Source organism: Pseudomonas sp. NFPP25 (assembly GCF_900116505.1).
GTDB lineage: Bacteria > Pseudomonadota > Gammaproteobacteria > Pseudomonadales > Pseudomonadaceae > Aquipseudomonas > Aquipseudomonas protegens.
In genome coordinates this window covers 1-55,985 of the sequence record NZ_FPBG01000004.1, presented here as the reverse complement: position 1 = coordinate 55,985, position 55,985 = coordinate 1, and the positions used below count along the sequence as shown (strand labels likewise).

53 protein-coding genes (1 of these 53 running past the window's edge) are annotated in these 55,985 nt (G+C 62.7%); 21 read left to right on the top strand and 32 right to left on the bottom strand.

Annotated features, from left to right (window positions below; all coding sequences use genetic code 11):
* The 3 genes in view from BM382_RS16470 to BM382_RS16460 are tightly spaced (each overlapping or abutting the next) and all read left to right on the top strand, a layout consistent with a single transcriptional unit that may run on beyond the window.
* Positions 1–216: the 3' end of a COX15/CtaA family protein gene (locus BM382_RS16470; RefSeq protein ID WP_011058456.1), read on the top strand. The gene continues 864 nt to the left of window position 1, outside the view; 216 of the gene's 1,080 nt are visible here — the last part of the coding sequence; its start codon lies beyond the left edge, outside the window; it ends in the stop codon at positions 214–216.
* Positions 204–1,106, top strand: a complete 903-nt coding sequence (gene cyoE / locus BM382_RS16465; RefSeq protein WP_019095616.1) for a heme o synthase — start codon at positions 204–206, stop codon at positions 1,104–1,106. The genes BM382_RS16470 and cyoE overlap by 13 nt, the downstream gene beginning before the upstream one ends.
* Entirely contained in the window at positions 1,103–1,738 is a 636-nt protein-coding gene (locus tag BM382_RS16460) for an SCO family protein (protein WP_015633647.1), read from the top strand. Before cyoE ends, BM382_RS16460 begins: the two co-directional genes overlap by 4 nt.
* A 199-nt stretch (positions 1,739–1,937) precedes the next feature.
* On the opposite strand, the gene BM382_RS16455 is transcribed toward BM382_RS16460, so the two are convergent.
* From BM382_RS16455 to BM382_RS16445, 3 genes are read right to left on the bottom strand one after another with little or no spacing between them, the layout of a single operon-like run.
* Positions 1,938–2,711: a MetQ/NlpA family ABC transporter substrate-binding protein gene (locus tag BM382_RS16455; RefSeq protein ID WP_015633648.1), complete on the bottom strand. Its 774-nt coding sequence runs from the start codon at positions 2,709–2,711 to the stop codon at positions 1,938–1,940.
* Between the two features lie 59 nt (positions 2,712–2,770).
* On the bottom strand, positions 2,771–3,436 hold the full coding sequence (locus tag BM382_RS16450) for a methionine ABC transporter permease (RefSeq protein WP_011058460.1): 666 nt from the start codon (positions 3,434–3,436) through the stop codon (positions 2,771–2,773).
* Complete coding sequence (locus tag BM382_RS16445) at positions 3,436–4,443, bottom strand: methionine ABC transporter ATP-binding protein (RefSeq protein ID WP_011058461.1); 1,008 nt, start codon at positions 4,441–4,443, stop codon at positions 3,436–3,438. Before BM382_RS16445 ends, BM382_RS16450 begins: the two co-directional genes overlap by 1 nt.
* 215 nt (positions 4,444–4,658) lie before the next feature.
* Between BM382_RS16445 and katE the strand changes: the two genes are divergently transcribed.
* Positions 4,659–6,851: a catalase HPII gene (gene katE / locus BM382_RS16440; RefSeq protein WP_225368716.1), complete on the top strand. Its 2,193-nt coding sequence runs from the start codon at positions 4,659–4,661 to the stop codon at positions 6,849–6,851.
* 56 nt (positions 6,852–6,907) lie between these two features.
* On the opposite strand, the gene BM382_RS16435 is transcribed toward katE, so the two are convergent.
* From BM382_RS16435 to zur, 4 genes are read right to left on the bottom strand one after another with little or no spacing between them, the layout of a single operon-like run.
* A complete protein-coding gene (locus BM382_RS16435; RefSeq protein WP_019095618.1) occupies positions 6,908–7,627 on the bottom strand; it encodes a PA5502 family lipoprotein in 720 nt (239 codons plus the stop codon).
* 37 nt (positions 7,628–7,664) lie between these two features.
* Positions 7,665–8,453, bottom strand: a complete 789-nt coding sequence (gene znuB, locus BM382_RS16430; protein WP_011058464.1) for a zinc ABC transporter permease subunit ZnuB — start codon at positions 8,451–8,453, stop codon at positions 7,665–7,667.
* On the bottom strand, positions 8,446–9,231 hold the full coding sequence (gene znuC, locus BM382_RS16425) for a zinc ABC transporter ATP-binding protein ZnuC (protein WP_011058465.1): 786 nt from the start codon (positions 9,229–9,231) through the stop codon (positions 8,446–8,448). The genes znuB and znuC overlap by 8 nt, the downstream gene beginning before the upstream one ends.
* Entirely contained in the window at positions 9,231–9,713 is a 483-nt protein-coding gene (gene zur / locus BM382_RS16420) for a zinc uptake transcriptional repressor Zur (protein WP_072443333.1), read from the bottom strand. The genes znuC and zur overlap by 1 nt, the downstream gene beginning before the upstream one ends.
* A 66-nt stretch (positions 9,714–9,779) precedes the next feature.
* Here zur and BM382_RS16415 point away from each other — a divergent pair, with 66 nt between their 5' ends.
* On the top strand, positions 9,780–10,700 hold the full coding sequence (locus tag BM382_RS16415) for a zinc ABC transporter substrate-binding protein (RefSeq protein WP_239690414.1): 921 nt from the start codon (positions 9,780–9,782) through the stop codon (positions 10,698–10,700).
* 91 nt (positions 10,701–10,791) lie between these two features.
* Here BM382_RS16415 and BM382_RS16410 read toward each other — a convergent pair whose 3' ends face one another.
* Together BM382_RS16410 and BM382_RS16405 are read right to left on the bottom strand one after the other, a co-directional pair.
* Positions 10,792–11,742: a homoserine kinase gene (locus BM382_RS16410; protein ID WP_072443329.1), complete on the bottom strand. Its 951-nt coding sequence runs from the start codon at positions 11,740–11,742 to the stop codon at positions 10,792–10,794.
* 65 nt (positions 11,743–11,807) lie between these two features.
* Positions 11,808–12,095 carry a DUF2782 domain-containing protein gene (locus BM382_RS16405; RefSeq protein ID WP_011058469.1) on the bottom strand — a complete coding sequence of 96 codons (288 nt, stop codon included), beginning with the start codon at positions 12,093–12,095 and terminating at the stop codon, positions 11,808–11,810.
* Positions 12,096–12,169: 74 nt separating this feature from the next.
* Between BM382_RS16405 and polA the strand changes: the two genes are divergently transcribed.
* The gene (gene polA / locus BM382_RS16400) at positions 12,170–14,962 is read left to right on the top strand and encodes a DNA polymerase I (protein ID WP_072443327.1); all 2,793 of its coding nucleotides are present in this window, start codon (positions 12,170–12,172) and stop codon (positions 14,960–14,962) included.
* 415 nt (positions 14,963–15,377) lie between these two features.
* Here polA and yihA read toward each other — a convergent pair whose 3' ends face one another.
* Entirely contained in the window at positions 15,378–16,019 is a 642-nt protein-coding gene (gene yihA / locus BM382_RS16395) for a ribosome biogenesis GTP-binding protein YihA/YsxC (protein WP_011058471.1), read from the bottom strand.
* 191 nt (positions 16,020–16,210) lie between these two features.
* Here yihA and BM382_RS16390 point away from each other — a divergent pair, with 191 nt between their 5' ends.
* From BM382_RS16390 to BM382_RS16360, 7 genes are all read left to right on the top strand, one after another.
* Positions 16,211–16,501 carry a c-type cytochrome gene (locus BM382_RS16390; protein WP_015633654.1) on the top strand — a complete coding sequence of 97 codons (291 nt, stop codon included), beginning with the start codon at positions 16,211–16,213 and terminating at the stop codon, positions 16,499–16,501.
* A 45-nt stretch (positions 16,502–16,546) separates the two neighbouring features.
* The gene (locus BM382_RS16385) at positions 16,547–17,152 is read left to right on the top strand and encodes a c-type cytochrome (RefSeq protein WP_011058472.1); all 606 of its coding nucleotides are present in this window, start codon (positions 16,547–16,549) and stop codon (positions 17,150–17,152) included.
* 197 nt (positions 17,153–17,349) lie between these two features.
* On the top strand, positions 17,350–17,979 hold the full coding sequence (locus tag BM382_RS16380) for a thiol:disulfide interchange protein DsbA/DsbL (protein WP_011058473.1): 630 nt from the start codon (positions 17,350–17,352) through the stop codon (positions 17,977–17,979).
* A 12-nt stretch (positions 17,980–17,991) separates the two neighbouring features.
* Positions 17,992–18,870 carry an endonuclease/exonuclease/phosphatase family protein gene (locus tag BM382_RS16375; protein ID WP_011058474.1) on the top strand — a complete coding sequence of 293 codons (879 nt, stop codon included), beginning with the start codon at positions 17,992–17,994 and terminating at the stop codon, positions 18,868–18,870.
* Positions 18,867–21,050: a GGDEF domain-containing protein gene (locus BM382_RS16370; protein ID WP_072443325.1), complete on the top strand. Its 2,184-nt coding sequence runs from the start codon at positions 18,867–18,869 to the stop codon at positions 21,048–21,050. Before BM382_RS16375 ends, BM382_RS16370 begins: the two co-directional genes overlap by 4 nt.
* A gap of 101 nt (positions 21,051–21,151) precedes the next feature.
* Positions 21,152–21,931: an N-acetylmuramoyl-L-alanine amidase gene (locus BM382_RS16365; RefSeq protein WP_011058476.1), complete on the top strand. Its 780-nt coding sequence runs from the start codon at positions 21,152–21,154 to the stop codon at positions 21,929–21,931.
* A 76-nt stretch (positions 21,932–22,007) separates the two neighbouring features.
* Positions 22,008–23,627: an EAL domain-containing protein gene (locus BM382_RS16360; RefSeq protein ID WP_015633657.1), complete on the top strand. Its 1,620-nt coding sequence runs from the start codon at positions 22,008–22,010 to the stop codon at positions 23,625–23,627.
* Positions 23,628–23,631: 4 nt separating this feature from the next.
* On the opposite strand, the gene BM382_RS16355 is transcribed toward BM382_RS16360, so the two are convergent.
* Together BM382_RS16355 and algB are read right to left on the bottom strand one after the other, a co-directional pair.
* The gene (locus BM382_RS16355) at positions 23,632–25,416 is read right to left on the bottom strand and encodes a KinB sensor domain-containing domain (protein WP_072443323.1); all 1,785 of its coding nucleotides are present in this window, start codon (positions 25,414–25,416) and stop codon (positions 23,632–23,634) included.
* 10 nt (positions 25,417–25,426) lie between these two features.
* On the bottom strand, positions 25,427–26,773 hold the full coding sequence (gene algB, locus BM382_RS16350) for a sigma-54-dependent response regulator transcription factor AlgB (protein ID WP_011058479.1): 1,347 nt from the start codon (positions 26,771–26,773) through the stop codon (positions 25,427–25,429).
* 441 nt (positions 26,774–27,214) lie between these two features.
* On the opposite strand from algB, the gene BM382_RS16345 reads away from it, so the two are divergent.
* From BM382_RS16345 to BM382_RS16325, 5 genes are all read left to right on the top strand, one after another.
* Positions 27,215–27,499: a hypothetical protein gene (locus BM382_RS16345; RefSeq protein ID WP_015633659.1), complete on the top strand. Its 285-nt coding sequence runs from the start codon at positions 27,215–27,217 to the stop codon at positions 27,497–27,499.
* 81 nt (positions 27,500–27,580) lie between these two features.
* The gene (locus BM382_RS16340) at positions 27,581–27,745 is read left to right on the top strand and encodes a DUF1328 domain-containing protein (RefSeq protein ID WP_003170804.1); all 165 of its coding nucleotides are present in this window, start codon (positions 27,581–27,583) and stop codon (positions 27,743–27,745) included.
* A gap of 2 nt (positions 27,746–27,747) precedes the next feature.
* Positions 27,748–28,215 (top strand): inhibitor of vertebrate lysozyme family protein, encoded by a 468-nt coding sequence (locus tag BM382_RS16335; RefSeq protein ID WP_072443321.1) that lies wholly within the window; start codon positions 27,748–27,750, stop codon positions 28,213–28,215.
* A gap of 745 nt (positions 28,216–28,960) precedes the next feature.
* Positions 28,961–30,292: a glutamate/aspartate:proton symporter GltP gene (gene gltP / locus BM382_RS16330; RefSeq protein ID WP_011058482.1), complete on the top strand. Its 1,332-nt coding sequence runs from the start codon at positions 28,961–28,963 to the stop codon at positions 30,290–30,292.
* Positions 30,293–30,468: 176 nt separating this feature from the next.
* Entirely contained in the window at positions 30,469–31,698 is a 1,230-nt protein-coding gene (locus BM382_RS16325) for a nucleoside recognition domain-containing protein (protein ID WP_019095624.1), read from the top strand.
* 72 nt (positions 31,699–31,770) lie between these two features.
* Here the strand turns inward: BM382_RS16325 and BM382_RS16320 are convergent, their stop codons facing one another.
* The 9 genes from BM382_RS16320 to BM382_RS16280 form a co-directional block, all read right to left on the bottom strand.
* Entirely contained in the window at positions 31,771–32,400 is a 630-nt protein-coding gene (locus BM382_RS16320) for an ABC-type transport auxiliary lipoprotein family protein (protein WP_011058484.1), read from the bottom strand.
* Positions 32,397–33,335 carry an MlaD family protein gene (locus BM382_RS16315; protein ID WP_011058485.1) on the bottom strand — a complete coding sequence of 313 codons (939 nt, stop codon included), beginning with the start codon at positions 33,333–33,335 and terminating at the stop codon, positions 32,397–32,399. The genes BM382_RS16320 and BM382_RS16315 overlap by 4 nt, the downstream gene beginning before the upstream one ends.
* Position 33,336: 1 nt before the next feature.
* Positions 33,337–34,140, bottom strand: a complete 804-nt coding sequence (locus BM382_RS16310; protein WP_011058486.1) for an ABC transporter ATP-binding protein — start codon at positions 34,138–34,140, stop codon at positions 33,337–33,339.
* On the bottom strand, positions 34,137–35,285 hold the full coding sequence (locus tag BM382_RS16305; RefSeq protein ID WP_011058487.1) for an ABC transporter permease: 1,149 nt from the start codon (positions 35,283–35,285) through the stop codon (positions 34,137–34,139). Before BM382_RS16305 ends, BM382_RS16310 begins: the two co-directional genes overlap by 4 nt.
* Positions 35,286–35,339: 54 nt before the next feature.
* Positions 35,340–36,383 carry a DUF5924 family protein gene (locus BM382_RS16300; RefSeq protein ID WP_015633662.1) on the bottom strand — a complete coding sequence of 348 codons (1,044 nt, stop codon included), beginning with the start codon at positions 36,381–36,383 and terminating at the stop codon, positions 35,340–35,342.
* Between the two features lie 170 nt (positions 36,384–36,553).
* Positions 36,554–37,936: a M16 family metallopeptidase gene (locus tag BM382_RS16295; RefSeq protein ID WP_072443319.1), complete on the bottom strand. Its 1,383-nt coding sequence runs from the start codon at positions 37,934–37,936 to the stop codon at positions 36,554–36,556.
* A 56-nt stretch (positions 37,937–37,992) separates the two neighbouring features.
* Positions 37,993–39,651, bottom strand: coding sequence for a Na/Pi cotransporter family protein (locus tag BM382_RS16290; RefSeq protein ID WP_011058490.1), 1,659 nt, complete (start codon positions 39,649–39,651; stop codon positions 37,993–37,995).
* 216 nt (positions 39,652–39,867) lie between these two features.
* Positions 39,868–40,635: a TerC family protein gene (locus BM382_RS16285; protein ID WP_011058491.1), complete on the bottom strand. Its 768-nt coding sequence runs from the start codon at positions 40,633–40,635 to the stop codon at positions 39,868–39,870.
* A 67-nt stretch (positions 40,636–40,702) separates the two neighbouring features.
* A complete protein-coding gene (locus tag BM382_RS16280) occupies positions 40,703–42,010 on the bottom strand; it encodes a CitMHS family transporter (protein ID WP_011058492.1) in 1,308 nt (435 codons plus the stop codon).
* Between the two features lie 319 nt (positions 42,011–42,329).
* Here BM382_RS16280 and BM382_RS16275 point away from each other — a divergent pair, with 319 nt between their 5' ends.
* Entirely contained in the window at positions 42,330–42,731 is a 402-nt protein-coding gene (locus tag BM382_RS16275) for a GFA family protein (protein ID WP_072443317.1), read from the top strand.
* A 103-nt stretch (positions 42,732–42,834) separates the two neighbouring features.
* Here the strand turns inward: BM382_RS16275 and BM382_RS16270 are convergent, their stop codons facing one another.
* The 11 genes from BM382_RS16270 to BM382_RS16220 all read right to left on the bottom strand — a co-directional run bounded on the left by BM382_RS16270 (position 42,835) and on the right by BM382_RS16220 (position 52,965).
* Positions 42,835–44,796, bottom strand: coding sequence for a DUF7844 domain-containing protein (locus BM382_RS16270; RefSeq protein WP_072443315.1), 1,962 nt, complete (start codon positions 44,794–44,796; stop codon positions 42,835–42,837).
* Complete coding sequence (locus tag BM382_RS16265; RefSeq protein WP_011058495.1) at positions 44,793–45,113, bottom strand: DUF2388 domain-containing protein; 321 nt, start codon at positions 45,111–45,113, stop codon at positions 44,793–44,795. The genes BM382_RS16270 and BM382_RS16265 overlap by 4 nt, the downstream gene beginning before the upstream one ends.
* Positions 45,114–45,140: 27 nt before the next feature.
* Positions 45,141–45,449 carry a DUF2388 domain-containing protein gene (locus BM382_RS16260; protein WP_011058496.1) on the bottom strand — a complete coding sequence of 103 codons (309 nt, stop codon included), beginning with the start codon at positions 45,447–45,449 and terminating at the stop codon, positions 45,141–45,143.
* A 103-nt stretch (positions 45,450–45,552) separates the two neighbouring features.
* Positions 45,553–45,870, bottom strand: a complete 318-nt coding sequence (locus tag BM382_RS16255; protein ID WP_011058497.1) for a DUF2388 domain-containing protein — start codon at positions 45,868–45,870, stop codon at positions 45,553–45,555.
* Between the two features lie 167 nt (positions 45,871–46,037).
* Positions 46,038–46,226, bottom strand: coding sequence for a DUF1127 domain-containing protein (locus BM382_RS16250; RefSeq protein ID WP_072443313.1), 189 nt, complete (start codon positions 46,224–46,226; stop codon positions 46,038–46,040).
* Positions 46,227–46,509: 283 nt separating this feature from the next.
* Complete coding sequence (locus BM382_RS16245; protein ID WP_011058498.1) at positions 46,510–46,725, bottom strand: DUF1127 domain-containing protein; 216 nt, start codon at positions 46,723–46,725, stop codon at positions 46,510–46,512.
* Positions 46,726–47,044: 319 nt separating this feature from the next.
* Entirely contained in the window at positions 47,045–48,538 is a 1,494-nt protein-coding gene (locus tag BM382_RS16240; RefSeq protein WP_011058499.1) for an acetyl-CoA hydrolase/transferase family protein, read from the bottom strand.
* Positions 48,539–48,717: 179 nt separating this feature from the next.
* Entirely contained in the window at positions 48,718–50,154 is a 1,437-nt protein-coding gene (locus BM382_RS16235; protein WP_015633666.1) for an NAD(P)(+) transhydrogenase (Re/Si-specific) subunit beta, read from the bottom strand.
* Positions 50,154–50,477 carry an NAD(P) transhydrogenase subunit alpha part 2 gene (locus BM382_RS16230; protein WP_005783507.1) on the bottom strand — a complete coding sequence of 108 codons (324 nt, stop codon included), beginning with the start codon at positions 50,475–50,477 and terminating at the stop codon, positions 50,154–50,156. Before BM382_RS16230 ends, BM382_RS16235 begins: the two co-directional genes overlap by 1 nt.
* A 15-nt stretch (positions 50,478–50,492) precedes the next feature.
* Positions 50,493–51,614 (bottom strand): Re/Si-specific NAD(P)(+) transhydrogenase subunit alpha, encoded by a 1,122-nt coding sequence (locus BM382_RS16225; RefSeq protein ID WP_041115030.1) that lies wholly within the window; start codon positions 51,612–51,614, stop codon positions 50,493–50,495.
* Between the two features lie 451 nt (positions 51,615–52,065).
* Positions 52,066–52,965: a LysR family transcriptional regulator gene (locus BM382_RS16220; protein WP_011058502.1), complete on the bottom strand. Its 900-nt coding sequence runs from the start codon at positions 52,963–52,965 to the stop codon at positions 52,066–52,068.
* A 159-nt stretch (positions 52,966–53,124) separates the two neighbouring features.
* Between BM382_RS16220 and BM382_RS16215 the strand changes: the two genes are divergently transcribed.
* Positions 53,125–54,306: an acyl-CoA dehydrogenase gene (locus tag BM382_RS16215; RefSeq protein WP_011058503.1), complete on the top strand. Its 1,182-nt coding sequence runs from the start codon at positions 53,125–53,127 to the stop codon at positions 54,304–54,306.
* A gap of 13 nt (positions 54,307–54,319) precedes the next feature.
* Complete coding sequence (locus tag BM382_RS16210; protein WP_072443311.1) at positions 54,320–55,540, top strand: CaiB/BaiF CoA transferase family protein; 1,221 nt, start codon at positions 54,320–54,322, stop codon at positions 55,538–55,540.
* Positions 55,541–55,985 lie beyond the last annotated feature (445 nt).

Here is a 55,985-nt window from a genome sequence, read left to right as displayed (position 1 = left end):
CTGAGCAACGTGTTCTTTCATTTGCCACTGCCGGTGGCCGTGGCCCACAACGCCGGGGGGGCGGCGCTGCTGCTGACCCTGGTGCTGGTCAACTACCACGCCCGTACCAGCCTGGTACGGGCCCGGGATCGCCTGCCCCTGGGCTGGCGGCTCAGCCCGCGTAAACAGATGGCGGGTCCCATCACCATCAAAGGAGAGATGCCATGGCGACTCTGATCGGCGAACGTCAGCACCCCCAGGCGATCTGGCGCGATTACCTGGAACTGACCAAACCCAAGGTGGTGGTGCTGATGCTGATCACCTCCCTGGTGGGCATGTTCCTCGCCACCCGCGCCGGAGTTCCGTGGACGGTGCTGGTGTTCGGCAACCTGGGCATTGCCCTGTGCGCGGGCGGGGCGGCGGCGGTCAACCATGTGGTGGACCGGCGCATCGATGCGGTAATGGCCCGGACCCACAAGCGGCCCCTGGCCGAAGGCCGGGTATCGCCACGAGCGGCGCTGGCCTTTGCCCTGCTCCTGGCGCTAGCCGGGCAGGCGCTGCTGCTGACCTTCACCAATCCACTCACGGCCTGGCTGACCCTGGCCTCGCTGCTGGGCTATGCGGTGGTCTACACCGGGTTTCTGAAGCGCGCGACGCCGCAGAACATCGTGATCGGCGGGCTGGCCGGCGCGGCTCCACCGTTGCTGGGCTGGGTCGCCGCCACCGGGCACATGAGCGCCGAACCGCTGCTGCTGGTGCTGATCATCTTCGCCTGGACCCCGCCGCACTTCTGGGCCCTGGCCATCCACCGCAAAGAGGAATACGCCAAGGCCGATATCCCGATGCTGCCGGTCACCCATGGCGAGCACTACACCAAGGTGCACATCCTGCTCTACACCTTTGCCCTGCTGGCGGTGAGCTTGCTGCCCTATGTCATCCACATGAGTGGCGTGCTGTACCTGGTGTGCGCCCTGGCCCTGGGCGGGCGCTTCCTGCAATGGGCCTGGGTGCTGTACCGTGGCACTCGGCCGCACGCGGCGATCAACACCTTCAAGTACTCTATTTATTACTTGTTCCTGCTGTTCATCGCCCTGCTCGTAGACCACTACCTATTGTTGAACCTATGACTCGAACTCAGAAAACCGTCTTTATTCTCGTTGCCCTGGTGGCCCTGGTGCTGGGGCTTACCGTCAACAAAGTACTGTCCGGCAAGGGTCAGGGCGACCCCACTGCACTGATCGATGCGGGCATCATCCTGCTGCCGCAAAGCCGTACCCTGCCTGCGGTGAAGATGGTCGACCAGGACGGCCAGCCAGTGGTGATCGACGAGCTGAAGGGCAAATGGTCGCTGCTGTTCTTCGGCTACACCTTCTGCCCGGACATCTGCCCCACCACCCTGGCGCAGTTGCGGCAGATCAAGAGCGAGCTGCCCAAGGAAGCGGTGGACAAGCTGCAGGTGGTCCTGGTCAGCGTCGACCCCAACCGTGATACCCCGCAGCAGCTCAAGCAGTACCTGGGCTACTTCGACAAGGACTTCAAGGGCCTGACCGCCTCCTCGGTGGAAGACCTGCAGAAGCTTGCCAACGCCGTGAGCATTCCCTTCATCCCGGCCGATACCAGCAAGCCCAACTACACCGTGGACCACAGCGGCAACCTGGCGGTGATCGGCCCGGACGGTACCCAGCGCGGTTTCATCCGTGCTCCGCTGAACAACCAGAAGCTGGTGGCCCAACTGCCTGTGATGCTGCAGCGCAAATAACGCTACATGCTCGAACCGCCGAACCGCCGAACCGCCGAACCGCCGAACCCTGTAGCCGCTGCCGCAGGCTGCGATCGGCCTCGAAGAGGACGTGCTCCTGATGCCCTTGGAAGACGCTGGGCGCCTTATCCCGGCCTTCGGCAGCGGCTACAACGAAACGGGGCGCCCCAAGGCGCCCCGTTTGTGTTTCTGCAACCGATCAGAACGCCGGCACGATGGCGCCTTTGTACTTCTCGAGAATGAACTGCTTCACTTCAGGGCTGTGCAGGGCCGCGACCAGCTTCTTCATGGCGTCCGAATCCTTGTCGTCAGGACGGGCCACCAGGATGTTCACGTAAGGCGAATCCTTGCCTTCGATCACCAGGGCGTCCTTGGAAGGATCCAGCTTGGCTTCCAGGGCATAGTTGGTGTTGATCAGCGCCAGGTCGACCTGGGTCAGCACGCGCGGGATGGTGGCGGCTTCCAGTTCACGGAACTTCAGGTCCTTGGGGTTCTCGGTGATGTCCTTGATGGTGGCCAGGATGTTGTTGGAATCCTTGAGCTTGATCAGGCCGGCCTTGTCCAGCAGCAACAGCGCGCGGCCGCCGTTGGTGGCGTCGTTGGGGATCACCACGGTGGCGCCGCCCGGCAGTTCGGAGAGCTGCTTGTACTTGCTGGAATAGGCACCCAGGGGCTCGACGTGAACACCGGCAACGTTCACCAGCTTGGTGCCCTTGGCCTTGTTGAACTCATCCAGGTAGGGCTGGTGCTGGAAGAAGTTGGCGTCCAGGCGCTTTTCGGCGACTTGCACGTTGGGCTGCACGTAGTCGGTGAAGACCTTGACCTTCAGGTCCACGCCTTCCTTGGCCAGGGCCGGTTTGACGAACTCCAGGATCTCGGCGTGGGGCACTGGTGTGGCGGCCACGGTCAGGGTTTCGGCGGCGTGCGCGGAGAACGCGGCAACGGCTGCGAAAGCGACGAGTAGTTTTTTCATCCAACAAGCTCCTTGTAAGTCGCCCGACCCCGGGCGCCTGCCGGCCTGGGCCGGCAATTTTATTTGCGGGAAAAGTGCACCACCAGCTTGTCGCCGACGGTTTGCAGAACCTGGACCAGCACCAGCAGCAACACCACGGTCACCACCATCACATCGGTCTGGAAGCGCTGGTAGCCGAAGCGGATCGCCAGGTCGCCCAGGCCACCGGCCCCCACCACGCCGGCCATGGCGGTGTAGGACACCAGGGTAATGGCAGTCACGGTGATAGCGGCAAAGATGCCCGGGCGGGCTTCCGGGAGCAAGGCATTGGTAATGATCTGCCGGGTGCTGGCACCCATGGACTGGGTGGCCTCGATGATGCCGCGATCCACTTCGCGCAGGGCGGTTTCCACCAGCCGGGCAAAGAACGGCGTGGCGCCGACCACCAGCGGTGGAATGGCCCCGGCAACCCCCAGCGATGTGCCGGTGATCAGTACGGTGAAGGGAATCATCACGATCAGCAGAATGATGAACGGCAGCGAACGCAGGATGTTGACCACCAGCGACAGCAGCGCATACAGCGACTTCTGCTCCAGCAGTTGGCGCGGGCTGCAGAGGAACAGCAGCACGCCCAGTGGCAGGCCCAGCAGTACGGTGAACAGCAGCGAGCCGCCGAGCATCATCAGGGTGTCGCCGGTGGCCAGCCAGATTTCCAGCCAGTCGATGTTGGCGAAGAAGGTATCCATCAGCGCAGCACCTCCATGTGGACATCGGCCGCGGTGAAGCGGGCGAAGGCCGCTTCCATGTCACCGCCGGTGATGGCCAGGGTCAATTGCCCGTAAGGGGTGTCCTTGATGCGGTCGATGCGTCCGGCGAGGATGCTGTAGTCGACCCCGGTCTCCCGGGCCACGGTGCCCAGCAGCGGCGCGTAGGTGGAATCGCCCTGGAAGGTCAGGCGCACGATGCGCCCCGGTACGTGGGCGAAGTCGTCGCGCTGCTCGTTCTCGTCGATCTGCTCGTCTTCCTGGACAAAGCGCCGGGTGGTCGGGTGCTTGGGGTGCAGGAACACGTCGGCCACCGGGCCCTGTTCGACGATCACGCCGGCGTCCATCACCGCCACCTGGTCACAGACGCGACGGATCACGTCCATCTCGTGGGTGATCAGGACGATGGTCAGGTTCAGCTCGCGGTTGATCTCGGCCAGCAGTTGCAGGACCGAGGCGGTGGTCTGCGGGTCCAGGGCGCTGGTGGCCTCGTCGCACAGCAGGATCTTCGGCTTGGTGGCCAGGGCGCGGGCGATGCCGACGCGCTGCTTCTGGCCGCCGGACAGCTGCGCCGGGTATTTCTTCGCGTGGTCGGCCAGGCCGACCCGGTCCAGCAGCTCGGCCACCCGGCGGTCGATGTCGCTGCGCGACAGCTCGCCGGCCAGGGTCAGGGGCAGGGCGACGTTGTCGGCCACGGTCTTGGACGACAGCAGGTTGAAGTGCTGGAAGATCATGCCGACCTGCTGGCGGAAGCGGCGCAGGCCACTGGCGTCCAGGGCGGTGACGTCTTCGTCGTCGACGACGATGGTGCCGCCACTGGGGTTTTCCAGGCGGTTGATCAGGCGCAGCAGAGTACTTTTACCCGCACCGGAGTGGCCGATCAGGCCGAACACCTGGCCATTCTCGACCCGAAGGCTGGTCGGGTGCAGGGCGGGAATATCCTTACCGGCGACCCGGTAGGTTTTATGGACGTTTTGAAACTCGATCACGTAGCGAACCTTGTGGGGCGCGTTAGAAAAGGATCAGCGGTTAGCCGGGCGCGCATTTTAGCCTGTCCGTATAGAGGTTCTTAGCATTTATTTCGCAATCATCCTGCCATTTGGCAATAACGCGATCAAAGGTCATAAAAAAGGAACGCTCGCACCTTCTCGTCAGTCATTAGTTAAGTCACTCGAAAGCCGCCAGGTGCCGTGCCTGGAGGCCTTTGCCCACGAAGCCCCGGCACGCCAGGGATTTCGCCAACGAGGAGTTTTGCCTGATGAGCACGAAGAAGCCCGATACCCCAAAAAGCCAGATGGCCGGGACCGACACCCTGGACCGCGGCAACAGCAACAGCAAGCTCAAGAGCCTGGAGACGTTCCGCTCCGACGCCACCGGGCAGGCCCTGCGGACCAACCAGGGGGTGAAGATCGCCGACAACCAGAACACCCTCAAAGCCGGTGCTCGTGGGCCTTCGCTGCTGGAAGACTTCATCATGCGGGAGAAGATCACCCACTTCGACCATGAGCGGATTCCCGAGCGCATCGTGCATGCCCGAGGGGTGGGAGCCCATGGTTACTTCCAGAGCTATGACAACCATTCCGCATTGACCAAGGCCGGTTTCCTGCGTGATCCGGGGAAGAAAACACCAGTGTTCGTACGCTTTTCCACGGTCCAGGGGCCAAGAGGCTCTGGCGACACCGTGCGTGACGTGCGCGGCTTTGCGGTGAAGTTCTTCACTGACGAAGGCAACTTCGACCTGGTGGGCAACAACATGCCGGTGTTCTTCATTCAGGACGCGATCAAGTTCCCCGATTTCGTACACGCCGTGAAACCCGAACCCCATAACGAAATACCCACCGGCGGCTCGGCCCATGACACCTTCTGGGACTTTGTCTCGCTGCAGCCGGAATCGGCGCACATGGTGATCTGGGCCATGTCCGACCGGGCCATTCCGAAAAGCCTGCGGGCCATGCAGGGCTTTGGCGTGCATACCTTTCGCCTGATCAACGCCCAGGGCCGGTCGAGCTTCGTCAAGTTCCACTGGCGGCCGACGGTGGGTACCTGTTCGCTGGTCTGGGATGAGGCGCAGAAGCTGGCGGGCAAGGACACCGACTTCCATCGCCGCGACCTGTGGGAATCGATCGAAGCCGGGGATTACCCGGAGTGGGAGTTCGGCGTACAGATCATCGCCGAGGAAGACGAGCACAACTTTGATTTCGACATCCTCGACCCGACCAAGCTGATCCCCGAGGAACTGGTGCCGATCACGCCCCTGGGCAAGATGGTGCTGAACCGCAACCCGGACAACTATTTTGCCGAGACCGAGCAGGTCGCCTTCTGCCCGGGGCACATAGTGCCCGGGATCGACTTCTCCAACGACCCGCTGTTGCAAGGACGGCTGTTTTCCTACACCGATACCCAGATCAGCCGCCTGGGTGGGCCGAACTTCCACGAATTGCCGATCAATCGGCCGCTGGCGCCCTTCCACAACAGCCAGCGCGACGCCATGCACCGCATCACCCTGGACAAGGGCCGGGCCTCCTATGAGCCCAATTCCATCGACGGCGGCTGGCCCAGGGAAACCCCACCGGCGGCCGAGGATGGCGGCTTCGAGAGTTACAACGAGCGTATCGATGCGCACAAGATCCGCCAGCGCAGCGAATCGTTCAGCGACCATTTCTCCCAGGCGCGGCTGTTCTACAAGAGCATGAGCAAGCACGAGCAGGAGCACATCATCGCCGCCTACAGCTTTGAGCTGGGCAAGGTGGAACGTGAATGGATCCGCGAACGCCAGGTCAACGAGATTCTGGCCAACATCGACCTGCAACTGGCCGCGCGAGTGGCCGAGAACCTCGGGCTGGCGGCGCCGAAGAAAGCCACGGTGGCGGAGCGCAAGACTTCGCTCTCGCGCTCGCCGGCCCTGAGCCAGGCGAACCTGTTGCCGGGCAATATCAAAACCCGGAAGGTGGCGATTCTGGCGGCCAATGGCGTCGATGGTGCGGCGATCGATGCGCTGAAGAAGGCTCTCAAGGCCGAAGGGGCGCACGCCAAGCTACTGGGGCCGACCTCGGCGCCGGTCACCACGGCGGACGGCAAGAGCCTGCCGGTGGATGCGTCCATGGAGGGCTTGCCATCGGTGGCCTTCGATGCGGTGTTCGTGCCCGGAGGTGCGCAGTCGATCAAGGCCTTGAGCGGCAATGGCGTGGCTCTGCATTACTTGCTGGAGGCGTACAAGCACCTCAAGGCGATTGCCCTGCACGGCGATGCCCGGGAGCTGTTGCACAGCCTGCGGCTGGAGGCGGATGAAGGCTTGATCGTGGGGGCCGATGCCAAGGCGCTGAAGGCATTCATTGCCGCCATCGCACAACATCGGGTCTGGAGCCGAGAGGAAAAGGCCAAGGCAATCCCGGCCTGAACACACTTTCCCCGACAAGCCTGCTCCGTCTAGGAGCCGGCTTGCCGGCGAAGGCTTTACTGCGCCTTGCGCGGAGTCAGCACCATCTGCGCCGGTACATGGCGCACGATTTGCCGATTGATCTTCTGTTCAAAGTCCGGGTCGAGCTTCTTCACCCGCTTGCCGAGCAGGGTCGACAGCCAGGGGTAATCCTCGGTGCGTGGTACCTGGATGCTCACGTCGCACTGGTAATTCACCACATCGGCGGCCAGGGCATCGAGTTGATGCCGCAGCTTGCGGATATCAGTGACGTTCAAGGCGACGGTGGTGCTCTCGGCGGTCGGATCGATCAGCTTGGCCGCAGGGCGCGCTTCGGCGGCCTTCAGGGCGGCTTCGGCCTTGTCCAGCTCCGCCTTGCGGGCGTGGGCAATGGCATTGTTGACCCCACCGGTCAGCGCCGGAGCCTTGGGCATCAGTGCCCGGGCACGGCTCAGGGCCGTGGCTGCGGCGTTCACATCGCCCTTCTGCAGGACGATCTGGCTGCGCTGCAGATAGGCTTCGGCCAACTGCCGCTGGTACTGCACCAGTTGCGGGTCGTCGGGCGTCTGCGCCTGCAAGGCGCTGAGTTGATCTTCCGCGGTGGCCAGTTCGCTGCTGGCGATGTTTTGTTCCAGCTGCGCGATGGCCGTGGCCCGTGCATCAGGGACCTCGGTGGCCGCTGGTGGCGTGCTTTGGCAGGCTCCCAGTAGCAGGGAAAATGCGACAAGGAGCAGATAACGGGAGGCGAACGGCTTCATTCCTGCGACTCTCTAATTGCGCAAAAAGCGAGCAAGTCTACACCCCTCGACGGGGCAGAACAAAACTCAGCAGAAACAGTGTGGCGGCGGTGACCACGATCGACGGCCCGGCCGGTGTATCCTTGAACCAGGACAGCGCCAGCCCGCCGCACACCGCGAGCATGCCCAGCAGGCTGGCGCCCAGGGCCATCTGCTCCGGCGAGCGGGCGTGACGCTGTGCCGCAGCGGCCGGGATGATCAGCAGCGAGGTGATCAGCAACACCCCGACAATCTTCATGGCCACGGCAATCACCACGGCGATCAGCAGCATCAGCGCCAGGCGCAGCGAGGCCACAGGCAGGCCTTCGACCCTGGCCAGTTCCTCGTGCACGGTGATCGCCAGCAAGGGGCGCCACAGCGCCACCAGCAGCAACAGCACCGCCGCGCTACCGCCGAGAATCCACGCCAGGTCGCCCGGGCTGATCGCCAGCAGGTCACCGAACAGGTAGGCCATCAGGTCGATTCGCACTTCATGCATGAAGCTTAGTACCACCAGGCCCAGAGACAGGGTGCTGGGTGCAAGAATCCCCAGCAGCGTGTCGGAAGCCAGGGGTTGGCGCTGTTGCAGGGTCACCAGCAGCACCGCCAGCAGCAGGCAGCCGACCGTGACCGCTACCGCCGGGCTGACATCCAGCAGAAAGCCCAGGGCCACGCCGAGCAGCGCGGCGTGGGACAGGGTGTCGCCGAAATAGGCCATGCGCCGCCAGACCACAAAGGACCCCAAGGGGCCGGCAACCACCGCCAGGGCCAGGCCTGCGAGCAGGGCGTAGAGCAGAAAATCAGCCATGCTTGCAGTTTTCTCCATGGACATGGGCGTGGCCCGAAGCGGGCTGGGTGACGACCGAACCATGCAGGTCGTGGGCATGGTCGTGATGGTGGTGGTAGATCGCCAGGCTCGGTGCGTTCTTGCCGAACAGCTCGACGAAGGCCGGGTCGCCGCTGACCTGCTCGGGGTGGCCAGAGCAGCAGACGTGGCGATTGAGGCAGACCACCTGATCGGTGGTGCTCATCACCAGGTGCAGGTCGTGGGAGACCATCAGCACGCCGCAGCCGTGACGGTCGCGCAGGCGGGTAATCAGGCTGTAGAGCTCGGCCTGGCCGGCCACGTCGACGCCTTGCACCGGTTCATCGAGCACCAGCAGCTCCGGCTCGCGCAGCAGCGCCCGGGCCAGCAGCACGCGCTGCATCTCGCCACCGGAGATGCTCTGCACCGGGCTGTCGATCACCTGCTCGGCACCTACTTCCTTGAGCGCTGCCAGCGCCCGGGTACGGTCCACTCCCGGCACCAGGCGCAGAAAACGCAGCACCGACAGCGGCAAGGTCGGGTCGACATGAAGCTTCTGCGGCATATAGCCCACCCGCAGTTTGGGCTTGCGCCAGACACTGCCGGTGTCGGGCTTGAGCAGGCCGAGCACGGCGCGCACCAGCGTGGTCTTGCCGGCGCCATTGGGGCCGATCAGGGTGACGATCTGGCCGGGTTCGACGCTGAGCTGGATGTTCTCCAGCACGTTCTGCCCGGCAAAGGTCACCCCGACCTGCTCGAGGCGGATCAACGCATTGCTCATCAAGCCCCCTGGCAGCCCGAGCAGAGCCCGACCACTTCGACGGTCTGGCCCTCGACCACGAAGCCGACGTCGCGGGCGCTGCTGATGATGGCGTCGCTGATGGATTTCTGTTCCAGCTCGATGGCGGCGTGGCATTCGCGGCAGATCAGGAACTGGCCCTGGTGCGCGTGCTCGGGGTGGTTGCAGCCGACAAAGGCATTGAGCGATGCGATGCGGTGCACCAGGCCGTTTTCCAGGAGGAAATCCAGCGCCCGGTAAACCGTTGGCGGGGCGGCGCGACGGCCGTCCTGCTCGCTGAGCACGGCCAGGATGTCGTAGGCCCCCAGGGGCTTGTGGCTTTGCCACACCAGCTCCAGCACCCGCCGGCGCAGGGCGGTCAGGCGCAGGCCTTGCCGTGCGCACAGGGCGTCGGCCTCAGACAGTGCGCTGTTTACGCAGTGAGAGTGGTCGTGTGGACGGCTGGCAAGGGGTGTTTTAGGCATGAGCGGCGACGAGGTTTGTGAGAGACGTTATTATGTTACCCGTTCTCGCCTCCTCGAGTGTCCATCGTGCCCAGACTTTTTCGCCTTTTTGTCGCTTTTACCTTCAGCCTGTTCGCGATCGGCTCGGCCCAGGCCGAAGTGCGGGTGCTGACCAGCATCAAGCCGCTGCAACTGATTGCCGCCGCCGTGCAGGATGGCGTGGCGGTTCCCGAGGTGCTGCTGCCGCCCGGAGCTTCCCCGCACAACTACGCGCTGCGCCCTTCGGACGTGCGCAAGGTGCAGAGTGTGGACCTGCTGTACTGGATCGGCCCGGACATGGAAGGCTTCCTGCCGCGGGTGCTGAAGGGCCGTAGCCTGCCCTCGGTGGCGGTACAGGACCTGCCGGGCATGAAACTCCGGCACTTTGCCGAAGATAGCCACTCCCACGCTGAAGATGCCGACGAACATGACCATGATCATCGCCCCGGCACCCTGGACGCGCACCTCTGGCTGTCGCCGGTCAATGCCCGGGTGATCGCCACCCGCATGGCCGCGGACCTGAGCGCCGCCGACCCGGCCAATGCCGCCCGCTACCAGAACAACCTGAAGGCGTTCAGCGAGCGTCTGGATGCCCTGGATGCCCGCTTGAAAGCCCGCCTGGCGGGGATCTCCGGCAAGCCTTACTTCGTGTTCCACGAAGCTTTCGACTACTTCGAGGACGCCTACGGCCTCAAGCACGCCGGGGTGTTCAGCGTGGCAGCGGAAGTCCAGCCGGGGGCCCAGCACGTCGCCGCCATGCGCGCGCGCTTGCAGCAGGTGGGCAAGACCTGTGTATTCAGCGAGCCGCCCCTGCGCCCGCGCCTGGCGGAAACCCTGGTGGCCGGCCTGCCGGTGAAACTGGCGGAGCTGGATGCGTTGGGCGGTTACACGCCGGCAACCGCTCAAGGCTATGAGCAGGTGCTGGAGAAGTTGGGGAATGATCTGGCGGGCTGCCTGGAGCAGCTTTAAAGCGGGGATTGTTGCGCGAGGGCTTTCGCGGGCAAGCCCGCTCCTACAGGTTGGGCGCATCTCTGTAGGAGCGGGCTTGCCCGCGAAGCGTTTACAGGGCGAACGGCAGCGCGATGCTGACCTGTTGCCGCTGCGCCAGGCGCTGCTGGAACTCCAGCGGATCGTGAATCAGCACGTCCTGCCCGGCGAAGCTCTCGGCGGCGATCAGCCGCGATAGCCAGAAGCGCACGCAGGCTACCCGCAGCAGGGTCGGCCAGAGTTCGGCCTCTGCCGCAGTGAACGGGCGCAGCGCCGCGTAGGCGCCCAGCAGGGCTCGGGCCCGTTGGCCGTCGAGTACGCCTTCATCGTCGGAGCACCAGTCATTCAGGGCGATCGCCACGTCGTAGAGCATCGGTCCCGAACAGGCGTTGTAGAAGTCGATCAGGCCGGTCAGGTGGGTGCCTTCGAACATGGCGTTGTCGCGAAACAGATCGGCGTGGATGTTGGCCCGGGGCAGGGCGAGGATCTTCACCTTCTGAGCGGCGATTTCATCCAGGGCCCGCTGCAGCAGGTCCTGGGCCGTGGGAGCCAGGTGCGACAGCAGTTGCCTGCCCTCTTCCTGCATCCAGTCCAGGCCGCGATCGGTCTTGCGCTTGATCATGTGGTCCTTGGTGGCCACGTGCAGGTGGCCGAGCAGCTCACCGACCTGGGCACAGTGCTGGGCGTTGGCCTGCTTGATGTGCTTGCCCGCCAGCCGCGGTTGCAGCAGCGCCGGCTTGCCCGCCAGTTCGCGCAGGGCGACGCCGTCGGTGGTGCGCAGGGCATAGGGCACTGGCAGGTTGGCCTGGTGCAGCACGTCCAGCAGTTCAATGAAGAACGGCATTTCCTGGACCGGGCCACGTTCCACCAGGGTCAGGACGAACTCGCCCCGTTCCAGGCTGATGAAGAAGTTGGTGTTTTCGCTACCAGCGGCGATCCCCTGGAAATCAAGCAGGCGGCCGAGCCCATACGGGGCGAGAAAGGTTTCCAGCTCGGGCCGAGCCAGGGGGGTGAACACAGACATGGTTAAAAACTGCCAGTACGGGCGCTGCTATCCAGCCAGCGCCATTGAGTTGAAGTCGGAGTGGTTTACCACTCAAAGATTTTCCACGAAGGGATCAGCATATCCGGCTGATCCGAACGGATGAAGTTGCCGTCCGAGCCATCGGCACGCACCAGGAAGTAGGGTTTGCCGCCCTTTGGCGTGATCTTGATGGCATACAGGAAGCCATTTTGCCGGTATTCCTGAATGGTCTTGTCGCCTTCCGTGCGAATGGTTACTTCCGGGTCCGCTGATGGCGCATCTTCTGCGGCGATCGCGGCCAATGGAGCGATTGCAATCAAGCCGGTCAGCAGCAAGCGATTTAGTGTGCGCATGATAACCTTGTCCCTTTGTCGTCAACGGTCCCGCTATTCTAGCGCCGGACCCGCCGAAAAGGTTGATCCCGCTCATGAGCCAAGCCCCCCTCGTCCTGGTGGACGGTTCTTCATATCTGTACCGCGCGTTCCACGCGCTGCCACCGCTGACCACCTCCAAAGGCCTGCCTACCGGCGCGGTCAAGGGCGTGTTGAACATGCTCAAGAGCCTGCGCAAACAGTACCCGGACAGCCCGTTCGCCGTGGTCTTCGATGCCAAGGGCGGGACCTTCCGCGATGACATGTATGCCGAATACAAGGCCAACCGTCCGAGCATGCCCGACGACATGCGGGTGCAGATCGAGCCGTTGCACGCCAGCGTGATCGCCCTGGGTTTCCCCCTGTTGTGCGTGGAAGGGGTCGAGGCCGATGACGTGATCGGCACCCTGGCCCGCAGCAGCGCGGCAGCGGACCGCCCGGTGGTGATTTCCACTGGCGACAAGGACATGGCACAGCTGGTGGACGGGCACATTACCCTGGTCAACACCATGTCCGGTAGCAGCATGGACGTGGAAGGCGTGAAGGAGAAATTCGGCGTCGCTCCCGAGCAGATCATCGATTACCTGGCGCTGATGGGCGACTCTTCCGACAACATTCCCGGGGTGCCGGGCATTGGTCCGAAGACCGCTTCCGGCCTGCTGGTCGGGGTCAATGGCGGGTTGAAGGAGCTGTACGAACAGCTCGATATCGTACCGACCCTGCCGATCCGCGGGGCCAAGACCTTGCCGGCCAAGCTCGAAGAACACAAGGAAATGGCCTTCCTCTCCTATCAGTTGGCGACCATCAAGGTCGACGTGCCGCTGGATGTCGGGCTCGACGACCTGCACCTGGGCGAGCCGGACCGCGAGAAGCTGGTGGAGCTCTACAGCCTGCTGGAGTTCAAGAGCTGGCTCGACGAGTTGCAGCGCGATGCCAAGCGTGTCGAGCTCAGCGGCGCTGAGGCGACACCCGCCGCCGTGCCGCCGCCGCAGGCTGTGGAGCAAGCTCCGCTGGAGCTGCAGTACGAAACCATCCTCGACCAGGAGCGTTTCGATGCCTGGCTGGAGAAGCTCAAGGGCGCCAAGCTGATTGCCTTCGATACCGAAACCACCGGGATCGATGCGCAGCAGGCGCAACTGGTGGGCCTTTCCTTCTCGGTCAAGGCCGGCGAAGCGGCCTATGTTCCCCTGACCCACTCCTACATGGGCGCGCCGGCACAGCTGGATCGCGACAGCGTACTGCTGGCCCTCAAGCCCTTGTTGGAAGATCCCAAGCTGCTCAAGGTCGGCCAGCACGCCAAGTTCGACATGAACATCCTGGCCAACTGCGCCATCGGCGGCGACCAGGCCAATGGCATCACTGTGCGCGGCGTGGCCTTCGATACCATGCTCGAATCCTACGTGCTCAACTCCACCGCCACCCGCCATGACATGGACAGCCTGGCGCAGAAGTACCTGGACCACAGCACTGTGAGTTTCCAGGACATCGCTGGCAAGGGTGCCAAGCAGTTGACCTTCGACCAGATTCCCCTTGAGCAGGCCGGCCCCTACGCCGCGGAAGATGCCGACGTGACCCTGCGCCTGCACCAGGTCCTGTTCGACAAGCTGTCCGCGATACCGAGCCTGGCCAGCGTGCTCACCGATATCGAAATGCCTTTGGTGCCGGTCCTGGCGCGCATCGAGCGCCAGGGAGCACTGGTGGACGACAAGCTCCTGGGAGTGCAGAGCATCGAACTGGGGGACAAGATGGTCGCCCTGGAGCGCGAAGCCTTCGAGATCGCCGGCGAGGAGTTCAACCTGGGCTCGCCCAAGCAGCTGGGCAGCATCCTCTACGACAAGCTCGGCCTGCCGGTGCTGAAAAAGACTGCCAAGGGCCAGCCATCCACGGCTGAAGAGGTGCTGGCCAAGCTGGCGGAAGACGACTATCCGCTGCCGCGGGTGCTGATGCAGTACCGTTCCATGAGCAAGCTGAAAAGCACCTATACCGACCGCCTGCCGGAGCAGATCAACCCGCGTACCGGGCGCATCCATACCTCCTATCATCAGGCGGTAGCGTCCACCGGCCGGCTGTCCTCCAGCGATCCGAACCTGCAGAACATTCCGGTACGCACCGCTGAAGGCCGGCGCATTCGCCAGGCCTTCATCGCGCCGCCGGGCTACAAGCTGTTGGCAGCGGACTATTCGCAGATCGAGTTGCGGATCATGGCGCACCTGTCCCGCGATGAAGGTTTGCTCAACGCCTTCCGCAACAACCTGGACGTGCACACCGCCACGGCGGCCGAGGTGTTCAAGGTCGAGCTCAAGGACGTCACTTCCGATCAGCGCCGCAGCGCCAAGGCCATCAACTTCGGCCTGATCTACGGTATGGGCGCGCAGAAGCTGGGCAAGGACATCGGTGTCGATACCAAGCAGGCCAAGGCCTATATCGACACCTACTTCGCGCGTTACCCGGGGGTTCGCGAGTACATGGACCGCACCCGCGCTCAGGCCGCGGACCAGGGTTATGTCGAGACCATCTTCGGTCGCCGCCTGTACCTGCCGGAGATCAACTCCAACAAGCCACAGGAGCGCGCCGGCGCCGAACGCACCGCGATCAATGCGCCGATGCAGGGCACCGCGGCAGACATCATCAAGAAAGCCATGGTGGCCGTGGACAACTGGCTGGCGTCCTCGGGGCTGGATGCCCGAGTGATTCTCCAGGTGCACGACGAACTGGTGCTGGAAGTGCGCGAGGACCTGGTGGACCAGGTTCGTGAGGAAATTCGCGGGCACATGAGCGGTGCCGCGACCCTGGATGTGCCGCTATTGGTGGAAGTGGGGGTGGGAAATAACTGGGATGAGGCCCATTAAGGGCATTTTTCAGGTGTTTTTGCCGCGGCATAGTGTCGCGGCAAAAACTAGCGAAGAGCTATTAGCACCGAAAATTTCATCGATTATTGCCAATAGTTTTTGCAACCGGCCGGAACTAAATAGGTGAACGCCCACTCAGAGTTACTGAATGGCTGGTGAAGCCCTTCGATGCTCCTATGTTGTGTTAAGTGTTGGCAGATATCTGGACCCCGCCCTAGCGGTCTAGAACTTGAACCCCGAACTTCCCCCTCCCCATACGAAGTCCGGGGTTTTTTTTGCCTGAAAACCGCCTGGGAAATGATCATGCTGCGTTAAAAGCGCGGCGCGAAATGCTCATTTACAGCCAGTAAACTCCGCTTTCGTACCGCGCTTTTGCCTTGCCTGATCATCCCCCAGGCAATTTTCCCTACGTCTCTCAGGCCTCGGCTTCGGCGCCTTTGTCGGCCAGTTCCATCCAGCCCGCCAGCACGGTGTAGGCCTCTTCCAGGCCCATGCGCTTGGGGGCCGAGAACAGTTGGATGGTGACGGCTTCGCCCCAGCCCTTGCGGATCTGCGACTGCACCTTGAGCAGGGTGTTCTTGGCCGCGCCGTAGGTCAGTTTGTCGGCCTTGGTCAGCAGGATGTGCATCGGCATGCCGCTGGCGACCGCCCAGTCCAGCATCAGCAGGTCGAAGTCGGTCATGGGATGACGGATATCCATCATCAGGATCAGGCCCTTAAGGCTTTCGCGGCTGCCCAGGTAGGCTTCCAGGTGACGCTGCCAGTGTTGCTTGAGCGGGATTGGCACTTTGGCGTAACCGTAGCCCGGCAGGTCGACCAGACGGCGATCGTCGTCTAGCTTGAAGAAGTTCAACAACTGCGTGCGACCCGGAGTTTTCGAGGTGCGTGCCAGGCTGGCGTGGGTCAGGGTGTTCAGGGCGCTGGATTTGCCGGCGTTGGAACGCCCGGCAAAGGCCACTTCGAAGCCTTCATCGTCAGGGCATTGATCGACTTTGGCGGCGCTGAGCATGAACGTAGCCTGTTGGCACAGACCGAGGATGGGGTTCTTGAGTTGCATGGGATTTCCGATTGGGGCGATGCCGAGAGTGGACGCGGCGAGCGGTGTCGTTTCCGTTTCAGTAACGCCAGTATATAATGCCGCAGATTTTGTGTGCGCTTTGTCCCAGCGTAGGATGAAGTTCACGAGAGCGATAAACCTTGAATGCGCATTAGAACGCAGCACGCTCTCAACCCTGAAAAGGTCGTTTTATGACGAAATGGCTGCTAGCTGCCGGTGTCTTGATGCCGTTTTACGGCGCTCAGGCTACACAGGATCCGGAAGCTGTGTACAACCGTGTTTGTGGGGCTTGTCATTCCGGCCAACTACCCACGGCGCCCCGCAAGGGCGACCAGGAAGCTTGGGCGCCGAGGTTGGCGCAAGGTATGGAGACGCTGGTGCAACACGTGACCCAGGGTTTCAAGGCGATGCCGCCGCGTGGTTTGTGCATGGACTGCAGTGCCGAGGATTACCGAGTCATCATCCATTGGATGAGCGAGTGATCCCGGTCCATAACTCTTAACCCTTAGCCGTAGTTGGATTAGCTGATGAACAAATTACTCGTGAGTCTGCTGTTGACCTTGGGCATCACAGGTGTCGCCCATGCCGCAGGCGACGCTGCTGCCGGTCAGGCGAAAGCCGCAGTCTGTGGTGCTTGCCACGGCCCTGATGGGAACAGCATGGCGCCAAACTTTCCCAAGCTGGCGGGTCAGGGGGAAAAGTACCTGAACAAGCAGTTGCACGATATCAAGTCCGGCAAGCGCCAGGTGCTGGAGATGACAGGCCTGTTGACCAACCTGAGCGATCAGGACCTGGCTGACATCGCCGCCTACTTCGCCAGCCAGAAAGGCAGCGTCGGCGCAGCAGATCCTAAAGTCGTGGCCCGTGGTGAAGAACTGTTCCGTGGCGGCAAGCTGGACCAGGGCATGCCTGCCTGCACCGGTTGCCACTCGCCAAACGGTGCGGGTAACGCAGCAGCCGGCTTCCCCCATCTGGGCGGCCAGCACGCACAGTACGTGGCCAAGCAACTGACCGACTTCCGCGAAGGCAACCGTACCAACGACGGCGATACCCTGGTGATGCGCAGCATCGCTGGCAAGCTGAGCAACAAAGACATCGAAGCGGTGTCCAGCTATATTCAGGGCCTGCACTGAGGCCGGCTCGATCAGCGTTGCCCAAGGTGCTAAGCCACGGCAACGTTAATGATCGATTAATCTGACGGTGCAAGCATAAAGGGTGGCTCAGGCCGCCCTTTTTTATGGCGTCTGCCGCTACACTAGCGAACTCAAGCCCGCCAAGACCTGGCCGAATTCAGGTCGAGCGAGGCGCCAAAATTGTCCAGGAGTAAAGCATGCGTAATCTGATTCTCAGCGCCGCACTCGTCACCGCCAGCCTGTTTGGCGTGACCGCTCAAGCGGCCGAACCGCTTGAAGCCGGTAAACAATATGTCGAGTTGAGCAGCGCCGTTCCGGTTGCCGTGCCAGGCAAGATCGAAGTGGTTGAGCTGTTCTGGTATGGCTGCCCGCACTGCTACGCTTTCGAACCGACCATCAATCCCTGGGCTGAAAAACTCCCGGCCGACGTCAACTTCGTCCGTATCCCGGCCATGTTCGGCGGTATCTGGAACATCCATGGCCAACTGTTCATCACCCTTGAAGCCATGGGTGTCGAGCACAAGGTGCACAAGGCCGTATTCGAGGCCATCCATGGCGGCAAGAAACTCGCTACTCCTGAAGAGATGGCCGAGTTCCTGGCTGGCGAAGGCGTCGACAAGGACAAGTTCCTGAGCACCTACAATTCCTTCGCCGTCAAAGGCAAGGTCGAAGACGCCAAGAAAAAGGCCCAGGCCTACCAGATCACCGGCGTACCGACCATGGTGGTCAACGGCAAGTATCGTTTCGACCTGGGCACCGCCGGTGGTCCTGAAGGCGCGCTGAGCGTGGCTGACCAGTTGATCGCCAAAGAGCGCGCAGCCAAGTAAGCGCCCGCCGCCATGCCGCGCTGGAGCTCGGAACGCATCGTTGGCCTGCATGATCCGCAGGTCAACGAGCACCATTTGGCGTCGTCCGGCCTGCCGGCAGACAGTCGTCTGCGCTTGCTCAGTTTCAATATCCAGGTCGGTATCAGCACCGAACGTTATCGCCATTACCTGACTCGTGGTTGGCAGCACCTGCTGCCCCATCATGGGCGTGCCGACAATCTGCAGAAAATCGGCAACCTGCTTGGCGATTTCGACCTGGTGGCCCTGCAGGAGGCCGATGGCGGCAGCCTGCGCTCCGGCTACGTCAATCAGGTGGAACACCTGGCCCAACTGGGCGCCTTCCCCTACTGGTACCAACAGCTCAATCGCAACCTGGGACGCCTGGCTCAGCACAGCAATGGCGTGCTCAGCCGGCTGCGCCCCTGGGCCATCGAAGACCACCCGCTGCCTGGCCCCAAGGGGCGCGGCGCGATCCTCGTGCGTTTTGGCGAGGGTCCCGAGGCACTGGTGGTGGTGATGATGCATCTGGCGCTCGGTGCCCGCACCCGAACCCGGCAACTGGCGTACATCCGCGAGTTGATCGGCGGCTACAAGCATCAGGTGCTGATGGGGGACATGAACACCCACGCCAGCGACCTGCTGGAGCATTCCCCTCTAAGGGACCTCAGCCTCTTGGCGCCGCAACTGCAGGCGACCTTCCCCAGCTGGCGTCCGCAACGTTGCCTGGACCATATTCTGCTCAGCCCCAGCCTGACCCTGGAGCGCGTGGAGGTCCTGGCCCAACCCATATCCGATCACCTGCCGGTCGCGGTAGAGATTCGTCTGCCGGGTTCGCTCACGGCTGATGCATTGCCCGCGTTGAGTCCTGCCCCTCGCGGAACCGATGAATGAGCGACGACGCCAATCGCTGGAAAGAGAAATACCTCAAAAGTATCGAACAGCAGGAAAAGCTCGAACGCCGATGGGCGGCCCGTCTCGACTTGCTGCGTCGTGGCCTGGTACGCAGCACCCTGGCGGCGGAGGGCACCGATCGCGCGGTCGACCAGTGCATGAAGGAAATGCGCGAGGTGGTACGCACCGACGACATGGACGCCGGGCTTGCTGCCCTGCTGCCGCGCCTGGAAAAAGCCGTGCTGGACTCCGAGCAGCGGCGGGAAACCCGGGTCGAGCAGATTAGCAGCGCGCTGACGGCGCTGGTCAGCCAGTTGCAGTCCCTGCCCCTGCCCCGGGAGGTCAGCCGTCCGCTGAAAGCCTTTGCCAAGCAACTGGATGGCCGGGTTGGCCAGGCGCGGGAAATTCCCTTGCTGCTCGGCGAACTGAGCAGCCTGCAGGGCAAGGCCCTGAGCCAGCTGGAAACCCCGGCCGAACCCGACCGCCCAAGCCTGTTGCAGCGCCTGTTCGGCAGCCGCGAGGCGAGCGAGACGCCGGCCCCGGCGGAGGAAGCCGTTGCGACGAATCCGCCGCTCCCGGCCGCCGCGGCGGAGGCTCATCCGCAAGCCGAGGAAGCCCCGGCACCGGAGGATGGCGCGCGCGAGCACTATCAGACGCCGACCCAGGCCTTGCCTGAGGCGGTTTCGGCGCCTGCCGCGCCCGCCCCGGCACAGCCCGAAGTGCAGCTCGAACCTGAGCCGGTTGCCCAACCGGTTGCCAGCGACGAGCCGGAGGTTGCTGCAGTGCCCGCTCCGGCCCCGGTGGTGGCGTTCGTGCCTCCGGTACTGGTGCAGGAGGCGCCCGCCGAGCCTGTACCCGCTATCGAGGTCGAACCTCAAGCAACCATTTCGCCTGTCGCGGAGCCACAAGCGCCCGTTGATCCCGGGGTGGTCGCCGCTTCCGATTCACCGCCCGCGCCTGTCGCCGAAGCCGCGTTCAATCCCGACGAGTTGTTGCCCCTGCCGACGGTTTCCCCGGCAGTGCTGCTGGATAGCCTGCCCCTGCCGGCAGTCATGGCCGAGGCCCTGGCCGCCATCGATCCGGAGCAGTCGGAGCACGATGTGCTCTACGCTCTGCCGGATTCGCCCGAGCCCTCCTACAGTTCGGTGGCCAAGCACATCGAGCACACCTTGCTGGGGCTGCTCGACGACCTGAGCCTGCCGGAGCGCCACCGGCCACAGGCCGAGGCCATGCGCGATCGTCTGCAGCATGGGCTGAACTGGTACGAATTGCTGCCGATCCTCGACGATCTGGCGGTGTTGATGCTGGCCATCACCGACTCTGGCCAGCATGAGTTCGAGACCTACCTCAAGCAGCTCAACGAGCGCCTGGAGGCCTTCCAGAGCAACCTGCAGGCGGCCAGCGACGGCCATGCCGACAGCAGTTCGGCAGCACGGGCCATGGACAGCCAGATCCGTGAACAGGTCGACGGCCTGCAAAGCAGCGTGCAGGAGGCCGCCGATCTGGATGACCTCAAGCAAGTGCTGGAAAGCCACCTGGAAGGCCTGCTGGGCACCATGGACCACCACCAGAAGCAGCGCGACGAGCGTGAACGGGAAGTGGCCGCCCGCCTGCAAAGCCTGGCGGAGCGGGTTTCGAGCATGGAGCAGGAAGCCCAGGGCTACCGTGAGCACCTGGAAGAGCAGCGGCAGAAGGCGCTGATCGATCCGCTCACCGGCCTGCCCAACCGGGCTGCCTGGAGCGAACGCTTGGAACATGAAGTCGGCCAATGGCAACAACATGGCAACAGCCTGCTGCTGGCCATGCTCGATCTCGATCATTTCAAGCGGATCAACGACAACTACGGTCACCTGGCCGGTGACAAGGTGTTGAAGATCATCGCCAACGTACTGCGCAAACGCCTGCGAGGCAGCGATTTCATCGCACGTTTCGGTGGCGAGGAGTTTGTTCTGTTGCTGCCCAACACCCCCTGGCCGGTGGGCGTGCGCATTGTGGAAGCCTTGCGCGCGGCAATCGAGGCGTGCCCGTTCCATTTCAAGGGCGAGCCGGTGACCATCACCGTGTCCGTCGGGCTGAGTGCGTTCAAGGCCGGTGATCGCAGCGATCTGGTGATCAAAAGAGCCGATCAGGCGCTGTACCGGGCCAAGGATGCCGGCCGTAACCGGGTGGAAGCTGGTTGAGGAGCCAGCACTTTGCTGAATGAAAGCGCGGTTTTGCCCATGATCGCCAGGGCAGTACGTTACACTGTTGCATTATCGTCTTCAGCGTACTGCTTTTTGCCATGAAACTTCTTGCTCTTGCCCTCTCCCTGCTGATCCTCGCCGGCTGCGCCAGCGGCCCGCGCATCGACACCAGCCACCCGTCGGTCAATTACGATCAGCGCGCCCAGTTCATCATCGTCCACTACACCTCGGCATCGCTGGAGCGCTCCCTGGCCCTGTTGACCCATGGCCAGGTCAGCAGCCACTACCTGATCGGCGATGACAAGTCCGCCACCATCTACAAGCTGGTGGACGAGCAATACCGTGCCTGGCATGCCGGCGACAGCCAGTGGCAGGGCCGGACCTGGCTCAACTCCAGTTCCATTGGCATCGAGATCGTCAACCCGGGGTTCCGCGATGGCCCCAGCGGGCGGCTCTGGTACCCCTACAGCGAAGCGCAGATCCAGAACCTGATCGTGCTGCTCAAGGACATCAGCAAGCGCAACAACATCTCGCCGCGCCACATCATTGGCCACAGCGATATCGCCCCCATGCGCAAGCTGGATCCGGGCCCGCTGTTTCCCTGGAAACGCCTGGCCGAGGCTGGCCTGGGCCTGTGGCCCGATGCCCAGGCAGTGGCACGCCAGCAGGCGTTCTTTACCGTGAGCCCGCCGAGCATCGGTTGGTACCAGCAGCAACTGGCCCAGCTGGGTTACGCCACGCCGCAGACCGGCGAGCTGGACAAGGCGACCCGTAACGTCCTGGCCGCGTTCCAGATGCACTACCGGCCGGGGCGTTTCGATGGCACGCCGGACGCAGAAAGTGCGGCCATCCTGATGGTGCTCAACCAGACAAAATAATGACGCCGCCGGACGGTTGGGGCCGATTGTCCAATCAGTTGCTATAACTCATTGGTAATCCTTCGGATCTCCCACGATGCCGGCCGCTCGCGAGCCCTTGCGTACCTGGTTCCATCGCCCCTGGACGCTGGCGATGCTGGCGGCTGTGCTGAGTGCGGTGATTTTGCTGCTGGGCAGCGCCGGGCTGGCCATGCACCAGGTCCAGCAACGGGAAAGCGAGCAGATGAACGCCCAGGGGCAGCGTTTCCTGGAGCGGCTGGAGCAGTTGTTCGGGCAACTGCGCGAAGGTCTCGACGTGCTGGAGGCGCAGCCGCTGCGCGAGTGCAACGCCGATCTCATCGCAGCTCTGCAGCAGGTCAGCTACAGCTATCGCTTCATTTATGAAGCGGCCTACAGGGACGCCACCCACACCTGTTCCAACTGGCCACGGCAGAACCTCCTGCCGGCGGCCAGGCCGCCGGATATCCGCGGGCCGACCTACAGCTACTGGCTCAACACCTCGACCCAGCCCAATGAGAACCTTGCTGCCCTGATGCTGGGGCGCGGCAACTTTCGCGTGGCCACTTCCCGCGGGCACCTGACCGATGTGGTCGATCTGCCTGCCGGTGGCAGCCTGATGGTGGTGGTGGATCATGGTGCCCGGGCGATACCGGTGCTCGGCCCGGCCCGTGCCTGGCCCCCCGCACAGCCCTGGCGGGGGGGCCGCGACGGGCCCTTGCAGGTCACCCCGGACCTGCTGATCTATCGCATGCCCACTCGCAACCCCGAGTACCAACTGGTGCTGATCACCCCCCGCGCCAGCCTGCAGGGCGAAGTGCTCGACGGTTGGTGGTGGTTGCTGCCCTCCAGCCTGGTGCTGGCGCTGTTCATCGGTGGGTTGGTGTATCAGTTGGTCCGCCAGCGCCAGTCCCTGGGGGCGGAGCTGCAAGGGGCCCTGCGCCGCGGCGAGCTGCAGGTGCTGTACCAGCCGATCTTCGATCTCAGTAGCCGGCTCTGCGTGGGGGCCGAGGCCCTGCTGCGCTGGCGCCGCCCGGACGGTACCCTGACCAGCCCTGACCTGTTCATCCCGCTGGCAGAGAACACCGGGCAGATCCGCCAGATCACCGACTTCGTCCTGCAGCGCCTGCTGGAGCAACTGGGGCATGTGCTACGGGCCAATCCCCAGCTGTACATCTCAGTCAACCTGGCGGCCTGCGACGTGATGGTCCCGCGGATCGGCATGGTCATGGCGCGGCTGCTGGCGACGCATCGGGTAGCGGCCCGGCAGATCGCCTTCGAGGTCACCGAGCGTGGGCTGATCGATGTGGTGGTGGCGCGCAACAACCTGCAGGCCCTGCGCGATGTCGGGCATCAGGTGCTGATCGACGATTTCGGCACCGGCTATTGCAGCCTGGCCTACCTGCAGAGCCTGCCGGTGGATTGCCTGAAGATCGACAAGGCGTTCATCGATGCCCTGGGGCACGATGCCGCCAGCAGCGGCGTGGCGCCGCACATCATTCGCATGGCCCACGCATTGAAACTCAAGGTGATTGCCGAGGGCATCGAGTTCGAGGACCAGGCGCTGCTGCTCAGCAGCGAGGGCGTGAGCTTCGGCCAGGGCTGGCTGTTCGCCCATGCCCTGAGTGCCTTGCAGTTCACTGAGCTGATTACCCGTGGCCGACGGCTGGTGGCCAGGCGCCTGGATGATGAAGCATGAAGCCCTAGAGCGGCAGGGCCAGATAGAACTGGGTGCCCTGCCCGGGCCTTGAGTAGACGCCCATGCGCCCGCCATGCAGCTGGACGATCTCCTTGCACAGCGCCAGCCCGAGGCCGGCACCGCCCTTCTTGCGGCCCACCTGGACGAAAGGCTCGAAGATCCGCCCTTGCTGGCCATAGGCGATACCCTCGCCATTGTCTTCGACGCTGACGATCACCCGCTCGCCATGGCGCCGCGCCTGCAGGCGGATCTGGCCCTCGCTGGCGGTGTGGCGCAAGGCGTTGTCGATCAGGTTGTCCAGCACCCGCTCCAGTTGTGCGCGGTCGGCATGCAGCCGGGGCAACGGCGCCTGGATCTCCAGCAGCAGGTCGATGCCCTGCTGTTGGGCCTGCTCGCTGAAGCGGCCCTGGGCCTGCACCAGCAGCTCTTCCAGGGGGCAGGGAGCGAGGGTGAGTTTCTGCAGGCCGTTCTGATAGCGGGAAAAATTCAGCAGGTCGTTGATCAACTGCATCAGGCGCTGCATTTCCTCGTTGACCGTATTGAGCAGGTCGGTTTCCCGGGACTCCTCGGGAAAGTGCAGGCGTTCCTGAAGCAGCCCGAAGGCCATGTGCATGCCAGTGACCGGGGTACGCAGTTCGTGGGAGGCGCGCAGCACGAACTCACTGCGCACTCGTTCGAACGCCCGTTGCTCGGTGACATCGTGCAGCACCATCACGGCGCCGAGAATATGGCCCTGGGTATGGCTGACGGGGGTCAGGCTGTAGGTCAGCAGGCGCGACTCGCCGTCGACCTCGATATCCAGGTCGTCCGGCGCCCGTTCCAGGTTGCCGCCGCGCAATACCAGCTGTAGCTGCTCATCCAGCTCCGGGCGTTGCAGGGCGCTGCCCAGGCCCTGGCCGAGGCGCTCCTGGTCCCAGCCCAGCTGGCGCTGGGCCACGGGGTTGAGGTGTTCCAGGCGGCCCTGGCGGTCGATCATCAGCAAGCCGTCGTCAATACTGTCGAGCACGGCCTGCAGGCGCTGCTGGCCGGCCAGCAGCTCATCGACATTGGTTGCCTGATGCTGGCGCAGGGCCTCGGCCATGATGCCGAAGCGTCGGGTCAGCAGGTTCATCTCCGCTGCCGCCGAAATGGGCAGGGTGACGTCGAAATTGCCTTCGCCAATCTTGTCCGCAGCCTTGGCCAGGGCTTCGATTGGCCCGCCAAAGCGCCGGGCGATGGCATGGGCCGTGACGAAGCCGATGATCAGCACCGCCAGGGCCACCAGGCCCAGCAGGCCGGCCACCAGCCATGCACGGTTGCGGGCCTGCTGCTCCACCTGGCTGATGTTGTCCAGGGCGCGCTTGTGTTCGTTGATCAGCCCGCCGCGCAAGGCGTTGAAGCGCTCGGTCAGCTCGTTGTTGTCATGCAGCCCGCTTGTGGTGCTGTTGCGCTCGAAGGCCTGGTAGAAGCTCAGGTAGTCGCTACGGGCCTGCTGGAAGCCACTTTGTACCTGGGTCTGCCGATCATGGGCGATGCCTTCGTCGAGCAGCTCCAGATAATGCTGCCGGGAGGTTTCCAGGGCGGCGCGGTCCGGCTGCTTGCCGAGCATGATGATCAGCTGGTCGCCCAGGGTCTGGCGCAGCTTGAGGCCCAGGTCCAGGGTGATGAAGTTGTTGCGGATCAGCGATTCCTGGGTGCTGGCCATCTGCATCACGCTGACCAGCCCGAGCACCAGGCCCAAGAGGGCCACGGTGATCAGGGCCGAGATGCTCAGAAACAGCCGGGTGCGCAGTTTCATCGCTAACTTCATAGGGTGTTGCTCACAGGTTGTACTGTTTGCGTTTGCGGTACAGCGTCGACGCGTCGATACCCAGGGTCTTGGCGGCTTGATCCAGGGTGTCGCTGGTGGCCAGGACCGCACCGATGTGGGCCTTTTCCAGCTCGTCCAGGCTCAGGGCGGCGCCGATCCGCGGGGCGTTGTTGGTGGGTTGCTCGGCCATGCCCAAGTGGCTGATTTCCACCCGTTCCTGCGGGCAGATGATGCTCGCCCGTTCCACCACGTTGCGCAGTTCGCGGATGTTGCCCGGCCAGCGGTAGTTGAGCAGCGCTTCCCGGGCTTCATCACTGAAGACCCGGGCCGGGCGCGAATACTCTTTGACGAAGCGGGCGAGGAAGCGGTCGGCCAGGGTCAGGATATCTTCGCTGCGCTCGCGCAGGGGCGGCAGGTGCAGGGTGATGACGTTCAGCCGGTACAGCAGGTCTTCGCGGAAACGCCCGTCGCGCACCATGTCTTCAAGGTTGAGGTTGGTGGCGGCGAGGATGCGCACATCGGCGCGGCGGGTTACCGGGTCGCCGACGCGCTCGTATTCCTTGTCCTGGATGAAGCGCAGCAGCTTGGGTTGAAGGGTCAACGGGAAGTCGCCGATCTCGTCGAGGAACAGGGTTCCGCCATCGGCCTGGTTGACCCGGCCCAGGGTGCTCTCGCTGGCCCCGGTAAAGGCGCCGCGGCTGTGGCCGAAGAGTTCGCTTTCCATCAGTTCGGCAGTCAACGAGGGGCAGTTGATGGTCACGCAGGATTTCTTGGCACGTTTGCTCCAGCCGTGAATGGCCCGCGCCAGCTCGCCCTTGCCGGTGCCGGACTCGCCGAGGATAAGGATGTTGGCGTCGGTGCTGGCCACCTGACGCGCGGTTTCCAGCACCACTTTCATTGCCGGGCTGTGGGAGTCCAGGCCGTCCTTGGGCTTGCGCACCTCACCTTCGAGGGCTTCCAGGCGTGCCGAGAGCTGGCGCACTTCCAGCTGCTTGGCGGTGGCCAGGCGCAACTGGTCGGGGCTGCAGGGCTTGACCAGGTAGTCTGCGGCGCCGGCCTGGATCGCATCTACTGCGGTGTCCACGGCGGAGTGAGCGGTGACGATCACTACTCGCATCCAGGGTGCCTGGGTACGCATTTGTGCCAGTACGTCGAGGCCGTTGTCTTCGCCCAGGCGCAGGTCGAGGAAGCACAGGTCGAATACCTGGCGTTGCAGCAGAGCATCGGCCTGCGCCGCGCTGTTGGCGGTGGCCACGGTGTAGCCCTCGTCTTCCAGGCAGTAGCGGAAGGTGCGAAGGATTGCGGATTCGTCATCCACCAGAAGGATGCGGCCTTGATTCTCCGGCGCTGACTCCATTTCCCGAGGCTCCTTAATGAATGATCTTTATTTAGTCCCGGAAAAATCGGGCAAGTTGCAAGGTTGATTCTGATCCATTCCAGCGCCAGCAGGTTAGATATCTCCGGCTGAAACGGCTAACAGGCTGAAATTACGCATGTTTTGCCCAGAGTAGCTGCTGGGTGGGTCTGTATCAGGCTATTGGCCATTCATCAAAGTTCCCCCTGTGATCAAAAAACGCTCACTGTTTTCCCGGGACATCGTGCATTTCGCACGGCCGGCATGGGGGCATCGTGCAGTATGCGTGTGGAATGCTTTTGGTAATTTGATTTAAGTATTTGATTTTATTGAATTTAATTTCAAAGAAAAAGCTGGCATGCAGCCTGCAATATCCCTCTCATCGAGAAGCGCCGGCCGTGGCTTCCATAACAACATCACCACCAGTGTGGGAGGAGTTTCAGGATGAATCGCCAACGTCTTGCCCAATTGCGTATTGCGCCACTGCATCTCCAGCAAGGCCTCTTCGCCGTTCTGGCGTTGCTGGTCACCCTAATCGCCGGGCAACAGTTCCAGCGCTGGCAGGACAGCCAGGCACCCGCGCCGCGAGTGCCGGTTCATCACTTCACCCAGACCCATTTCAGTTCGGTGAGCAGCCAGCTCAACGACCAGGCCCCCATGCAACTGATGGCCGTCGACCAGGCACAGCCGGTCGCGGACGCGCCACGTCAGGAACGCTGGGTGTTCTAGCACCAAGGCCGGGCCCGCAATCGGCGGCGCCGGGCTGGCTCCATAGGCAGCACCACTAATAGAAGAGTAAGGAGAATCATCATGCTGAGCTGGGCAATCACATTCCTGATCATTGCCATTGTCGCTGCGGTCCTGGGCTTCGGTGGTATCGCGGGCACCGCCACGGGTATCGCCAAGATTCTCTTTGTGGTGTTCCTGGTGATGTTCATCGCTTCGTTCTTCTTTGGCCGTCGAGGCCGAGGCTGACCATGAGTCTCTCGTTGAAGACATTGACTGCCGCGCTGCTGCTGGGCGCCAGCGCCCTGGCGTCGGCGGCCAATGATGGCCAGGCACGAGCCAATCAGCTGCTGGGGTCGGACCCGCAGTTTCGTGAAACCTGGCAGGGGGTCGTGCACAAGGAGGAGCGCCTGCCCGAGTGGGTGATGAACCTCTCGGGTGATGCGCCACAACAGATGAATGCCACGACCGAAGACGGCGATCAGTATCTGGTGGGCCCTCTGTGCGAAACCGCCCAGAGTTGTCAGAACCAGCGTTTGATCGTGGCCTTCAGTTTCGACAAGAAGCATGCCTACGCGATGCTGGTGGACGTGCCGGCGGGTTTGCCCGCGGACAAGTCACCGACCCGCCACGCCAATTATCGGTTCCTCGGCAAGCCCGATGACGGCATGCAAGCGCTGCTCCAGGAGCAGTTGCGCAAGGACCCGAACTGGTACTGATGTGCAAATTGCCGATATTGCATAACAGATAGACGAAAGGGCCGCCCTGGCGCTTTCGGCTGTTGCACCACCCGAGGAGGGCGAGTGCATGACCAAGGGGCCGGGATGTTCTGATCCACGGGTGATCGGAGTGACCTAGGGGTACAGGGAGTGCCTCCGCAAGGGCCGGGTCAGGAAAGAGCGGCGGCGCAAGCTCCCAGGTCGGCCACCGACCTGATGAGCTTGCGGCGTGCTTGAATGGCAAAGTCCTGTGCTAGAGCCGTCCGTCTGACAATTTCCGTGCTCGCGCGGGAAAAAATCTTCCTTTGACTCCGATCAAACGTTTCCTGGTGTTTCTCTGCGACCGTATATCGAGAAACTTTGTGCGAATTGCGCAGCGTTTCCGGGCGCCCGAATCAGAGCAATCCTAAACTTTTTTAGCCTTTTTCCTGACCCCTCCGACAAGCCTGCACGCCGCCTGAAATGGCCGTTTCACGGCATTTTTGCCTGCCGAAATGTCGTATTCGAACCGGTTGGGACGCTCGTTTTGTTTGGAAAAACTCATGCCGATTCGGCATAGGGTAGGCGTTTACGGCATTAGACGCGCCTCCCTAGCATCGGAATAGTTGCGCCTTTTTTCGCCCGCAGAGAGCCGTAAATGCTCGTTCGGGATGACCTTATACGGGGGCCGATGCACAAACTTTTCCGCCATTGAGCGTTCCAGTTCGCGCATCAGCCCGAGTCCAACTGAAGTAAGGGTAATGATATGAAGAAGGCAAAATTAAGCCTCGCCTGGCAGATCCTCATCGGTCTGGTCCTGGGGATTGCGATTGGCGCGCTGCTCAATCATTTCAGTGCTGAAAAGGCCTGGTGGATCAGCAACGTCCTGCAGCCTGCGGGCGATATCTTTATCCGCTTGATCAAGATGATCGTGATCCCGATCGTCATTTCCTCGCTGATCGTCGGCATCGCCGGTGTCGGTGACGCGAAGAAACTGGGGCGTATCGGCCTAAAGACCATCATCTACTTCGAAATCGTGACCACCATCGCCATCGTCGTCGGCCTGCTGCTGGCCAACCTGTTCCATCCGGGCGCAGGCATCGACATGAGCACCCTGGGCACCGTGGACATCTCCAAGTACCAGGCCACTGCGGCCGAGGTGCAGCATGAACACGCGTTCATCGAGACCATCCTCAACCTGATTCCATCGAACATCTTCGCGGCCATGGCCCGCGGCGAGATGCTGCCGATCATCTTCTTCTCGGTGCTGTTCGGCCTGGGCCTGTCGAGCCTGCAGTCCGACCTGCGCGAACCGCTGGTGAAGATGTTCCAGGGCGTTTCGGAAAGCATGTTCAAAGTCACCCACATGATCATGAACTACGCCCCTATCGGCGTATTTGCACTGATCGCGGTGACCGTCGCCAACTTCGGTTTCGCCTCCCTGCTGCCGCTGGCCAAGCTGGTGATCCTGGTGTACGTGGCTATCGCCTTCTTCGCTTTCGTGATCCTCGGCCTGATCGCCCGCCTGTTCGGCTTCTCGGTGATCAAACTGATGCGCATCTTCAAGGATGAGCTGGTCCTGGCCTACTCCACCGCCAGCTCGGAAACCGTGCTGCCGCGGGTGATCGAGAAGATGGAAGCCTACGGCGCGCCGAAAGCCATCTGCAGCTTCGTGGTGCCGACCGGCTACTCGTTCAACCTCGACGGTTCGACCCTGTACCAGAGCATCGCGGCGATCTTCATCGCCCAGCTGTACGGCATCGACCTGTCCATCAGCCAGCAACTGCTGCTGGTGCTGACCCTGATGGTCACCTCCAAAGGTATCGCCGGGGTTCCGGGCGTGTCCTTCGTGGTCCTGCTGGCCACCCTGGGCAGCGTCGGCATTCCTCTGGAAGGCCTGGCCTTCATCGCCGGTGTCGACCGTGTGATGGACATGGCGCGTACCGCCTTGAACGTGATCGGCAACGCCCTGGCGGTACTGGTCATCTCCCGTTGGGAAGGCATGTACGACGACGCCAAGGGCCAGCGCTACTGGAACTCCCTGCCGCACTGGCGCAGCAAGGAAAAACTGCCAGCAGGCGAAGCGTCCAAAGGCTAAGCGCCTATTGTGTAGGAGCTGGCTTGCCAGCGAAGAGGCCCCAAGCCCTTCACCTGCCTGAAGACCGCCTTCAGCGGCAATCCAGCCCCAACAGATGACAGGCCCCGGTTAATCCGGGGTTTGTCGTTTCTGCCCGCCCCGCTATCATTCGCCGCATCTTTCGAGGGGTATGACCGATGCTCAATGGCCTGTGGCTTGGCTTCTTTATCGTGGCAACCGTGTCGGCCCTGGCGCAGTGGCTGGTGGGTGGCAACGCCGGGATCTTCGCTGCCATGGTGGAAAGCATCTTCGCCATGGCCAAGCTGTCGGTGGAGGTCATGGTCCTGCTGTTCGGCACCCTGACCCTGTGGCTGGGTTTTCTGCGCATCGCCGAGAAGGCTGGAATCGTCGAGTGGCTGGCCAAGGTCCTGGGGCCGCTGTTCAAGCGCCTGATGCCGGAAGTGCCGCCGGGGCACCCGGCCCTGGGCCTGATCACCCTGAACTTCGCCGCCAACGGCCTGGGCCTGGACAACGCCGCCACGCCCATCGGCCTCAAGGCCATGCGCGCCCTGCAGGAACTCAACCCCAGCGCCACCACTGCCAGCAATGCGCAGATCCTGTTCCTGGTGCTCAACGCCTCGTCCCTGACCCTGCTGCCGGTGACCATCTTCATGTACCGCGCCCAGCAAGGCGCAGCGGACCCGACCCTGGTGTTCCTGCCGATTCTCCTGGCCACCAGCGCCTCGACCCTGGTGGGCCTGCTGTCGGTCGCGGTGATGCAGCGCCTGCGCCTGTGGGACCCGGTGGTACTGGCCTACCTGGTTCCCGGGGCCCTGGCCCTGGGCGCCTTCATGGCCTTGCTGGCCACCCTGTCGGCCACGGCCCTGGCGTCCCTGTCGTCGATTCTCGGCAACCTCACGCTGTTTGGGCTGATCATGCTGTTCCTGGTGGTCGGCGCGCTGCGCAAGGTCAAGGTCTACGAGGCCTTTGTCGAGGGCGCCAAGGAGGGTTTCGACGTCGCCAAGAGCCTCTTGCCATACCTGGTCGCGATGCTCTGCGCCATCGGCGTGCTGCGGGCGTCCGGGGCCCTGGATTTCGGCCTCGACGGCATTCGTCATCTGGTGGAGTGGGCCGGTTGGGACACACGTTTCGTCGACGCCTTGCCCACTGCCCTGGTCAAGCCGTTCTCGGGCAGTGCGGCACGGGCCATGCTCATCGAGACCATGCAGACCCAGGGCGTGGACAGCTTCCCGGCCCTGGTGGCGGCCACCATCCAGGGCAGTACCGAAACCACCTTCTATGTGCTGGCGGTGTACTTCGGCGCGGTAGGCATCCAGCGGGTGCGGCACGCCGTGGGCTGTGCCTTGCTGGCGGAATTCGCCGGTGTGGTGGCGGCGATTGCGGTTTGCTACTGGTTCTTTGGATGAGTTGAGCGAGCCTTCGCCGGCAAGCCGGCTCCTACTCCCTCTGTAGGAGCCGGCTTGCCGGCGAAAGGGCTCTCAATGTTTCAGCGCCCGATTGCCCTGCCCCACTGCCCAATCCACCACTTGCCGGGTCAGCGCATCGCCGGCCTGGCCAAATCCTGTGACCACCGCCGGCACCCCGGTTTCAGCCAGCGCTTGGCGCACTTCGAAGCGCCGGCTGGCGAGGATCTTCTGGTCATAGCCACGAATCAGCCGCGCATCCAGGCGGATCACCACCTGGGCGGCGTTGCCCTGGTATTCGGTCTGGAAGGCTTGCAGGTCGCCGCCCAAGGCCAGGTCGGTCTGCAGGTTGCTGTCATCGGTGCTCAACAGCTGGACCCGGCCATCGCGCTGGAAGCCGTCCAGCAGGCGGTTGCGCAGCAGGATCGGTGCCGGGTCGCTCCAGCGCGAAGCCTTGTAGCTGCTGATCAGGTTGCCCTGGGGAATCACCGCGATCCGTGCGCTGTTCAGCGCATCCCCGGCCTGGGGCTTGAGCAACTGCAAGGACCACGGCAGGGCCTGGTTCGGCGCCGTGGCGCCGGCCTGGCTTACCGGCAGCCGATAGATGTCCAGCGGCTCGCCCTTGGGCAGTATCGAGCAGGCCCCGGTCAGGGCCAGGGCGGCGCTCAGGCCCAGGGGGGCAAGCAGGCGATAGGCACGCTTCATGGCGTGAACTCCTTGTTCTTCTCGTTACCCAGCAGGTAACCGCCGGGGTTGGCTTCCAGGCGCCGGGTGATGGCCCGCAGCGAGCTCAGGGTCTCGCGCAGCTCGCGAACGGCTGGCGCCAGGCCGTTGAGGCCCTGCATGCCGTTGTTCAGCGAGTCCTGGTTGTCGCTCAGCAGTTTGTTCAGGGTGGCGCTGCTTTGCTCCAGGGAGCGCATGGCGTGCTCGGCGCTGCCGAACATCTGCTTGCCCTGGTCGTTGAGCAGCCCGTTGGCGTTGCGCATCAGCGCGGTGGTCTGTTCCAGCATGGCGCCGGTCTGCTTGCTGATGGAGCCCAATTGCTGCATCAGCTGGCGCAGGTCGTCGCGCTGCTCGGCGATGCTGGCGGAGGTCTTCTGCAGGTTGTCCAGGGTGCTGCTGACCCGGGCCACGTTGTCCGGGGAGAACATGCGGTTGGCGTTGTGCAGCAGCAGGTTGACCCCGGTCATCAGGTCGTTGCTGTTGTTCAGCAGGCGGGCGATGGGCGACGGTGAGGCGATGATGGTGGGCAGTTCGCCGTCCTTGCCCTTGAGGGTCGGGCTTTGCGGCGTGCCGCCGCTGAGCTGGATGATCGAGGTGCCGGTGATGCCGGTCAGGGCCAGCTTGGCCTGGGTGTCCTCCTTGATCGGCGTCTCGCTGCCCAGGCGGATCTGTGCCAGCACCCGGCGCGGGTCCTTGGGGTCCAGGCGCAGGTTGACCACATCACCGACCTTGATCCCGCTGTATTGCACGGAGCTTCCCTTGGACAGGCCACTGACCGCCTCGTTGAAGACGATCTGGTAGTCCTGGAAGGCGCTGTCGACGCTGGACTTGGCCAGCCACAGGCCGAACAGCAAGGCGCCGGCCACCACGATCACGGTGAACAGGCCGATCAGTACATGATGGGCTCGGGTTTCCATGTCATCCCTCGTTGGTCTGTGTAGCGGCCTGGTAGGCCGCGCGGCCGCGAGGGCCATGGAAGTATTGGTGAATCCATTCGTCGTCGGTCTCGGCGACGATATCGATGGCATCCGCCACCAGTACCTTTTTCTGCGCCAGCACCGCCACACGGTCGGTGATGGTGTAGAGGGTGTCCAGGTCGTGGGTGACCAGGAACACACTGAGCCCCAAGGCATCGCGCAGGGTCAGGATCAACTGGTCAAAGGCGGCGGCGCCCACCGGGTCGAGGCCGGCGGTGGGTTCGTCGAGAAACAGGATGTCCGGGTCCAGGGCCAGCGCCCGAGCCAGGGCAGCGCGCTTGATCATCCCGCCAGAGAGCGAGGCCGGGTACTTGTCGGCCGCCGATAGCGGCAGGCCGGCCAGGGCCAGCTTGACCGCCGCCAGGTGTTCGGCATCGGCACGGGACAGGCCGGCATGCTCGATCAATGGCAGGGCGACGTTCTCGGTCACGGTCAGCGAGGTGAACAGCGCGCCCTTCTGGAACAGTACGCCGAAGCGTCGTTCGATCAGCGAACGTTGCTGTTCCGGCAGGCTTGGCAGGTCCTGGCCGAATACCCGCACCGAGCCTTCGCTGGGCTGGCGCAGGCCGACGATGCTGCGCAGCAGTACCGACTTGCCGCTGCCCGAGCCGCCGACCACGCCGAGGATCTCGCCCTGGTACACATCCAGGTCGAGGTTCTCGTGCACGCTCTGCTTGCCGAAGCGGTTGCACAGGCCACGGACCTCGATCACCGCCTTCGCCGGCGCGCGTGGCGGCCGGCTCACCAGCCCATCTCCATGAAGAACAGCGCGGCCACGGCATCGATGACGATCACCACGAAGATCGACTGGACCACGCTGGAGGTGGTGTGGGCGCCCACCGACTCGGCGCTGCCGCTGACCTTGAAGCCTTCCAGGCAGCCGATGGCGGCGATCAGGAAGGCGAAGATCGGTGCTTTCACCAGGCCCAGCAGGAAGTGCTTCACGCCGATATCCGAATGCAGCAGCGAGAGGAACATCGCCGGGGAGATATCCAGGGACAGGGCGCAGACCACCGCGCCACCGACTATCCCCGAAAGCATCGCCAGGAACGTCAGCATCGGCAGCGACACCAGCAGGGCCAGGACCCGAGGCAGCACCAGCAGCTCTACCGGGTCCAGGCCCAGGGTGCGGATGGCGTCGATCTCTTCATTGGCCTTCATCGAGCCGATCTGCGCGGTGAAGGCGCTGGCGGTGCGCCCGGCCATGAGAATCGCGGTGAGCAGTACGCCGAATTCCCGCAGGAAGGAAAATGCCACCAGGTCCACGGTAAAGATGCTGGCGCCGAAGTTGGCCAGCACGGTGGCGCCGAGAAAGGCCACCACCGCTCCCACCAGAAAGGTCAGCAGGGCGACGATGGGCGCCGCGTCGAGGCCGGTCTGTTCGATGTGTGCCACCACCGGGGTGATGCGCCAGCGCTTGGGGCGCAGCAGGCCGCGGGCCAGGGTTTCCAGGATCAGGCCGATGAAGCCCAGGACCTTCAGGGTGTCCTGCCAGACGGTATAGACCGCGCTGCCAATGCGCGAAAGCAATTGCACGCTGACCGAGATCTCCGGTTCCTTGACCGGTACGCAGAAGTCGTTCAACGAGGTGTAGACCGTGTGCAGCAGCGCGCGGTCGGCGGCGGACAAGGTGCAGTCGGGGTGTTCGGCGGACTGCCCCAGGCGTTCTGCCCCCAGCAGTTCCACCAGCAGCGACGCGCCGGCGGTGTCCAGGGCGCCCAGGCCGTTGAGGTCGATATGGGTGCTGCTGTCGTAGCGGCCGTCCAGGGATTGGCTGAGGCGCTTGAGGTCGCTGTAGTGCGCCAGCGTCCAGTCGCCGCCGATGCGCAATTGCGCCGGGGAGTGGGCAAGGTCCAGTTGAGCGGTGCCGGGCGTCACGCTGCTAGTCATAAGCTCCGAGCTTGTGTGGCCATTTCGCAGTGCTACGTAATAGCACGATCCCGGTTACTTTGCCTCGCCGGTCTTGGCCGCGTCTTGATCTGGAGCGGTGATCTCGAAGCGCAGCACGCCGATCACCTGGCCGTCTTCGGTGATCACCCGCACCTGCCAGTCGCCCGCCGGGTTGGCGGGGAAATTCTGCTTGTGGGACCAGGCACGGTAGCCTTCCTTGCGTCCGCCATGGATGTCCAGGGCGACGCGATCCACCTCGCTGCCGTTGAATTGCCAGACGTGGTAAATGCGCTCGTCCAGGCCCCGGGGGGCGTTGATCGCGGTGTAGGCGTACAGGCCGGTGCTGCTTACCTGGGCGGTGCTGATCTGCTCCAGGCTGTCGCCCGGGGTGCGATCCTGGAGCTGGGTGCTGATGGCATCCTCGGTCAGCCACAGGGTGGCCGGCGGCACCCAGGAGCGCAGCAGCCAGCCGGTGCTGCCGATGGCCAGGGTAATGGCCAGCACGGTCAGGGCGCTGCGCAGGCTGCGGATCGGCAGGATCGAGGCCAGGCTCGGAAAGGACAGGAGCATGGCGATGCCCAGGGCCAGCTTGAAGCTCTGGGCGGTGGTCAGGTGCAGGATCAGCGGCAGGGCCGTGAGCAAGGCGGCGAACAGGGTCAGGGTGTGCAGCGCCAGGAACAGCCAGCGGCGCGGGGCCAGCCATTTGTAGTACAGCGGGTCAGTGATGGAAATCAGCGCCGCGGCGCCGAGCAGGCCGGTGAACACCAGTTGGCCACTGTTCCAGCTGGTGGTGATGAAAAAGAACGGCAGGACGAAGAACAGGCTTTCCTGGTGGATCATCTGCGTCGCATAGCGCAGCAGCGGCTGCGGGATCTCGCGCTTGAAGACCTTGGTGAACAGCTGGGTCAGGCTGTTCTCCAGCATCAGCCAGACCCAGCTCACCAGCAGGATCACGGCGATCCACGAGGCCAGGCTCTGTTGCCGGTCCACCAGGATGAAGCTGCCGACCCCGGAGATGAAACCGCCGAGCGCAATGATCCCCGGATAGCGCTTCATCAGTTCGAGAATGCGCTGGATAAGGAGGGTCAGGTTCGGCATCGGGGGGATCACAGTCAGGGCAGGAAAAACCGCGACAGGATAACGTCGGCGGCGGTCCGTGGCGAGGGAGCTTGCTCAGGTGCGTACGCGCTGGCGAGGTAATCCGATCGCATTGCCCTGTCCCTGGGGCTGCTGCGCGGCCCGGCGGGAGCAAGCTCCCTGGCCATGGGTCAGCGGGCCCGGCGGCGCAGCAGGTAGACGCCGAAGCTGCCGAGCAGGAACAGGGACAGCAGGCCGCCGATCAGCCAGAGCAGTTGTTCGTCACTGAGCAGCGGTTGTTCGATGCGCAGGTAGCCCGGCTGCTGCAGCAGCTGGCGCAGGGCCAGGTTGGCCTGTTCCAGGCTCACTGCTTTCAGGCGCCTGGCCGGGTCGCTGAAGCGGCCGTTGTCGAAGTCCCCGAGGGCGCTCCAGTAATAGTCCGCCAGGGCGCTGTTGCCCTGCACGGCCCAGGCCTGGCGATCGATGGCAGCCTGTTTCAGGCGGGCGAAGGTGGCCGGGTCGAGGCCGTCCTTGAGCAGCCGTGCCTTGAGCTGCTCTACCACTTGCCGGGCTTGGGGCAGGTCGTCGCGCTCAAGGTCGGCATTGAGGCTGAGAAAGCCCACGCCACCGAAGACTTCCCGATCACTCCAGGGGCCGTAGGACAATTCGTGCTCAAGACGCAGTTGGCGATACAGCGCCCAGTCCAGGTAGTCCTTGAGCAGGTCGAAGGTCTCGTCGTGCTGCTGGTCCAGCACGGGCTCGGGAAACAGCCAGTGCAGTTGCGCGCTCTGCCCTACCCAGCCATGGACCAGGGTGCGCTCAGGGGCGGCGGTGCCCTGGATCTGCGGCAGGTCGGGGTGTTCGCTGGGCTCCACCGGCTCCAGGGCACCGTAGGTGCGCTCCAGGTAGGCCGGCAGCAGGCGATCGAGCTCGCCCACCACGATCAGGGTCATGTTGTTGGGGGCGTACCAGTCCTTGCGTACCTGCTCCAGCTGGGCCAGGGTCAGGTTTCCGACCTCGGCGCGTTCGGCGCATTTGAGCCCCAGTTCCACCGCCAGCTGGTTGCCTGCCTTGTGTCCCAGGTCCTGGCGGTCGAGCCAGCGTTGCAGGTGCGAATAGTGACCCCCGCCTTCGCGTTCCACCACTTGCTTGGCCGCGGCCACGGCGTTGTCGTCCAGGCGGGTATGGGTCAGCAGCGACAGCAAGAGGTCCAGGACCTTGCGCTGGTTGCGCGCCGGGGCCTCGATGACGAAGGTGGTGTCGGCATTGCTGGTGTAGGCATTCCATTCGCCGCCCAGGGCCTGCATGCGTTCTTCCAGGCCGCCTTCCCCGCTGTCATCCACGCCGCTGAACAGCAGGTGTTCCAGCAGGTGCGGCAACTCCTTGTCGGCACAGGCGAAGTCGTCCAGGCCCACCCCCACCACCAGGCGGATCGCCACGTGGCCGCGTTCGCTGCCGGGCTTGAGCAGCAGTTGCAGGCCATTGGGCAGGGTGTAGCCTTCGACCTGGAAACGATCCAAAGCCCATCCTTGTGCACTGCCCAGCAACAGGCAGGCGAATAACAGACAACGCATAACAAGCTTCCTTACGGCGTGCGTAAGTTCTACAGACTTCGTGGGACTGTGGACGTTCAGGGTGAATGAGTGATGTCAGCCATCTCTTCGACCTCCAGCGCGCCGGTGTCCGAGGTTTCCAGAACCACGTAGGCACTGCTGCAGAACAGGGAGTTGAGGCGCTTCATGTCGGCGATCAGCTCCAGGTGCAGGGAACTGGTCTCGATGCTCTGGACGATCTTGCGTTGCAGGCGGCTGACGTGGGCGTGGGCCAGGCGCCGCTCCTGGGCGCGGAAACGGCGTTTTTCCCGCAGCAGCTGGCGCGCGCTTTCGGGGTCGGCGCTCAGGAACACCGAGAGCCCCAGGCGCAGGTTGGCGATCAGTTGCGCGTGCAGCCCGGTCAACTCTTCCAGGCCAACCTCGGAGAAGGAGCGGCGCTGGGAGGTCTTCTGCTGCTGGACCTTGCGCAGCATGCGTTCGATCAGATCGCTGGCCAGCTTGAGGTTGAACGCCAGTTCGATGATTTCGGCCCAGCGCCGGCTGTCCTGGTCGCTGAGGTCTTCCCGGGGCATCTGCGCCAGGTACAGCTTGATGGCGCTGTACAGCGCTTCGACGTCGTCGCTGAGGGCGCGCAGTTCCTGGGTGATGGCGGTCTGCTTGCCCTGCAGCGCGTCGCGCATCGCCTCCAGCATGCTGTCGATCAGGTCTCCGATGCGCAGGGTTTCGCGGGCGGCGTTGGCCAGGGCCAGGCTCGGCGTGGCCAGGGCGGTAGGGTCCAGGTGCCGCGGGCGAGCGCGGCCGTTTTCCTGGGGCCGCTCCGGCAGCAGCCAGGCGCAGAGCCGGGCCATGGGGCCGACAGTGGGCAGCAGCAACAGGCAGCGGGCGGTGTTGTACAGCAGGTGGAAGCCGATCACCACTTCCTGGGGGCTGAAGTCCAGGCTGTCCATCCAGTGGGCCAGTGGGTCGAGCACCGGGATGATCAGCAGCAGGCCGATGAGCTTGTACAGCAGGCTGCCCAGCGCGACCTGGCGCCCGGCGGCGTTCTGCATGCTGGTGCTGAGGAAGGCCAGTACCCCGCTGCCGATGTTGGCGCCGATCACCAGGCCGATGGCCACCGGCAGGCTGATGACCCCGGCGCCGGCCAGGGTCGCGGTGAGCAGCACCGCCGCCAGGCTGGAATAGGACACCATGGCGAACACCGCACCCATCAATGCATCCAGGAGAATATCGCCGGTCAGCGAGGCGAACAGGACCTTCACGCCCTGGGCATGGGTGATGGGGGCCGCGGCTTCGACGATCAGTTGCAGGGCCAGGATGATCAGCCCCAGGCCGATGCCGACCCGGCCCAGCTGGCCGGCGCGGGTCTGCTTGCGCGAGAGAAAGAAGATCACCCCGAGGAAGATCAGCAGCGGCGACAGCCAGGACAGGTCGAAGGTCAGTACCCGGGCCATCAGCGCGGTACCGACGTCGGCGCCGAGCATGGTGGCCAGCGCCGGGGTCAGCGCCATCAGGCCCTGGCCGACAAAGGACGTCACCAGCATCGCCGTGGCGTTGCTGCTCTGGACCATGGCCGTGACCAGGATCCCGGCAATGAACGCCAGTGGCCGCCTGGCCATGTTCTGGCCGATCACGTGGCGCAGGTTGGAGCCGTAGACCCGCAGGATGCCGGTACGGACGATATGCGTACCCCAGATCAGCAGGGCCACGGCGGAAAGCAGATTGAGCAGGGTCAGCATAGAGGCCCCCCCTGGGGTGAAGTGCCCCAAGCGGGGCGAGTGGACGTTGTTGCGCGACGTTCTACGTTATGTACTTAAGCTGTAGTTGGCTAACGCACGAGGCGCCAGCATCGCATAGCCAAACCGGCGATTGAAACAAAACTGTCATGAAAACAGCTTCCTGCAGACGCAGAAAAGGGGCCCGAGAGCCCCTTTTCCATTCAGCGCATTCCCGGATTATTGACCAGGAACGTCCTTGCGCAGTTTCACCGGGTCCTGCTGTTTTTTCTTTTTCGCGATGGCGGTGCGCATCTTGATGTTGATGGCTTCCACCGCCAGGGAGAAGGCCATGGCGAAGTAGACGTAGCCTTTTGGCACGTGCACTTCGAAGGCTTCGGCGATCAGGACCGTACCCACCACCAGCAGGAAGGACAGCGCGAGCATTTTCAGCGACGGGTGCTTGTCGATGAATTCGCTGATGGTCCCGGCCGCCAGCATCATCACCAGCACCGCGACGATGATGGCCGCCACCATGACCGGCACATGGGAAACCATGCCCACGGCGGTGATTACCGAATCCAGGGAGAAGACGATGTCGATAATGGCGATCTGGATGATGGTGTAGAGGAAGTTACCGCCCTTGCCCTTGGGCTCATCAATGGTTTCGTCCTCGCCTTCCAGGGCGTGGTACATCTCCTGGGAGCTTTTCCACAGCAGGAACAGGCCACCGAAGAACAGGATCAGGTCACGCCCGGAAATGCCCTGGCCGAAGACCACGAACAGGTCGGCCGTGAGGCGCATGACCCAGGTGATCGACAGCAGCAACAGAATGCGCGTGACCATCGCCAGCGCCAGACCGAAGATCCGCGTGCGCGCCTGCATGTGCTTGGGCATGCGGCTGACCAGGATCGAGATCATGATGATGTTGTCGATGCCCAGGACGATCTCCAGGGCAGTCAGGGTAAAGAAGGCAACCCAGATTTCCGGGTTGGTCAGCCATTCCATGTGTATTCCTTTGAGCGAGTGTTATAGCCCGGGCCGTGAGGCCGGCCCGGGCGCAGAAGCATTGCTTTTATAGAGTGCTGAACAGCGGAAAAATCCCCATCAGCAAAGCGGCGAACATTATGCACAGGCAGACCAGCACTGCCCACTTGAGGGTGAAGCGCTGGTGATCGCCGAACTCGATACCGGCCAGGGCCACCAACAGGTAGGTCGAGGGTACCAGCGGGCTGAGCAAGTGCACGGGTTGGCCGACGATCGACGCACGGGCCATTTCCACCGCGGTGATGCCGTAGTGGCTGGCGGCTTCGGCCAGTACCGGCAGCACGCCGTAGTAGAAGGCATCGTTGGACATGAAGAAGGTGAACGGCATGCTCACCAGCGCGGTAATCACCGCCAGGTACGGCCCCAGGGCTTCCGGGATCACCGCCAGCAGGCTCTTGGACATGGCATCCACCATGCCGGTGCCGGACAGGATGCCGGTGAAGATGCCCGCCGCGAAGATCAGCCCGACCACCGCCAGCACGCTGCCAGCGTGGGCCGCGACCCGATCCTTCTGCTGCTGCAGGCAGGGATAGTTGACGATCATGGCGATACTGAAGGCCACCATGAACAGCACTGGCAGCGGCAACAGGCCGGCGATCAGGGTGCACATCAGGGCGAAGGTCAGGGCGCCGTTGAACCAGATCAGCTTCGGACGACGAGCGTCGGGGTACTGCGACACGCTGATCTCGCTGTGGTCGATCTCGTCGCCCGCCAGGTGCAATTCACCCAGGCGCGCCCTTTCCCGCTTGCCGTACATGTAGGCGATCGCCAGGATCGCCACCACGCCGGCCAGCATGGCTGGGATCATGGGCACGAAGATGTCCGACGGGTCCACGTGCAGGGCGCTGGCCGCGCGGGCGGTCGGGCCGCCCCAGGGGGTCATGTTCATCACCCCGCCGGCGAGGATGATCAGGCCGGCCATGATTCGCGGGCTCATGCCGATGCGGCTGTACAGCGGCAGCATGGCGGCCACGCAGATCATGTAGGTGGTGGCGCCGTCACCGTCCAGGGACACCACCAGGGCCAGTACCGCAGTGCCCACCGAGACCTTCAGCGGGTCGCCCTTGACCAGCTTGAGGATCTTGCGCACGGCCGGGTCGAACAGGCCGGAGTCGATCATCAAGGCAAAGTAGAGGATGGCAAACATCAGCATCACGCCGGTGGGCGCGAGCTTGGTGATGCCTTCGAGCATCATCGGGCCGATCTTCGGCGCAAAGCCACCGAACAGCGCGAACAGGATGGGCACGATGATCAGGGCGATCAGCGCCGACAGGCGCTTGGTCATGATCAGGAACATGAAGGTGATGACCATGGCAAAGCCAAGGAAAGTCAGCATGGGATTACTCCAGGCGTAGCGCGGCTAGGGAATGGCGAACCGGGTGGGATCAGCGCAGAACGGCAAGCACGAGGCGTACGGGAGGAGTTGCAGCAAACAGGCGGGTAGGAGCGGACATCAGAATCACCATTGTTGTTGTTAATAGGGCCGGGAGCGCGAGAAACGCCCGCTGTGGCCAACCGGTCTGTTGCCGGTAGTGGAGGCGATCCTAATGGGGGAAGCTTTCAGCCAGCTTTCGTCGCTGAAAGGAACGAACGGATGTTGCAGCAGGCGACCAGCGGCATAAAGTGATGGCTATCGGCGCCAGGGAGAAATGCACATGAGAGAGTTGCACACCGGAGGCTGCCACTGCGGGCGGCTGCGTTACCAGTTCAGCGGCCCGTTGCGGGACATCGCCCACTGCCATTGCTCGATCTGCCGCCGGGTCAGTGGCGGTCTGGTGACCACCTGGATCACCCTGTCCGCCTCGGCTTTCGAATGGCTGGAAGGCGTTCCCGCCCGGTACGACTCATCTGGAAGTTGTGCGCGCTATTTCTGCGGCAACTGTGGTGCTCATTTGGCGCTGATTACCCACCTGAGCCCAGACAGCATCGATGTCACCATCGCCACCCTGGATCACCCGGAACTGGCGCCTGCAGACCGGCATATCTGGACCGACAGCCGCCTGCCCTGGTTGCATTTGGACGAGCACCTGCCGCAAGAATCGCAGGAAACCCTGTAGCCGCTGCCGTAGGCTGCGCACGAGCGTGTAGCGGTCGCGAGGCTCTCAAGGCCGCCCAGCAAGGCCCTTCGGTCCTTTTCGCAGCCTCGCGGGCTTGGCAGCGCTACGGCAGTTCCAACCCGCCTGCCGCCTTGTGCAGCGTCCGCAGATGCTCGCCCACCAGCTTCAGGTTGGCCTCGTTGGCGGCGATTTCCGCCGCTCGGGCCGGTTCCAGCAGGGCTCGCACTTCCTTGTCCAGGTCACCGGTCAAGGATTGCAGTTGCTTCTGCCGCTGGTTGCTCTCGGACTCCAGGCGTTGCCATTCAGCGGGCTGAGGCAGGCCGTAGCCGCCGCTGCCCAGCAATTCTGCCGGGCGGCTGAGGAAGCCGCTGTTGGCGAGGATCTGCTGCAGGGTCTTGTTGGCCTGCTCCATACCACCATTTTTCAGCTCGCGAGCCCCCAGGTAGCGCTGCTTGACCTCGTCCTGAGCCAACAGCAGTTGCCGGCGATAACTGGCCTGCTCCAGCAGCAGCAAGGCGGCGCTGGTGCGCAGGTCGGCCTGGTCGAACCAGTGCCGGCGTTCCTCGGCGCTCAGCGACAGCCAGTCTTCGACGCTGGCCTGCTTGATCGGCAGGCGCTTCTTGATCACCTCGAACATCGCCTGGTAGCGGTCGCGGAAGGAGTCGAAGCGATACCCCAGGCGCAGCGCCTCGCGCGGGTCGTCGAGCACGCTAGTGTCCGCCAGTCCCCTGCCCTTGAGCACCTCCAGCAAGCCGTTGGGCATGATGCTGTCGAGGCCGATCAGTTGCTTGTTGTTGCTGCCGCTGCGCAGCAGCTTGAGGCTTTCCACTGCGCAGTTGTTGGACAGGAAGTAATAGTTGCCGTCGTAGCTCCAATGCATCTCGGCGGCGTGCTCCACCACTTCCTCGATCTCGCTGCGTGACAGCTTCAACGGCACCGAGGCCAAGCTGCGCAGCTCGGTCTTGGTGTACTCGTCGATGACCTGGGACAGCGGCAGGACAAACAGCCGCGAAGGGTACTTGCCCACCAGGCCGTCCCAGCTGGAGAGCTGCACGTCACCAACGAAGGCGCGGTAGGACAGCACCAGGTGCTGGTCCAGGTCCAGCCGGCAATCCGGCCCGCGGGGGCGGCCCGGGGCGCAGATCACCAGGCGCAGCATGCTGTGGCCCCAGCGGCTGACCCAGTTCTGGTTGGCTTCGGCCAGCAGGTAGTCCACCGCGTAGACCCGCTCCGGGTCCACCTGCCCCAGGGGCGTCTTGGCGAAGTCGTTGCCGGCGTTGAGGAAGGCGAAGGACTTGGCGCAGCTGTCCTTGGCGGCCGGCGCCCAGCCGAAATGTTCCTGGTAATAGCGGTACAGCGCTGGGCGGCGGCAGGCGTAGCTCGGATCGAGAAGGAAGTACTCCATGTTCACCGCGACGAATTCCTTCGGGTTGGTGATCTCGTAGATGTCCGGGCTGCGGGCGACCTGACGGTTGTGCTGCTCGCGTTCGCCACGGCGGCCGACGTATTGCGGCCAACCGGCCAGATCCAGCAGCCGTGGATCATCGCTGAGGGTGAAGCGCCGGTCATTCTGGCCGCGACACTCATCCGGCAGGCCGATCAGCCCGGAGGTGCTGTTCTTGCGGGTGCAGCGCTGGATCAGGCTACGCTCGGCACCGGGCCATAAACGCGCGCGATCATAAATGTGGGTCAGTTCATGGAGTACCGTGGCGAGCATTTCCCGGCGCACGGTGCCATGGGGGCGGCTGGTCTTCTGGGTGGCGGCGGAGCCGTCGGTCAGGCTGGGCAGCAAGGCTCGGTTGAGGTCCAGTTCCGACACCAGGGATGCCTCGCCATAGGCGTTGTCGGGCATTCGGTCGGTCCAGCCGACATCAATGGTGCGATCCAGTTGCTGGATGAAACGCGGCGGCAACGCCTGCATCGCTTCATCCAGCAGTGCCTGGCTGGCGTGTTGCTGCGCCGGGCTCAAGCCATCGGTCTTGAGGCGCAGTTGCAGGTCGGCCTGGGCGGTGCCGCAGAGCAGCCCCAGGGTCCCGGCCAGCAGCCAGGCTAGGAGTGGTTTCACAGGGCCAGGATGGCTTCGGCAAGCACCTGGTCGCTGGCGTCGCGGGCTTCTGGCAGCTGCGTGCGCAGGGCATTGAACGCCGCTTCAAGTTGCGCGCCGCGGATATCACCGTTGCTGGCGACGAAGCTGGCGGCATCGTCGTGGGCTTCGCGCACGACTTTGGAGTCACGGATCGAAGTGGTGGTGTCCGAGGTGAAATCGATCGTGCGGCCAGAGGCGCGGACGATGATGTTACTGGTGGCCACCAGGGTGTGTGCCTGGGCCACGTCGGCCAACAACAGCAGGCCAAGGGTGGCGGCAATCAGCGGGCTACGCATGGAACGACTCCGGAAGAACAGGGATGGTTATTGGACGAGAATTGCCTGCGCCAGTTCAAGGTCGCTGGCATGAAGTTTTGCCGGGTCCTGGCGCAGGTATTCCAGCGCAGACTCCAGGCGGGCGCCGCGCAGTTGGCCGTCGGTTGCCACGAAGGCAGCGGCGTCATCCTGGGCAGCAAGCAGCAGTTTATGGTCGAAGGGCGCCGAGGTCACCTGGCCTGTCGCATAGACGGTGACAACCAGGCTTTGGGTGGTGAGGTCGAATGCCTGCACCGAACCGGCCCAACAGGCGGCGATTAATACGGGAGCGGAAAGCGAAATACGGAACAAACCCAAGAGTCTCGACAGCTGAAAACCAGCGCCAAGGCTAGCGCAATGCCCCTTGGAGGACCAGCGCAGAGGGTTTCAGGTGCGCCGGGGCACCTGAAACCGAGACGCTTCAGATTGCCAGGATGGCCTGGGCCAGCTGTGCATCAGAGGCCTGCAACTGAGGCGCTTGCTGGCGAATGTGGGCAAATGCGCTTTCCAGTTTCACCCCGCGAATGGCGCCGTCGGTGGCGACGAAACTGGCGGCATCATCCCGGGCGGCACGGACAATCTTGTTGTCACGCAGGGAAGAAGTGGCATCGGAGGTGGCGTCGGTGGTGGCCTTGAGCGCGCCGACAATGGCGTCGGTGGTCACGATCAGGCTGGTGGCGTGGGCATTGGCAGCCAGGGCCAGCAGGGCGGCGGCGCTGAGCAGGCGGAGACGGGACATGGGTAACTCCTGTGAATGAACAGACAATTTAAGGGCGCTGAGTGGGACGCCGGGCAGCCACTGCGAGGTGCTGTGTCTGATTGCTCTGACGCAGTTCGAATGAAAATCGCCACGTCGCCTCAGATATTAGGCTCAGCGGCCCCATTCGCACAGCGTTGCGGCAGGCCTCAGCGCCAAAAGGGTTTGTGCAGTTCCGCTGCCCGATCGCTGTGGCTGATGCCGCTGCCCGAGAGTTGTCGTTCATCCATTTGTGCCAGCAAGTGACGGGCGCGGGCCCGTTCCCGTGTGTTGGCGAGCGCCGTGAGCCAGCGCTTGAAGAGCGTGCAGTGAAGGTTGGTGCCAGGGGACGAGTGCATGATGCTTGCCTCCGTGAGCAGCCGAGCGATGAGCTGGCTGCAACCTCATGGTGCGGCGGTTCGATGCGGTGATACAGATACACTCGAGCTAAATTGTACTGGTTAATTGTTATGTTTTATAAAACTGTACCTGTCACGATGAAGCGGGCTGTATTTCAGCTGTGTAGCGCGTTTTCCGCGGCCAGAACGACAAGACCCGTCGCGGTTTCCCGCGACGGGTCTTGTTGTTTGCAATTCGGGGTGCTGGCGGTGGACCCGGTGGGTCAGGGCCAGCGACGCTGAGTTAGCGCCAGAACGGCTTGCTCAGCTCTTCGTAGCGTTGTGCTTCGCTGATCCCGGCATCGGCCAGCAGACGCGAATCCAGGCGAGCCAGTTGATGGCGGCTGGAGATGCGGCGCTGCCACAGCATCAGGTTGGCGATAACGCGCAGAGGCAGGGAAGCCTGGGTTTTTTCAGCTTTGTCTTCGAAGAACAGTTCGGAACTGAGTGTACGTTCCATGGTTGACATCCTTCCGCTTGTGGCGGGATCAGGTAGTGGTTTAACTGGTGCCCATGATCCTCTTCCCGCGCAAGACTCTGTAGATACAGTTCACCTGTATTGTGAAGGACCAGTTAACTGTTTATAGGGGCTGTACTGTTCGGAAAAGGCGCAACTGTACCTGTCAGCACCTTTATGGTGCATTTCGGTGCTTTTTGATGGGAGGCAAGTGGTTTTAGGCGGGGAAAATACCGGTACAGCAGTACAGTTTTTGGCGGACATTGGCGAGCGGTCGGCGAGCTGACGAAACTGTGTTTGCGTCAGCTGCCAACTGTATCAATTACTCGACGAGCATTTTCCCGGTTTCTTCCAGGTTGATGTGCCAGCTCAGGGCATCACGCAGGATATGCGGCGTGTGACCACCCAAGGCGCAGGCCTTGGTGAAGTAGTCATTCAGTGCGTCGCGGTAGGAAGGATGCACACAGTTGTCGATGATCACCCGGGCCCGCTCCCGCGGCGCCAGGCCGCGCAGGTCCGCCAGGCCGATCTCGGTCACCAGGATGTCGACGTCATGCTCGGTGTGGTCCACGTGGCTGACCATCGGCACCACGCTGGAAATCGCCCCGCCCTTGGCGATCGACTTGGTGACGAAGATCGCCAGGTGTGCGTTGCGGGCGAAGTCGCCGGAGCCGCCGATGCCGTTCATCATCCGCGTGCCGCAGACGTGGGTGGAGTTGACGTTGCCGTAGATATCGAACTCCAGCGCGGTGTTGATGCCGATGATACCCAGGCGGCGCACCACTTCCGGGTGGTTGGAGATCTCCTGCGGACGCAGCACCAGTTTGTCCTTGTAGCGTTCCAGGTTGCCGAACACGTCGGCGTTGCGCCGGCTCGACAGGGTGATGGAGCTACCTGAGGCGAAGCTGAGCTTACCGGCGTCGATCAGGTCGAAGGTCGAGTCCTGCAGTACTTCGGAGTACATGGTCAGGTTCTCGAATGGCGACTCGATCAGGCCGCACATCACCGCGTTGGCGATGTTGCCGATACCGGCCTGCAGCGGGCCGAGCTTGTTGCTCATGCGCCCGGCATCCACTTCCTGCTTGAGGAAATCGATCAGGTGATTGGCGATGCCCTGGGTTTCGCTGTCCGGGGTGGACACGGTAGACGGCGAGTCGGACTGGTTGGTGATGACGATGGCGACGATCTTGTCCGCAGGGATCGGAATCGCCGTGCTGCCGATGCGATCGTCGACCTTCACCAGTGGGATTGGGGTGCGGGTCGGGCGATAGGTCGGGATATAGATGTCGTGCAGGCCTTCCAGGTTCGGGTTGTGCGCCAGGTTGATCTCGACGATCACCTGCTTGGCGAAGATCGCGAAGCTGGCGGAGTTGCCCACCGAGGTGGTCGGCACGATATGGCCCTGTTCAGTGATGGCGACAGCTTCGATCACTGCAATGTCCGGCAGCTTGAGCTGCTGGTTACGAAGTTGTTCGACGGTTTCCGACAGGTGCTGGTCGATGAACATCACTTCGCCGGCGTTGATCGCCTTGCGCAGGGTGCTGTCCACCTGGAACGGCATGCGCCGGGCCAGCACGCCAGCTTCGGTGAGTTGCTTGTCCAGGTCGTTGCCCAGGCTGGCGCCGGTCATCAGGCTGATTTTCAGTGGCGTTACCTTGGCCCGTTCGGCCAGGGCATGGGGCACGGCCTTGGCTTCACCGGCGCGGGTGAAGCCGCTCATGCCGACGGTCATGCCGTCCTCAATCAGAGCGGCAGCGTCAGCGGCGCTCATCACCTTATCCAACAACGAAGGCAAGCGGATACGATCACGGTACATGGATTGTTATCTCGGGCAACGGAAGCAAGAAGCGCAGTCTAGTGATTTCAAAAAAAAACACCGCGCGACAAAGGTCGAATGAAAGGCCCTGATCTAGAGCCTTCTGTCGGCTTTATGGAGTAAATAAAAAACCCCAGCCTACTAAAGGCTGAGGTTTTGGGTATTGCGCTACAGCAGCTTTATTCGACGGCTTTGACCATGTCTTCGATGACCTTCTTGGCGTCGCCGAAGACCATCATGGTCTTGTCCAGGTAGAACAGTTCGTTGTCCAGGCCGGCATAACCGCTGGCCATGGAGCGCTTGTTGACGATGATGGTCTTGGCCTTGAAGGCTTCGAGAATCGGCATGCCGGCAATCGGCGACTTAGGATCGTTCTTCGCCGCCGGGTTGACCACGTCGTTGGCGCCCAGCACCAGCACCACGTCGGCCTGGCCGAACTCGGAGTTGATGTCTTCCATCTCGAACACCTGGTCGTAAGGCACTTCGGCTTCGGCCAGCAAGACGTTCATGTGGCCGGGCATGCGCCCCGCTACAGGGTGGATCGCGTATTTCACGGTCACGCCGCGGTGGGTCAGCTTCTCGGTCAGCTCTTTCAGCGCGTGCTGGGCGCGTGCCACCGCCAGGCCGTAGCCGGGGACGATGATCACGGTATCGGCGTTGGTCAGCAGGAAGGTCGCATCGTCGGCTGAACCGGATTTCACTGGGCGTGCTTCCTTCGAACCTGCCGGGCCGCCGGCATCGGCTGTGTTGCCGAAACCGCCGAGCAGGACGTTGAAGAACGAACGGTTCATCGCCTTGCACATGATGTAGGAGAGGATTGCGCCGCTGGAGCCCACCAGGGAGCCGGCGATGATCAGCATCGAGTTGTTCAGGGAGAAGCCGATCCCCGCTGCCGCCCAGCCCGAGTAGCTGTTGAGCATCGACACCACTACCGGCATGTCGGCGCCGCCGATAGGGATGATGATCAGCACGCCCATGACGAAGGCCAGGGCCAGCATCAGGGCAAAAGCACCGAGGTTGCCGGTGACCATGAAGGTCACGCCCAGGCCGAGGGTGGCCAGGCCAAGTACCAGGTTGAGCTTGTGCTGCCCGGCGAACTGTACTGGTGCGCCTTGGAACAGGCGGAACTTGTACTTGCCCGACAGCTTGCCGAAGGCGATCACCGAACCGGAGAAGGTGATGGCACCGATGGCTGCGCCAAGGAACAGCTCAAGGCGGTTACCGGCGGGGATCGCGTCGCCCAGGTGCTTGACGATGCCCAGGGACTGCGGCTCAACCACGGCGGCAATGGCGATGAACACCGCGGCCAGGCCGATCATGCTGTGCATGAAGGCCACCAGCTCCGGCATCTTGGTCATCTCGACGCGCTTGGCCATGATCGAGCCGGCGGTGCCGCCGATCAGCAGGCCAACGATGACGTAGCCGATGCCAGCGGTCGCCAGTTCCGCGCCCAGCTTATAAATGAGGCCAACGGTGGTCAGTACTGCCAGGGCCATGCCCAGCATGCCGAACAGGTTGCCGCGTCGGGACGTGGTCGGGTGCGAAAGACCCTTGAGCGCCTGGATAAAGCACACCGAGGCGATCAGGTAGAGGGTAGTTACCAGGTTCATGCTCATTACTTCTGCACCTCTTCTTTCACGGCTTTGGGCGCTTTCTTCTTAAACATTTCCAGCATGCGGCGGGTCACCAGGAAGCCACCGAACACATTGACCGCAGCCAAGGCCACGGCCAGGGTGCCCATGGTCTTGCCCAGCGGGGTCACGGTCAGGGCGGCTGCCAGCATGGCGCCGACGATGACGATGGCGGAAATGGCGTTGGTCACTGCCATCAGGGGGGTGTGCAGTGCGGGTGTAACGTTCCAGACCACGTGGTAACCGACATAGATCGCCAGCACGAAGATGATCAGGTTGTAGATACCGGGGGAGATAAGCTCTTCCATCGTCTGAATCCCTGCTTAGGCGTTTTTGCGGATGACTTGGCCGTCGCGGCACATCAGGCACGCGGCGACGATGTCGTCTTCGAGGTTGACTTCGAACTGCCCTTCTTTGGTGAAGACAAGCTTCAGGAAGTCCAGCAGGTTGCGGGCGTACAGCGCCGAGGCGTCGGCAGCCACTGCCCCGGCCAGATTGGTCGGGCCGACGATGGTCACGCCGTGCTCGACTACGACCTGGTCAGCCACAGTCAGTGGGCAGTTGCCGCCCTGAGCGGCTGCCAGGTCGATGACCACCGAACCGGGCTTCATCTGGGCCACGGTATCGGCGCTCAGCAGGGTTGGTGCCTTGCGGCCCGGAATCAGCGCGGTGGTGATGACGATATCGGCCTGTTTGGCGCGTTCGTGCACGGCCTGAGCCTGGCGCTGCATCCAGCTGGCCGGCATGGGGCGCGCGTAACCGCCGACACCGACGGCGCACTCGCGCTCTTCGTCAGTCTCGTAAGGCACGTCGACGAATTTGGCGCCCAGGGATTCGATCTGCTCCTTCACTGCCGGACGCACGTCCGAAGCTTCGATCACCGCACCCAGGCGCTTGGCCGTGGCGATGGCCTGCAGGCCGGCAACACCGGCGCCCAGAATCAGCACCCGGGCAGCCTTCACCGTACCGGCGGCGGTCATCAGCATCGGCATGAAGCGCGGATAGTAGTGGGCAGCCAGCAGCACGGCCTTGTAGCCGGCGATGTTGGCCTGGGACGACAGCACGTCCAGGCTCTGGGCCCGGGAGGTGCGGGGTGCGGCCTCCAGGGCGAAGGCGGTGATCCCGCGCTCGGCCAGCTTGGCGATGGTTTCATTGCTGAACGGATTGAGCATGCCCACCAGCACGGTGCCGCTCTTGATCAGCGCCAGTTCGCTGTCGCTGGGCGCCACGACCTTGAGAATCAGCTCGGCGCCAAAGGCATCGTTGGCGCTGCCAATGGTGGCTCCTGCCGCTTCATAGGCACTGTCGACCACGCTGGCGTTAATGCCGGCGCCGCTTTGCACAGTGACTTTATGACCCTGGCCGATCAGCTTCTTGATGGTTTCCGGGGTTGCAGCAACCCGTGTTTCACCCGTCTGGGTTTCGAGAGGAACACCAATGTGCACGTCAAATCTCCTGCTTGATCTTATTGCTTTCGATCTTTCTTAGAAGGCCAGCGCACTTCGGAGGGTGCGGCTGGGGCGGCCGATCAGCACGATCCCGCTGAAATCACAGCGGGGCGCGGCATTTTGCAGGCGAACTTTGAGGCCTTCAAGGGATTCTGACTAGTGACGGAAAATTAACTACAAGTCACCCCGTGACCGAATGTCGCAACGTACCAGGTTAAAGCCTTGTAAGCCGTGCCTTTCAAGGCTTTGCTATGGAAAATAAGATTTTTCTCATCCGTGACATGAATAGTCTTACATTGCCCTTGAATAAACCCTACAAGCCGCGTGGTTAGGCGCTTGTAGAACGATTGTTCAAGGTGTCGGTACAGTCTGTGAAAATGCGACAAATATTTATATCTGTAGGGTTCTGATTTATTTGACTACGGGGTCAGCTATTGGCTGTGAGCCTTTATTTTTCAAGGTTGTAGCTGTTTGCCTGGTTCACCAGCCAGTCGCGAAAAGCCCGTAAAGAGGCCGATTCCACTTTGCGTTCGGGAATCATCAGGTAATACGCCTTGATGCTCGAGAGTGCCTGGGGGTTGGCAATGACCAAGCGTTTTTCGGCCAGCTCGCGCTGGATAAGGAAGGGCGGAATCAAGGCGATACCCATGTCGTGCATGGCGGCCTGGGCGAGCATGGAGAATAGCTCGTAGCGCGGGCCTGTCATGTCGCGGGGGATATTCAGCTGCTGTGAGTTGAACCATTGCCGCCAGGCATAAGGCCGCGTGGTCTGCTGCAGCAGGGGCAGTTCGGCTATGGCCTCGGCGCTCAACTCTTGCTGCTTGCCGAGCATTGCCGGGCTGCACACCGGCATCGGGTTTTCGCCCATCAGCCAGTGAGACTGGGTACCCGACCAATCGGCGTCGCCAAAGTAGATGGCGGCGTCGAAGGGGGTGTCGGCAAAGAGGAAGGGGCGCGTGCGGTTGGTCAGGTTGACCGTGACTTCGGGGTGCTGCTGCTGGAAGTCCTTCAGGCGTGGCAATAACCACTGCGTCCCGAAGGTCGGAACCACCGCCAGTTCGATGACGTTGGCCCCCTGCTGACCCATCACTGAAAGTGTGTCGCGCTCCACTGCGTCCAGTTGTGTGGCGACCCGGCGGCTGTAGGACAGCCCGGCCTCAGTGAGCTTGACTCCCCGTCGTGAACGCCGGAAAAGTTCCAGCCCGAGGAACTCTTCAAGGCTGGCGATCTGTCGGCAGACCGCACCCTGGGTCAGGGAAAGCTCTTGGGCTGCCTTGGTAAAGCTCTCATGACGTGCCGCGGCTTCGAAGCTGATTAAGGCGGTGGTACTGGGGATCTTTCTGCGCATGTACGGCAATCTCACTAATAGATGCTGTAAAAGGCGGTTTAGGCCATTACGAAGTGAGAAATTAGCACAACACTATGCGAAATCCTCGTTTGCCTGGGGGCGCACCGTAGGCCTAGGATCTGTTCCACGATAGTTGACCTACTTCACGAGGATTCACTCATGGGCGGTAAAGCAAGCTTCAACTGGATCGATCCCCTTCTGCTGGACCAGCAACTCACCGAAGAAGAACGCATGGTCCGCGACAGTGCCGAGCAGTTCGCTCAAGACAAGCTGGCACCACGGGTTCTGGAAGCTTTCCGCCATGAGAAGACCGACCCGGCCATCTTCCGGGAAATGGGTGAAGTCGGCCTGTTGGGCGCTACCATTCCTGAGCAGTACGGCGGCAGCGGCCTTAACTATGTGTGCTATGGCCTGATCGCTCGTGAAGTGGAGCGAGTGGACTCCGGCTACCGCTCGATGATGAGTGTGCAGTCGTCCTTGGTGATGGTGCCGATCAACGAGTTTGGTACCGAGGCGCAAAAGCAGAAGTACCTGCCGAAACTGGCGTCCGGCGAATGGATTGGCTGCTTTGGTCTGACCGAGCCAAACCATGGATCTGACCCGGGTGCGATGATTACTCGTGCACGCAAAGTGGACGGTGGCTACAGCCTGACTGGTAGCAAGATGTGGATCACCAACAGCCCGATTGCTGATGTATTCGTGGTTTGGGCCAAGGATGATGCCGGCGACATTCGTGGTTTTGTCCTGGAGAAAGGCTGGAAGGGCCTGAGTGCACCAGCGATTCACGGCAAGGTCGGCCTGCGGGCCTCGATCACCGGCGAAATCGTCATGGACAACGTGTTCGTGCCGGAAGAGAACATCTTCCCGGATGTGCGTGGGCTCAAAGGACCTTTTACCTGCTTGAACTCGGCGCGTTACGGCATCTCCTGGGGCGCCTTGGGGGCTGCGGAGTTCTGCTGGCACACCGCACGTCAATACACCCTTGATCGCCAGCAGTTCGGTCGTCCTCTGGCGGCAACCCAACTGATCCAGAAGAAGCTGGCGGACATGCAGACCGAAATCACCCTCGCCCTCCAGGGCTGCCTGCGCCTGGGGCGGATGAAGGATGAAGGGACTGCGGCGGTGGAAATCACCTCGATCATGAAGCGCAACTCCTGCGGCAAGTCCCTAGATATCGCGCGCATGGCCCGTGACATGCTGGGCGGCAACGGGATATCCGATGAGTTCGGTATTGCTCGTCACCTGGTGAACCTGGAAGTGGTCAACACCTACGAAGGTACTCACGACGTGCATGCGCTGATTCTCGGGCGTGCACAAACCGGTATCCAGGCGTTCTATTAATAGGAGAGCGACCATGGGCGCGTTATCGCATCTGCGGGTACTGGATTTATCGCGGGTACTGGCCGGGCCTTGGTCCGGGCAGATCCTTGCGGACCTGGGGGCCGAGGTCATCAAGGTCGAGCGTCCGGGTAATGGTGACGATACACGCGCCTGGGGGCCGCCCTTCCTTAAAGATGCCTATGGCGAGAACACCACGGAGGCTGCCTATTACCTGTCGGCCAACCGTAACAAGCAGTCAGTGACCATCGACTTCACGCGCCCTGAGGGGCAGCAGTTGGTGCGTGAGCTGGCTGCCAAGTCGGATATCGTCATCGAGAACTTCAAGGTAGGTGGGCTGGCGGCTTACGGTCTGGACTATGAGTCGCTCAAGGCCGTTAATCCGCGGCTGATCTATTGCTCTATCACCGGTTTTGGTCAGACCGGGCCCTATGCCAAGCGCGCGGGTTATGACTTCATGATCCAGGGCTTGGGTGGTCTGATGAGCCTGACTGGGCGACCTGAGGGTGATGAGGGGGCTGGGCCGGTAAAAGTGGGGGTGGCCTTGACCGACATCCTTACCGGGCTCTACTCCACTGTGGCGATTCTGGCGGCTTTGGCTCATCGAGATCAGGGTGGCGGTGGTCAGCACATCGATATGGCATTGCTGGATGTCCAGGTCGCTTGCCTGGCCAACCAGGCCATGAACTATCTGACCACAGGGGTCGCTCCCAAGCGTTTGGGTAATGCGCACCCTAATATAGTGCCCTATCAGGATTTTCCGACGGCGGATGGCGACTTCATCCTTACCGTGGGTAATGACGGGCAGTTTCGCAAGTTTGCCGAGGTAGCGGGTCAGTCGCAGTGGGCGGACGATCCTCGGTTTGCCACTAACAAGCTGCGGGTGGCCAATCGGGCGGTGCTGATTCCGCTGATTCGCCAGGCCACGGTGTTCAAGACTACGGCGGAGTGGGTGAGCCAGCTGGAGCTGGCTGGGGTGCCTTGTGGGCCGATCAATGATCTGGCGCAGGTGTTTGCTGATCCACAGGTCGTGGCTCGAGGCCTGGCTGTGGAGCTACCACACGCGTTGGCTGGGATGGTGCCTCAGGTGGCTAGCCCGATTCGTCTTTCGCAAACCCCCGTTGAGTACCGTAACGCCCCTCCTCTATTGGGCGAACATACTGCAGAGGTTCTGCAGCGTGTCTTGGGGATGCGGGTCGAGGCTGTGGACGCCTTGAGGCATTCGCGAGTGGTGTAGCGCCGCCCTTCTATATATATAGAGGCGCACCCTGTGCCTCTATATAGTCTTGTAGAAGCATCCTTAGAGGGTTCTTTTGAGCTTATTCATAGAAAATGCAAATTAACCCTTGACGGCAGATTCTACAGGTCTATAATTCGCCCCACTTCCGGCGCAGTCGAAACGGAAAACTCCTTGAGATTCAATGAGTTACGCAGTTTTCGACAGCGGTTACGCTTCAGTTCATCGAAGCCAGAAGCAGTTGGTAAGGCAGTCAGTTTTCGCCTTATTAACGATTCGATCCTCTCGATCCTCTCGGTCGAAAGCGGTTGAAAAGAGGTGTTGACAGCAGCGTGTAACGCTGTAGAATTCGCCTCCCGCTAACGAGAGATCGGAAGCGCAAGTGGTTGAAGTTAAAAAGGAAACTTTGAAAACTTCTTAAAAAAATCACTTGACAGCAAATGAG

What these genes read in the sequence shown, in the direction of transcription:
- BM382_RS16390 (WP_015633654.1), top strand. Translation starts at nt 16,211, where the DNA reads ATGACGAAATGGCTGCTAGCTGCCGGTGTCTTGATGCCGTTTTACGGC.
- BM382_RS16355 (WP_072443323.1), bottom strand. Translation starts at nt 25,416, where the DNA reads ATGAAGTTAGCGATGAAACTGCGCACCCGGCTGTTTCTGAGCATCTCG.
- BM382_RS16210 (WP_072443311.1), top strand. Translation starts at nt 54,320, where the DNA reads ATGGGCGCGTTATCGCATCTGCGGGTACTGGATTTATCGCGGGTACTG.
- BM382_RS16215 (WP_011058503.1), top strand. Translation starts at nt 53,125, where the DNA reads ATGGGCGGTAAAGCAAGCTTCAACTGGATCGATCCCCTTCTGCTGGAC.
- BM382_RS16370 (WP_072443325.1), top strand. Translation starts at nt 18,867, where the DNA reads ATGAGCGACGACGCCAATCGCTGGAAAGAGAAATACCTCAAAAGTATC.
- yihA (WP_011058471.1), bottom strand. Translation starts at nt 16,019, where the DNA reads ATGCAACTCAAGAACCCCATCCTCGGTCTGTGCCAACAGGCTACGTTC.
- BM382_RS16380 (WP_011058473.1), top strand. Translation starts at nt 17,350, where the DNA reads ATGCGTAATCTGATTCTCAGCGCCGCACTCGTCACCGCCAGCCTGTTT.
- algB (WP_011058479.1), bottom strand. Translation starts at nt 26,773, where the DNA reads ATGGAGTCAGCGCCGGAGAATCAAGGCCGCATCCTTCTGGTGGATGAC.
- BM382_RS16220 (WP_011058502.1), bottom strand. Translation starts at nt 52,965, where the DNA reads ATGCGCAGAAAGATCCCCAGTACCACCGCCTTAATCAGCTTCGAAGCC.
- BM382_RS16450 (WP_011058460.1), bottom strand. Translation starts at nt 3,436, where the DNA reads ATGGATACCTTCTTCGCCAACATCGACTGGCTGGAAATCTGGCTGGCC.
- BM382_RS16280 (WP_011058492.1), bottom strand. Translation starts at nt 42,010, where the DNA reads ATGCTGACTTTCCTTGGCTTTGCCATGGTCATCACCTTCATGTTCCTG.
- cyoE (WP_019095616.1), top strand. Translation starts at nt 204, where the DNA reads ATGGCGACTCTGATCGGCGAACGTCAGCACCCCCAGGCGATCTGGCGC.
- BM382_RS16345 (WP_015633659.1), top strand. Translation starts at nt 27,215, where the DNA reads ATGAATCGCCAACGTCTTGCCCAATTGCGTATTGCGCCACTGCATCTC.
- BM382_RS16250 (WP_072443313.1), bottom strand. Translation starts at nt 46,226, where the DNA reads ATGCACTCGTCCCCTGGCACCAACCTTCACTGCACGCTCTTCAAGCGC.
- znuB (WP_011058464.1), bottom strand. Translation starts at nt 8,453, where the DNA reads ATGGCTGATTTTCTGCTCTACGCCCTGCTCGCAGGCCTGGCCCTGGCG.
- BM382_RS16385 (WP_011058472.1), top strand. Translation starts at nt 16,547, where the DNA reads ATGAACAAATTACTCGTGAGTCTGCTGTTGACCTTGGGCATCACAGGT.
- BM382_RS16410 (WP_072443329.1), bottom strand. Translation starts at nt 11,742, where the DNA reads ATGTCTGTGTTCACCCCCCTGGCTCGGCCCGAGCTGGAAACCTTTCTC.
- BM382_RS16230 (WP_005783507.1), bottom strand. Translation starts at nt 50,477, where the DNA reads ATGGAAGAGCTTATCTCCCCCGGTATCTACAACCTGATCATCTTCGTG.
- polA (WP_072443327.1), top strand. Translation starts at nt 12,170, where the DNA reads ATGAGCCAAGCCCCCCTCGTCCTGGTGGACGGTTCTTCATATCTGTAC.
- BM382_RS16265 (WP_011058495.1), bottom strand. Translation starts at nt 45,113, where the DNA reads ATGCGTAGCCCGCTGATTGCCGCCACCCTTGGCCTGCTGTTGTTGGCC.
- BM382_RS16305 (WP_011058487.1), bottom strand. Translation starts at nt 35,285, where the DNA reads ATGACTAGCAGCGTGACGCCCGGCACCGCTCAACTGGACCTTGCCCAC.
- BM382_RS16435 (WP_019095618.1), bottom strand. Translation starts at nt 7,627, where the DNA reads ATGAAGCCGTTCGCCTCCCGTTATCTGCTCCTTGTCGCATTTTCCCTG.
- BM382_RS16235 (WP_015633666.1), bottom strand. Translation starts at nt 50,154, where the DNA reads ATGAGCATGAACCTGGTAACTACCCTCTACCTGATCGCCTCGGTGTGC.
- BM382_RS16240 (WP_011058499.1), bottom strand. Translation starts at nt 48,538, where the DNA reads ATGTACCGTGATCGTATCCGCTTGCCTTCGTTGTTGGATAAGGTGATG.
- BM382_RS16290 (WP_011058490.1), bottom strand. Translation starts at nt 39,651, where the DNA reads ATGCTGACCCTGCTCAATCTGCTTTCCGCCGTGGCCCTGCTGATCTGG.
- BM382_RS16335 (WP_072443321.1), top strand. Translation starts at nt 27,748, where the DNA reads ATGAGTCTCTCGTTGAAGACATTGACTGCCGCGCTGCTGCTGGGCGCC.
- BM382_RS16375 (WP_011058474.1), top strand. Translation starts at nt 17,992, where the DNA reads ATGCCGCGCTGGAGCTCGGAACGCATCGTTGGCCTGCATGATCCGCAG.
- BM382_RS16455 (WP_015633648.1), bottom strand. Translation starts at nt 2,711, where the DNA reads ATGAAAAAACTACTCGTCGCTTTCGCAGCCGTTGCCGCGTTCTCCGCG.
- BM382_RS16295 (WP_072443319.1), bottom strand. Translation starts at nt 37,936, where the DNA reads ATGCGTTGTCTGTTATTCGCCTGCCTGTTGCTGGGCAGTGCACAAGGA.
- BM382_RS16285 (WP_011058491.1), bottom strand. Translation starts at nt 40,635, where the DNA reads ATGGAATGGCTGACCAACCCGGAAATCTGGGTTGCCTTCTTTACCCTG.
- znuC (WP_011058465.1), bottom strand. Translation starts at nt 9,231, where the DNA reads ATGAGCAATGCGTTGATCCGCCTCGAGCAGGTCGGGGTGACCTTTGCC.
- BM382_RS16365 (WP_011058476.1), top strand. Translation starts at nt 21,152, where the DNA reads ATGAAACTTCTTGCTCTTGCCCTCTCCCTGCTGATCCTCGCCGGCTGC.
- BM382_RS16360 (WP_015633657.1), top strand. Translation starts at nt 22,008, where the DNA reads ATGCCGGCCGCTCGCGAGCCCTTGCGTACCTGGTTCCATCGCCCCTGG.
- BM382_RS16275 (WP_072443317.1), top strand. Translation starts at nt 42,330, where the DNA reads ATGAGAGAGTTGCACACCGGAGGCTGCCACTGCGGGCGGCTGCGTTAC.
- gltP (WP_011058482.1), top strand. Translation starts at nt 28,961, where the DNA reads ATGAAGAAGGCAAAATTAAGCCTCGCCTGGCAGATCCTCATCGGTCTG.
- BM382_RS16255 (WP_011058497.1), bottom strand. Translation starts at nt 45,870, where the DNA reads ATGTCCCGTCTCCGCCTGCTCAGCGCCGCCGCCCTGCTGGCCCTGGCT.
- BM382_RS16320 (WP_011058484.1), bottom strand. Translation starts at nt 32,400, where the DNA reads ATGAAGCGTGCCTATCGCCTGCTTGCCCCCCTGGGCCTGAGCGCCGCC.
- BM382_RS16325 (WP_019095624.1), top strand. Translation starts at nt 30,469, where the DNA reads ATGCTCAATGGCCTGTGGCTTGGCTTCTTTATCGTGGCAACCGTGTCG.
- BM382_RS16300 (WP_015633662.1), bottom strand. Translation starts at nt 36,383, where the DNA reads ATGCCGAACCTGACCCTCCTTATCCAGCGCATTCTCGAACTGATGAAG.
- BM382_RS16340 (WP_003170804.1), top strand. Translation starts at nt 27,581, where the DNA reads ATGCTGAGCTGGGCAATCACATTCCTGATCATTGCCATTGTCGCTGCG.
- BM382_RS16405 (WP_011058469.1), bottom strand. Translation starts at nt 12,095, where the DNA reads ATGCGCACACTAAATCGCTTGCTGCTGACCGGCTTGATTGCAATCGCT.
- BM382_RS16460 (WP_015633647.1), top strand. Translation starts at nt 1,103, where the DNA reads ATGACTCGAACTCAGAAAACCGTCTTTATTCTCGTTGCCCTGGTGGCC.
- zur (WP_072443333.1), bottom strand. Translation starts at nt 9,713, where the DNA reads ATGCCTAAAACACCCCTTGCCAGCCGTCCACACGACCACTCTCACTGC.
- BM382_RS16245 (WP_011058498.1), bottom strand. Translation starts at nt 46,725, where the DNA reads ATGGAACGTACACTCAGTTCCGAACTGTTCTTCGAAGACAAAGCTGAA.
- BM382_RS16315 (WP_011058485.1), bottom strand. Translation starts at nt 33,335, where the DNA reads ATGGAAACCCGAGCCCATCATGTACTGATCGGCCTGTTCACCGTGATC.